The sequence below is a fragment of the Streptomyces sp. NPDC048590 genome, from assembly GCF_043199535.1.
Taxonomy (GTDB): domain Bacteria; phylum Actinomycetota; class Actinomycetes; order Streptomycetales; family Streptomycetaceae; genus Streptomyces.
This window is the reverse complement of sequence record NZ_JBICWC010000002.1, coordinates 284,566-341,350: the sequence shown is the minus strand read 5'-3', so window position 1 is coordinate 341,350 and position 56,785 is coordinate 284,566. Positions and strand designations below refer to the sequence as shown.

General features: G+C 71.2%; 47 protein-coding genes (2 of these 47 running past the window's edge). 20 read left to right on the top strand and 27 right to left on the bottom strand.

Features of this window, described 5'->3' with window-relative positions; all coding sequences use genetic code 11:
• Nucleotides 1-1,407, bottom strand: the 5' portion of a protein-coding gene (locus ACGFNN_RS05900) for a heavy metal translocating P-type ATPase (protein ID WP_393553355.1). Its footprint begins 573 nt before the window's first position; the window shows 1,407 of its 1,980 coding nt (coding positions 1-1,407); the start codon lies at nt 1,405-1,407; the stop codon falls past the left edge of the window.
• Nucleotides 1,408-1,501: 94 nt separating this feature from the next.
• Between ACGFNN_RS05900 and ACGFNN_RS05895 the strand changes: the two genes are divergently transcribed.
• Complete coding sequence (locus ACGFNN_RS05895) at nt 1,502-1,873, top strand: ArsR/SmtB family transcription factor (protein WP_393553353.1); 372 nt, start codon at nt 1,502-1,504, stop codon at nt 1,871-1,873.
• Between the two features lie 19 nt (nt 1,874-1,892).
• On the opposite strand, the gene ACGFNN_RS05890 is transcribed toward ACGFNN_RS05895, so the two are convergent.
• From ACGFNN_RS05890 to ACGFNN_RS05870, 5 genes are all read right to left on the bottom strand, one after another.
• Nucleotides 1,893-2,798 (bottom strand): Gfo/Idh/MocA family protein, encoded by a 906-nt coding sequence (locus ACGFNN_RS05890; protein WP_393553351.1) that lies wholly within the window; start codon nt 2,796-2,798, stop codon nt 1,893-1,895.
• 41 nt (nt 2,799-2,839) lie between these two features.
• Nucleotides 2,840-4,063: an ROK family transcriptional regulator gene (locus tag ACGFNN_RS05885; protein ID WP_393553349.1), complete on the bottom strand. Its 1,224-nt coding sequence runs from the start codon at nt 4,061-4,063 to the stop codon at nt 2,840-2,842.
• Nucleotides 4,064-4,139: 76 nt separating this feature from the next.
• Nucleotides 4,140-5,006 carry a carbohydrate ABC transporter permease gene (locus tag ACGFNN_RS05880; RefSeq protein WP_362671012.1) on the bottom strand — a complete coding sequence of 289 codons (867 nt, stop codon included), beginning with the start codon at nt 5,004-5,006 and terminating at the stop codon, nt 4,140-4,142.
• 80 nt (nt 5,007-5,086) lie between these two features.
• Complete coding sequence (locus tag ACGFNN_RS05875) at nt 5,087-6,070, bottom strand: sugar ABC transporter permease (RefSeq protein ID WP_362550963.1); 984 nt, start codon at nt 6,068-6,070, stop codon at nt 5,087-5,089.
• A 34-nt stretch (nt 6,071-6,104) separates the two neighbouring features.
• On the bottom strand, nt 6,105-7,508 hold the full coding sequence (locus ACGFNN_RS05870) for an ABC transporter substrate-binding protein (protein ID WP_393553347.1): 1,404 nt from the start codon (nt 7,506-7,508) through the stop codon (nt 6,105-6,107).
• Between the two features lie 135 nt (nt 7,509-7,643).
• On the opposite strand from ACGFNN_RS05870, the gene ACGFNN_RS05865 reads away from it, so the two are divergent.
• The 4 genes from ACGFNN_RS05865 (at nt 7,644) to ACGFNN_RS05850 (ending at nt 12,978) form a co-directional block, all read left to right on the top strand.
• Nucleotides 7,644-8,690, top strand: a complete 1,047-nt coding sequence (locus ACGFNN_RS05865; protein WP_393553345.1) for a zinc-binding alcohol dehydrogenase — start codon at nt 7,644-7,646, stop codon at nt 8,688-8,690.
• Nucleotides 8,691-8,831: 141 nt separating this feature from the next.
• Nucleotides 8,832-9,632 (top strand): sugar phosphate isomerase/epimerase family protein, encoded by an 801-nt coding sequence (locus ACGFNN_RS05860; RefSeq protein WP_393553343.1) that lies wholly within the window; start codon nt 8,832-8,834, stop codon nt 9,630-9,632.
• Nucleotides 9,629-11,014: a hypothetical protein gene (locus tag ACGFNN_RS05855; RefSeq protein WP_393553341.1), complete on the top strand. Its 1,386-nt coding sequence runs from the start codon at nt 9,629-9,631 to the stop codon at nt 11,012-11,014. Before ACGFNN_RS05860 ends, ACGFNN_RS05855 begins: the two co-directional genes overlap by 4 nt.
• On the top strand, nt 11,011-12,978 hold the full coding sequence (locus tag ACGFNN_RS05850; protein WP_393553339.1) for a glycogen debranching N-terminal domain-containing protein: 1,968 nt from the start codon (nt 11,011-11,013) through the stop codon (nt 12,976-12,978). The genes ACGFNN_RS05855 and ACGFNN_RS05850 overlap by 4 nt, the downstream gene beginning before the upstream one ends.
• Before the next feature lie 63 nt (nt 12,979-13,041).
• On the opposite strand, the gene ACGFNN_RS05845 is transcribed toward ACGFNN_RS05850, so the two are convergent.
• The 4 genes from ACGFNN_RS05845 to ACGFNN_RS05830 form a co-directional block, all read right to left on the bottom strand.
• Entirely contained in the window at nt 13,042-13,173 is a 132-nt protein-coding gene (locus ACGFNN_RS05845; protein WP_362550945.1) for a hypothetical protein, read from the bottom strand.
• 229 nt (nt 13,174-13,402) lie between these two features.
• Nucleotides 13,403-14,545, bottom strand: a complete 1,143-nt coding sequence (locus tag ACGFNN_RS05840; RefSeq protein WP_393553337.1) for a winged helix DNA-binding domain-containing protein — start codon at nt 14,543-14,545, stop codon at nt 13,403-13,405.
• Nucleotides 14,546-14,680: 135 nt separating this feature from the next.
• Nucleotides 14,681-18,070 (bottom strand): CARDB domain-containing protein, encoded by a 3,390-nt coding sequence (locus ACGFNN_RS05835; RefSeq protein WP_393553336.1) that lies wholly within the window; start codon nt 18,068-18,070, stop codon nt 14,681-14,683.
• Nucleotides 18,071-18,458: 388 nt separating this feature from the next.
• Nucleotides 18,459-19,064 carry a TetR/AcrR family transcriptional regulator gene (locus ACGFNN_RS05830; RefSeq protein WP_393553334.1) on the bottom strand — a complete coding sequence of 202 codons (606 nt, stop codon included), beginning with the start codon at nt 19,062-19,064 and terminating at the stop codon, nt 18,459-18,461.
• A 60-nt stretch (nt 19,065-19,124) separates the two neighbouring features.
• Here ACGFNN_RS05830 and ACGFNN_RS05825 point away from each other — a divergent pair, with 60 nt between their 5' ends.
• Both ACGFNN_RS05825 and ACGFNN_RS05820 read left to right on the top strand, forming a co-directional pair.
• Nucleotides 19,125-20,186, top strand: coding sequence for a hypothetical protein (locus ACGFNN_RS05825; RefSeq protein WP_393553332.1), 1,062 nt, complete (start codon nt 19,125-19,127; stop codon nt 20,184-20,186).
• 196 nt (nt 20,187-20,382) lie between these two features.
• Nucleotides 20,383-21,090 carry a DUF2470 domain-containing protein gene (locus tag ACGFNN_RS05820; protein ID WP_393553330.1) on the top strand — a complete coding sequence of 236 codons (708 nt, stop codon included), beginning with the start codon at nt 20,383-20,385 and terminating at the stop codon, nt 21,088-21,090.
• 212 nt (nt 21,091-21,302) lie between these two features.
• On the opposite strand, the gene ACGFNN_RS05815 is transcribed toward ACGFNN_RS05820, so the two are convergent.
• A complete protein-coding gene (locus ACGFNN_RS05815; RefSeq protein ID WP_393553328.1) occupies nt 21,303-21,662 on the bottom strand; it encodes a YybH family protein in 360 nt (119 codons plus the stop codon).
• A gap of 98 nt (nt 21,663-21,760) precedes the next feature.
• Here ACGFNN_RS05815 and ACGFNN_RS05810 point away from each other — a divergent pair, with 98 nt between their 5' ends.
• Nucleotides 21,761-22,678, top strand: a complete 918-nt coding sequence (locus ACGFNN_RS05810) for a LysR family transcriptional regulator (protein WP_393553326.1) — start codon at nt 21,761-21,763, stop codon at nt 22,676-22,678.
• A gap of 93 nt (nt 22,679-22,771) precedes the next feature.
• On the opposite strand, the gene ACGFNN_RS05805 is transcribed toward ACGFNN_RS05810, so the two are convergent.
• Nucleotides 22,772-22,849 (bottom strand): 50S ribosomal protein bL37, encoded by a 78-nt coding sequence (locus ACGFNN_RS05805; protein WP_371604899.1) that lies wholly within the window; start codon nt 22,847-22,849, stop codon nt 22,772-22,774.
• Between the two features lie 399 nt (nt 22,850-23,248).
• On the opposite strand from ACGFNN_RS05805, the gene malX reads away from it, so the two are divergent.
• The 5 genes from malX (at nt 23,249) to ACGFNN_RS05780 (ending at nt 30,082) form a co-directional block, all read left to right on the top strand.
• Nucleotides 23,249-24,853 carry a maltose/glucose-specific PTS transporter subunit IIBC gene (gene malX, locus ACGFNN_RS05800; RefSeq protein ID WP_393553324.1) on the top strand — a complete coding sequence of 535 codons (1,605 nt, stop codon included), beginning with the start codon at nt 23,249-23,251 and terminating at the stop codon, nt 24,851-24,853.
• Nucleotides 24,854-24,855: 2 nt separating this feature from the next.
• Complete coding sequence (locus ACGFNN_RS05795; RefSeq protein ID WP_393553322.1) at nt 24,856-26,064, top strand: MalY/PatB family protein; 1,209 nt, start codon at nt 24,856-24,858, stop codon at nt 26,062-26,064.
• 156 nt (nt 26,065-26,220) lie between these two features.
• Nucleotides 26,221-26,691: a MarR family winged helix-turn-helix transcriptional regulator gene (locus ACGFNN_RS05790; protein WP_393553320.1), complete on the top strand. Its 471-nt coding sequence runs from the start codon at nt 26,221-26,223 to the stop codon at nt 26,689-26,691.
• A 128-nt stretch (nt 26,692-26,819) separates the two neighbouring features.
• Nucleotides 26,820-29,447: an FUSC family protein gene (locus ACGFNN_RS05785; RefSeq protein ID WP_393553318.1), complete on the top strand. Its 2,628-nt coding sequence runs from the start codon at nt 26,820-26,822 to the stop codon at nt 29,445-29,447.
• Nucleotides 29,448-29,707: 260 nt separating this feature from the next.
• Nucleotides 29,708-30,082 (top strand): VOC family protein, encoded by a 375-nt coding sequence (locus tag ACGFNN_RS05780; protein WP_393553316.1) that lies wholly within the window; start codon nt 29,708-29,710, stop codon nt 30,080-30,082.
• A gap of 85 nt (nt 30,083-30,167) precedes the next feature.
• Here the strand turns inward: ACGFNN_RS05780 and ACGFNN_RS05775 are convergent, their stop codons facing one another.
• The 3 genes from ACGFNN_RS05775 to ACGFNN_RS05765 all read right to left on the bottom strand — a co-directional run bounded on the left by ACGFNN_RS05775 (nt 30,168) and on the right by ACGFNN_RS05765 (nt 33,626).
• The gene (locus ACGFNN_RS05775) at nt 30,168-31,613 is read right to left on the bottom strand and encodes a gamma-aminobutyraldehyde dehydrogenase (RefSeq protein ID WP_393553314.1); all 1,446 of its coding nucleotides are present in this window, start codon (nt 31,611-31,613) and stop codon (nt 30,168-30,170) included.
• A 14-nt stretch (nt 31,614-31,627) separates the two neighbouring features.
• A complete protein-coding gene (locus ACGFNN_RS05770) occupies nt 31,628-32,029 on the bottom strand; it encodes a nuclear transport factor 2 family protein (protein ID WP_393553313.1) in 402 nt (133 codons plus the stop codon).
• Between the two features lie 61 nt (nt 32,030-32,090).
• Entirely contained in the window at nt 32,091-33,626 is a 1,536-nt protein-coding gene (locus ACGFNN_RS05765) for a purine-cytosine permease family protein (protein WP_393553311.1), read from the bottom strand.
• Nucleotides 33,627-33,741: 115 nt separating this feature from the next.
• On the opposite strand from ACGFNN_RS05765, the gene ACGFNN_RS05760 reads away from it, so the two are divergent.
• Nucleotides 33,742-35,193, top strand: a complete 1,452-nt coding sequence (locus tag ACGFNN_RS05760; RefSeq protein ID WP_393553309.1) for a PucR family transcriptional regulator — start codon at nt 33,742-33,744, stop codon at nt 35,191-35,193.
• 141 nt (nt 35,194-35,334) lie between these two features.
• On the opposite strand, the gene ACGFNN_RS05755 is transcribed toward ACGFNN_RS05760, so the two are convergent.
• The 10 genes from ACGFNN_RS05755 to ACGFNN_RS05710 form a co-directional block, all read right to left on the bottom strand.
• Nucleotides 35,335-36,054 carry a FadR/GntR family transcriptional regulator gene (locus ACGFNN_RS05755; protein WP_393553307.1) on the bottom strand — a complete coding sequence of 240 codons (720 nt, stop codon included), beginning with the start codon at nt 36,052-36,054 and terminating at the stop codon, nt 35,335-35,337.
• Between the two features lie 206 nt (nt 36,055-36,260).
• A complete protein-coding gene (locus ACGFNN_RS05750) occupies nt 36,261-37,250 on the bottom strand; it encodes a sugar kinase (RefSeq protein ID WP_393553305.1) in 990 nt (329 codons plus the stop codon).
• A complete protein-coding gene (locus ACGFNN_RS05745) occupies nt 37,247-37,906 on the bottom strand; it encodes a bifunctional 4-hydroxy-2-oxoglutarate aldolase/2-dehydro-3-deoxy-phosphogluconate aldolase (protein WP_393553303.1) in 660 nt (219 codons plus the stop codon). The genes ACGFNN_RS05750 and ACGFNN_RS05745 overlap by 4 nt, the downstream gene beginning before the upstream one ends.
• Before the next feature lie 74 nt (nt 37,907-37,980).
• Entirely contained in the window at nt 37,981-39,126 is a 1,146-nt protein-coding gene (gene dgoD / locus ACGFNN_RS05740) for a galactonate dehydratase (RefSeq protein WP_393553301.1), read from the bottom strand.
• A 247-nt stretch (nt 39,127-39,373) separates the two neighbouring features.
• The gene (locus tag ACGFNN_RS05735) at nt 39,374-40,138 is read right to left on the bottom strand and encodes an ABC transporter ATP-binding protein (RefSeq protein WP_393553299.1); all 765 of its coding nucleotides are present in this window, start codon (nt 40,136-40,138) and stop codon (nt 39,374-39,376) included.
• The gene (locus tag ACGFNN_RS05730; RefSeq protein WP_393553297.1) at nt 40,135-40,935 is read right to left on the bottom strand and encodes an ATP-binding cassette domain-containing protein; all 801 of its coding nucleotides are present in this window, start codon (nt 40,933-40,935) and stop codon (nt 40,135-40,137) included. Before ACGFNN_RS05730 ends, ACGFNN_RS05735 begins: the two co-directional genes overlap by 4 nt.
• Nucleotides 40,932-41,783: an ABC transporter permease gene (locus ACGFNN_RS05725; protein ID WP_393553295.1), complete on the bottom strand. Its 852-nt coding sequence runs from the start codon at nt 41,781-41,783 to the stop codon at nt 40,932-40,934. Before ACGFNN_RS05725 ends, ACGFNN_RS05730 begins: the two co-directional genes overlap by 4 nt.
• Entirely contained in the window at nt 41,780-42,745 is a 966-nt protein-coding gene (locus ACGFNN_RS05720) for an ABC transporter permease (RefSeq protein ID WP_393553294.1), read from the bottom strand. The genes ACGFNN_RS05725 and ACGFNN_RS05720 overlap by 4 nt, the downstream gene beginning before the upstream one ends.
• Nucleotides 42,745-44,262: an ABC transporter substrate-binding protein gene (locus ACGFNN_RS05715; protein ID WP_393553292.1), complete on the bottom strand. Its 1,518-nt coding sequence runs from the start codon at nt 44,260-44,262 to the stop codon at nt 42,745-42,747. The genes ACGFNN_RS05720 and ACGFNN_RS05715 overlap by 1 nt, the downstream gene beginning before the upstream one ends.
• A 37-nt stretch (nt 44,263-44,299) precedes the next feature.
• Nucleotides 44,300-45,040: a DUF1684 domain-containing protein gene (locus ACGFNN_RS05710; RefSeq protein WP_393553290.1), complete on the bottom strand. Its 741-nt coding sequence runs from the start codon at nt 45,038-45,040 to the stop codon at nt 44,300-44,302.
• A gap of 327 nt (nt 45,041-45,367) precedes the next feature.
• Between ACGFNN_RS05710 and ACGFNN_RS05705 the strand changes: the two genes are divergently transcribed.
• Nucleotides 45,368-45,637 carry a hypothetical protein gene (locus ACGFNN_RS05705; protein WP_362550864.1) on the top strand — a complete coding sequence of 90 codons (270 nt, stop codon included), beginning with the start codon at nt 45,368-45,370 and terminating at the stop codon, nt 45,635-45,637.
• Between the two features lie 833 nt (nt 45,638-46,470).
• Here ACGFNN_RS05705 and ACGFNN_RS05700 read toward each other — a convergent pair.
• A complete protein-coding gene (locus tag ACGFNN_RS05700) occupies nt 46,471-48,462 on the bottom strand; it encodes an acyl-CoA dehydrogenase (protein ID WP_393553288.1) in 1,992 nt (663 codons plus the stop codon).
• Between the two features lie 385 nt (nt 48,463-48,847).
• On the opposite strand from ACGFNN_RS05700, the gene ACGFNN_RS05695 reads away from it, so the two are divergent.
• The gene (locus ACGFNN_RS05695) at nt 48,848-50,410 is read left to right on the top strand and encodes an amino acid permease (RefSeq protein WP_393553286.1); all 1,563 of its coding nucleotides are present in this window, start codon (nt 48,848-48,850) and stop codon (nt 50,408-50,410) included.
• Between the two features lie 95 nt (nt 50,411-50,505).
• Here the strand turns inward: ACGFNN_RS05695 and ACGFNN_RS05690 are convergent, their stop codons facing one another.
• The gene (locus ACGFNN_RS05690; RefSeq protein ID WP_393553284.1) at nt 50,506-51,135 is read right to left on the bottom strand and encodes a TetR/AcrR family transcriptional regulator; all 630 of its coding nucleotides are present in this window, start codon (nt 51,133-51,135) and stop codon (nt 50,506-50,508) included.
• A 194-nt stretch (nt 51,136-51,329) separates the two neighbouring features.
• Here ACGFNN_RS05690 and ACGFNN_RS05685 point away from each other — a divergent pair, with 194 nt between their 5' ends.
• The 4 genes in view from ACGFNN_RS05685 to ACGFNN_RS05670 are tightly spaced (at most 59 nt apart) and all read left to right on the top strand, a layout consistent with a single transcriptional unit that may run on beyond the window.
• A complete protein-coding gene (locus ACGFNN_RS05685) occupies nt 51,330-52,148 on the top strand; it encodes an urea amidolyase associated protein UAAP1 (protein ID WP_393553282.1) in 819 nt (272 codons plus the stop codon).
• Complete coding sequence (locus tag ACGFNN_RS05680; protein WP_393553280.1) at nt 52,145-52,753, top strand: urea amidolyase associated protein UAAP2; 609 nt, start codon at nt 52,145-52,147, stop codon at nt 52,751-52,753. The genes ACGFNN_RS05685 and ACGFNN_RS05680 overlap by 4 nt, the downstream gene beginning before the upstream one ends.
• Nucleotides 52,750-56,322: an urea carboxylase gene (gene uca / locus ACGFNN_RS05675; protein WP_393553278.1), complete on the top strand. Its 3,573-nt coding sequence runs from the start codon at nt 52,750-52,752 to the stop codon at nt 56,320-56,322. The genes ACGFNN_RS05680 and uca overlap by 4 nt, the downstream gene beginning before the upstream one ends.
• 59 nt (nt 56,323-56,381) lie before the next feature.
• On the top strand, nt 56,382-56,785 hold the beginning of the coding sequence (locus ACGFNN_RS05670; protein ID WP_393553276.1) for an allophanate hydrolase. It continues 1,222 nt past the right edge of the window; the window shows 404 of its 1,626 coding nt (coding positions 1-404); its start codon is at nt 56,382-56,384; the stop codon falls past the right edge of the window.

Sequence of the window (56,785 nt, the reverse complement as noted above, 5' to 3'; positions counted from 1 at the left end):
CGCGACGCCCAGCAGCCCCACCGGAGCCCCGTCCCGCAGGACCACCACGGCGGTGCGGCCACCGTCCTCCAGCCCGGCAGCGATCCGGGCGGCGGAGCCGCCGGTGTCCCCGAGGAGGCGGCCGGGGGCGCCGATCTCGACGGTGCGGCCGCCCACGGAAGCCCTGACGCCGACACCGGGCGTGGAGACGAAGTCCGACGCGCCGCCCACCGGCAGTCCACGGGTACGGGCCGCCTCCACGACGGCGCGAGCCAGGGGGTGCTCGCTCGGGTACTCCGCGGCTGCCGCGAGTCCCAGCAGGGTGTCGTCGTCGAGTCCGGAGTCCTCCAGAGCGCGGATGTCCGTGACGCGGGGCGTGCCTTCGGTGAGAGTGCCGGTCTTGTCCAGGGCCACCGCGTCCACCTGCCCGAGCCGCTCCATGACCACCGCGGACTTGACCAGCACTCCGTGCCGCCCGGCGTTCGCGATCGCCGAGAGGAGCGGCGGCATCGTCGCCAGGACCACGGCGCAGGGCGAGGCCACGATCATGAAGGTCATCGCCCGGAGCAGCGATCCGGTCAGGTCGGCGCCGAAGGCGAGGGGGACCAGGAAGACGGCCAGGGTCGCGACGACCATGCCCAGGCTGTAGCGCTGTTCGACCTTCTCGATGAACAGCTGGGTGGGGGCCTTGGTCTCGGATGCCTCCTCGACCATGGCCACGATCCGGGCGATCACCGAGTCCTCGGCGTCCCGCTCGACCTTCACCCGCAGGGTGCCCGTGCCGTTGAGGGTGCCGGCGAAGACCTCGTCGCCGGCCCGTTTCGCGACCGGGAGCGGCTCCCCCGTGATCGTGGCCTGGTCCACCTCGCCGGTACCGGCGAGGACCCGGCCGTCGGCGCCGATCAGCTCGCCGGGGCGGACGAGGATCGTGTCACCGACCGCGAGGTCTCCGGTGGCGACCGTCGTCTCGCTCCCGTCGTCCGCGAGACGGGTGGCGGAGGCGGGAGCCAGGTCGAGGAGACCGCGTACCGCGTCCTGGGTTCGGGCGGTGGCCAGGGCCTCCAGCGCACCGGAGGAGGCGAAGATGACGATCAGCAGGGCGCCGTCCATCACCTGGCCGATCGAGGCCGCGCCGATCGCGGCCACGATCATCAGCAGGTCCACGTCGAGGGTCCTGCCGCGCAACGCGGTCAGCCCCGCCCACGCCGGCTCCCACCCGCCCGTGAGGTACGCGGCTGCGTAGAGAGGGCCCCACGCCCAGCCGGGCGCGCCGGCGAGCTGGAGCGGCAACGCGATCAGGAACAGCACCAGGGCCGCGGCCGCCCAGCGCGCCTCGGCCAGGGCCAGCACCCGGGTACGCCGCCTCGGCACCGTACGCGAGGCGGCCGGAGCCGTCGGATCGGACCGCAGGATCACGTCGGAAGGCATGGCAGGTCGACCCTTCGGGGCGGAGGACGGCAACGCCTCCACCGTACAGGAATACCTGAACAGGTCTTCATATGTGATCGGTAGAATGGCGGTCATGGGTCACGGAGCCGACGACATGAACCGAGCCACCCCCCGCGAGCGCCTGGACGCGGTCGGGGCGGCCGACGTCGCCGCCACGCTGCAGGCCCTCGCCACCCCGTCGCGGCTGTACATCCTGGCGCGGCTGAAGGAAGGTCCCTGCGCGGTCGGCGACCTCGCCGAGGCCGTGGACATGGAAGCCTCGGCCTGCTCCCACCAGCTCCGGCTCCTGCGCAATCTGGGGCTCGTCACCGGGGAGCGGCGCGGCCGCTCGATCGTGTACGCCCTCCACGACGACCACGTGGCCGAGCTCCTGGACCAGGCGCTCTTCCACGTCGAACACCTGCGGCTCGGTCTGCGCGACGCCCCGGCCGCCACCCGGAGGTAGCGGAAGCCCCCTGCGTGGTTCAGCGGTCGGCGTGCGTCGCCCGGTCGAGCAGCTTCTGGATGTGCAGACCGTGGGCCGCGTCGATGCCGGTGCCCCGGCCCGTCCGTACGGCTGTGGCGAACTCCCGGCGCAGGACCGGCCAGCACTCCTCGTGGTCGATGCCCGCGGTGTCGTAGACGAGTTCCTCGCCGGGGCCGAAGAGTTCGACACGGGTCCGGGCCTTGGGAAGCCGTACGCTGCCCGAGAGCGAGGCCTGGCTGACCGCTCCGTTCTCGTGCTCGCAGGTCAGCTCGATCCAGCGGCGCGGGTCCCCGGTCGCGCGTACGGAGACGATCGGCGCGACCGCGCTGTCGAGGATGTCCAGCAGATGCGGACCGAGGTCGAGCAGCGCCCCGTGCTCCAGGCGCCAGGAAGTGGCGAACTCCCCGCCGAGGAAGGCCCCGTGCAGGTAGCAGGAGCGCGCGCCTGTCACCTCACGGGTGGCCGCCTCGGCGAGGAAGGCGCGGGTGGCCGGGTGGTAACGCTTCGTCAGGACGAGCTGGGAGACCACCCCGTGGTCGCGGACGGCGTCCGCCACGGCGCGTGCCGCGTCGAGATCGGGGCCGAGCGGCTTCTCCAGCAGGAGGGCGCGGCCCGCTGCCGCGGCCCGTGGTGCGAGGGCCGCCTGCACTGCGGGCGGTACGGCGAAGGCGACCGCCTCGCAGCGGTCGAGGAGTTCCTCGAATGATCCCGCGACCGGTGCCCCGTAGGCTCCGGCCACCTCGGCGGCGGCCTCGGGGCGGCGGGCCCAGACGGCCGCCAGCTCGGTCTCCGGCCCTGCCGCCAGTACACGGGCGTGCATCGCGCGGGCCCAGGGGCCGGCGCCCACGAGGCCGACCCGTACGGGCGCTCCGGACCAGGTGTCGGTGAGGGGGGCGGTGGACATGGTGCTCTCCGTCGTTCTGCTGTGAGTGGGGTGCGCGGCGCTCAGGCGCCGGCACCGTTGTCGCGGGCGGCCGCGGCGGCCGCGAGGCGCGCGTCGGCCCGGTCAGGGGAGTAGAGGTGGTCGACGACCATGCGGGCGGCCCCGGTCAGGGCCGCGCGGTCGCCCAGCTCGGAGGTGACGACCTGGAGATGGGCGGTGGTCCGCGGCATGGCCCGCTGGTAGAGGAGTTCGCGCACTCCGGTGAGGAACGGGGTGCCCGCCAGGTCCCCGCTCAGCATCAGCACGCCCGGGTTGAGAAGCGTGACGACGGTGACCAGCACCTCGCCCACACGCTGCCCCGCCTCACGGGCGAGCCTCACGGCGTCGGGCTGCCCCGATGCCAGGTGCTCGCGTACGTCGGATCCCGACGCGGTGGGCACCCCCGCCGCGGTCAGCTGCCCCGCGATGGACCGGCCGCTGGCGACCGCGGCGAGGCAGCCGTAGGAGCCGCACATGCACAGTGCGTCGGGACGGTCGTGGAGCCGGATGTGGCCGATGTCGCCGGCGCCTCCGTCTATGCCACGGTAGATCTCCCCGCCCACGACGACTCCCGCGCCGATGCCGGTGGACGCCTTGACCAGGACGAAGGCGCTGCAGTCCGGGTGTCCCGCCCGCTGTTCGGCCAGGGCCATCAGATTGGCGTCGTTGTCGACGAAGACGGGCAGGGGTCCGGTCGCGGGCATCGGGCCGACGTGTTCCGTCCACGCCTCCCGCAGGCGTTCCCTCACGGGGAAGCGGTCCCAGCCGGGCATGATCGGCGGCTGGACGATACGGGCTGACTCCCAGTCGACGGGCCCGGGCACGGAGAGTCCGATGCCGCAGACGTCCCCGGGCAGTTTGCCGGCCTCGCTCAGCAACGGACCGAACCAGCGCGCCAGTTGGTCGAGCGCGCGGTCCGGCCCGTCGGCGATGACAAGGGCGTCGGTGTGCTCGGCCAGAGTGTTGCCGGCCAGGTCGAGCGCGGCCACCCGGGCGTGCCGGGTCTCCATGTCGGCGACCAGGACCACGGCGTGCGCCGGGTCGAACTCCAGGCGGGCCGAAGGGCGTCCACCGGTGGAGGTGCCGGTGGCGCCGCGCAGCCAGCCCGCGCCGAAGAGCTGGTCGAGCCGGTGTCCCACGGTCGAGCGGGAGAGGCCGGTCGCCTGCTGGAGCTCTCCTCGCGTGGTGGCCTCGCCGCTGCGGATGAGCCGCAGCAGATGCCCCGCGCTGGCCTGGTTTCCTGCCATCCCCGCCGTCCTCGCTCTGTCCGTCGCGTCCGGGCCCGGCCGGGGGCCGGGTGTGGTCCTTTTCGCTCCGGAGCCCTCAGCTCTTGTCCGCACCGCTGGTCAGGCCCTCGGTGAGGAGCCGTTCGGCGGAGAAGAACAGGAGTACCACAGGGATGGTGAGCACCACCGAACCGGCCATCAGCACGGTCTTCGACACCTCGATGCCGTTGGCCAGTTGCTGCAGACCGAGAGAGACGGTCCACCGGTCGGGGTCGGCCGCGAGGAAGAGGAGCGCGAACAGGAACTCGTTCCAGGCGATCATGAAGACGTACAGCCCGGTGGCCATCAGGGTGGGCAGGGCGAGCGGGAGGATGATCCTGCGTACGGTCTGGAGGCGGGAGGCGCCGTCGATCGAGGCGGCTTCCTCGATGCTGAAGGGGATGGTGACGAAGTAGTTCTTCAGCATGTAGATCGAGACGGGCACGGTCTGCGCGATGTACACGATGGCGAGCCCCACGAGGCTGCCGGAGAGGCCCATCTTCGCGAACATGACGAACAGCGGCACGGCCAGCAGGGTGGCCGGGAAGAGGTAGACCGCGAGGAAGAGCGCGCTGACCTGCCGGTTGCCGAAGAACTTCAGCCGGCTCACGGCGTACGCGCCGGGCACCGCCGCCGCCAGCGTGAGCAGCACCGTGGCGATGGCGACGAGCGCCGAGTTCACCAGCATGCCGAGGAAGCCCTGGCCGCCGTCGGCCTGGGACTTGAGGACGCTCTCGTAGGTGTCGAGCGTGAAGTCCTTCGCCGAGACCCAGAGGTTCCCCGGGTCGAGGAGCAGCGCGTCGATGGGCTTCACCGACAGCATCAGCATGTAGTAGAAGGGCACGATCGTGATCGCCGCGAGGAAGGCGATCACCACCCAGCGCAGGACTCCGAAGAAGCGCTCCTCGAACTGGGCGCGGGTCATCCGCGTCCGGGGCCGCCGGGGGGCCGGGGCGGGACGGGTGGCGCGGTCCTGCCGTCCGGGGGTCACGGTGTCGGTGGCGGTCATGCCGATTCCTCCTGCATCTTCTTGCCGAAGAACTTGAAGTAGATGCCCAGGAGGGCCATGAGCACCACGGCCAGGACGAGGGCCTGCGCGGAGGCGGCACCGACGTCGAAGCGCGAGGTGAGGAAGTCGTAGACGCGTACGGCGACGACGTCCGTGCCGGAACCTCCGCCGGTGAGCAGGTAGATGTCGTCGAACTTGTTGAACGTCATGATGAAGCGCAGGACGGACAGCAGGGCGATGACGGGCATCAGCTGCGGCAGCAGGATGTGCCGGAAGCGCTGCGAGAGGGTGGCGCCGTCGACCTCCGCCGCCTCCTCCAGGCCGGCGGGTACCGCCTGGAGCCGGGCCAGCATGAAGAGGAAGGCGAAGGGGAAGTAGCGCCAGGTCTCGAAGGCGATGACGGTGAGCAGCGCGAGCGGGATGTCGAAGTGGACTCCGAACAGACCCACTTCGTAGGACCTGGTGGACAGGAAGGCGATGGGGTCGTCCCATCCGAAGAGCTTGTGGCCCCACTCGTTGACGATGCCGTACTGCGGGCTGAGGGCCACCTCCCAGACGAAGGAGACCGCGACCACGGGTGCGACGTACGGCAGCAGCATGGCGGCGCGCAGGGCGCCCCGGCCGCGGAAGGGCCTGCGCAGGGCGAGGGCGGCGACCAGGCCCAGGACGACCGAGCCCGCGGTGGCACCGACGGTGTAGAGGAGCGTGGTGCCGAGGCTGCTCCAGAAACCGGGGGAGCCGAAGACCTGGGCGAAGTTGTCCAGGGTCCACCGTCCGAGGAGACCGTTCTCCTGGATGTCGACGAGCCTGGCGTTCTGGAACGCGAGGAGGACGGTCCAGAGGATGGGCAGGATCACCACCACCAGGACCACCAGGAAGGTGGGGGTCACGAAGGCGAGGCCCGCGCGGTTCTCCCGGCTGCTCGATGACTGCGGGGTCGGGACGCGGCGCTTCTTCGCACCGCTCTGGGTTGTGCTCATGGAGTCGGTTTCCTCGTGAGGGAGCGGCGTGGGGCTACTGGAGGGACTTCTGGAGGGCGGTCACTTCTTCGTCGGCCTCCGCTGCGGCCTCCTCGGGCGTGATCTGGCCGCTGGTCATGGCCCCGATGGCCTTGGCGACGGGGAGTTCACCGTTGGTGGCACCGACGAGCGTGCCCTGGCCCTGGGTGAGGCCCCACCGCTGCATGTCGCCGACACCGGTGACGAGCCGGTCGAGGAGGGCGGACGGGTAGGCCTTCCGCATCGACTCGCGGCGGTCGACGCCCATGACGCTGGAGCGCCAGGCCTGCACGAAGGTGCCGGGCCGGTCCGCGGTGCCGGTGCGGACGGGGATCTTGCCCTCGGGTGCCATGCCGAACCAGTCGGCGTACCCCTTGCCCATCATGTACTCGATGAACTTGCGCGAGGCATCCGTCTCGGCGGTGCGGGTGACGGCCCAGGAGGTGATCTCGCCGAACTGGGCGGGCTCCTTGCCGTCGGGGCCCTTCAGGGAGGTGACGACTCCGGTGTTGCGGGCGAGGAAGCCCGGGTCGTTCTTGCACTCCGGGCAGCTGGGCAGCGCGTCCGATCGCAGGCCGGCCAGTTCGTCGAGGAGGAAGGAGGACCACACCATCATGGACGACTTCCCGGCGAAGTAGGTGGCGCGGGTGGTGTCCACGCTCTGGGTGCCGGGGGCGCCGTGCTTGCGGGCCAGGTCGTCGTAGGCCGTGAAGGCGTTGCGGCATGCCGGGGAGTCGAGGGCGGGCTCGCCCTCGTCGTCGACCAGCTGGCAGCCGTTGGCGAGGGCGAGGTCCTCGAAGCTCTGCTGGGTGAAGACGTCCGAGGGGTCGGTGGCCAGCGAGATGCCGTCGCGGCCGCCCTTGTCGAGCGCGGCGGCGGCCTTCAGGGCGCCGGCGTAGTCGTCGGGGGCGTCCAGGCCGGCCTTCTCGAAGAGATCCTTCCGGTAGACCAGGATCTGGAGCCAGGCGTCCGAGGGGACGCCGAGGCGGGTGTCTCCGTCGGCGGTGAGCGCGAGCGCGTTGCCGTTGAAGGTGTCGGGGTGGAGGTCCTCGACCACACGCTTGGCGACGTCGGTGTTGAGCAGGCCGTTGCCGTACATCTGCCAGACCTGGCCCATGGGCACGGCCCCGATCACGTCCGGGAGCTTGCCGGCCGCGGCGGCGGACATGATCAGCTGCGGCAGCTGGGCCTCGTCCACCCCGACGAGGTCGACCTTGACGCCGGTCTCCTTCTCGAAGCGGCTGACGACCTTCCTGGTCGCCGCCATCCTCGGCGGCAGGTTCTCCTGCGACCACACCGTGATCCTGTTGTCCGGCCGCTCGGCACCGGTGCTGCCGGAGCAGCCTGCCAGCAGACCGGCAGCCAGGGTCGCGGCGAGCCCGAACAGGGTCGCCTTCGACCGTCGGGTCTTCATCACCATGCTCTGTCCTCACGCCACTAACGCATTTGACTGATGCATCTCAGCATCACTTTTGCGTGTTGACAAGACATAACTCTGAGATATCTTCGACTGAAGTCAGCGAGCAACACCCCTCCCAGCGCTACCGGAGCACCCGTGGAACGCGTCGTCCAGTTCACCGGCCCCCGTCAGGTCGAAGTCGCCGAGCACGCGAGCGCTCCGCTCCCCGCGGGACACCTGCGGGTCAAAACACGCTATTCAGGCATTTCGGCTGGCACGGAACTGACCGCATACCGGGGTACGAACCCCTACCTCACCCGCACCTGGGACGCCGAGGCGCGGATCTTCCGTGACGGGGCGGCCGGCATCGAGTACCCGGTGGCCGGCTGGGGCTACTCCGAGGTCGGTGAGGTCACCGAGGTCTCCCCCGAGCTCGTCGGCACCCCCGGGATGCCGGTCGTGGGTGATCTGGTCTGGGGCATCTGGGGCCACCGCAGCGAGGGCATCGTCCCCGCGGACCGCATGGTCGGCCACACCCTGCCCGCGGGCCTGGAGCCGCTCGCCGGGGCCTTCGCCCGGGTCGGCGCCATCGCGTACAACGCGATCCTCGCGGCCGACATCCACCTCGGTGAGGACGTGGCGGTCTTCGGCCAGGGAGTCATCGGACTCCTCACCACCCGGCTGGCCCAGCTGAACGGCGCGCGCGTCACCGCGGTCGACGCCCTGGACGGCCGGCTCGCGACGGCCCGTGAGTACGGCGCACGGCGCACCCTGAACGCCCGCGAGGACAGCGTCGCCGAGCGCATCCGTGAGGCCACGGGCGGGGCGGGCGCCGACGTCGCCATCGAGATCAGCGGCGTGTACCCGGCCCTGCACGAGGCCGTCCGCTCGGTCACCGTGGGCGGCCGTGTCGTGGCGTCCGGCTTCTACCAGGGGGACGGCGCGGGGCTGCGGCTCGGCGACGAGTTCCACCACAACCGCGTACAGCTCATCTGCTCCCAGATCGGCGGAGTACCCCCGCAGCTCGCGGGACGCTGGACCGTCGAGCGGCTCCAGCAGACCTTCCTCTCCCTGGTCGCCGAGGGCCAGGTCGATGTGAAGTCCCTGGTCAGTCACGTCGTGCCGGTGGCCGATGCGGCCGACGCCTATGTGCTGCTCGACACGACGCCCGCCGACGCGCTCCAGGTCGTCCTGGAGTTCTGAGGCACCTGGAGCTCCCGGGAGACCGCCCGCCCGGACGGCGGGACGGATCTCCGGCTCCCCCGGACCGGCACGGCGACGTGCCGGTCCTCCCACGCACAGCCAGCACTCCAGCGCGCCCCCAGAGGCGCCGAAAGGCATCCCATGCTGAAAACCGCATGCCAGGAACAGCTCCTCCCCGGCGACACGCTCCAGGACAAGTGGGCCTTCGCCCAGGAGGCCGGCTTCGACGCCGTGGAGCTGCGGTCCAGGGGCGACTTCCACTTCCGTGACAGGCTGCCCGAGCTGAAGCAGGCACGTGCCGACGGCGTGGTCATGCCGACCGTCTGTGTCGAGATGCTGCACTTCTTCGCCGCGTTCGACGAGGACCTGCGCCGCGACGCGCTGGAGCAGATGAAGTCCCAGCTCTCCGTCGCGGCGGAGATCGGCGCACTCGGCGTGCAGACCCCCGCGTCGTACGGGATGTTCTCGCGCCGGCTCCCTCCCTTCGAGCCGCCGCGCAGTGAGGAGCAGGACCGTGAGGTCCTGCTGTCGGGCCTCACCGAGCTCGGCGAGCACGCCCGCCGCGAGGGCGTCACCGTGTACCTGGAGCCGCTCAACCGGTACGAGGACCACATGGTCAACCGGCTGGAGCAGGCCGTCGACCTGATCAGGACGGTGGGCCTGGACTCCGTGCGGATCGGCATCGACAGCTACCACATGAACATCGAGGAGGCCGACCCCTCGGCCTCGATCCTGGCCGCCGCGCCCTACATCGGCCACGCCCAGGTCAGCGACTCCAACCGTTTCCAGCCCGGAGCCGGCCACCTCGACTGGCCGGCCTGGCTCGGCGCCCTGCACGCCATCGGCTACGAGGGCTACCTCGCGGCCGAGTGCAGGCTGACCGGAGACCCGGTCGCAGCCGTGCGCTCCATCCCCGGCTTCCTCCGGAGGTCCGGGGCGTGACGACGCTGCTCGAGACCCCCGTGCCCGCCGCCGCTGATCACCTGACCCTTCGGCGCGGCGCGGCACGGGTCCTCCTCACCAACTGGACCGGTTCCTCCACCGTTCCGTCCCGCGGCCTGTACCCGCACCAGTGGAGCTGGGACTCGGCGTTCATCGCGATCGGGCTGCGCCATCTGTCCGTCCGCCGGGCGCAGCTCGAGCTGGAGAGCCTGCTCGGCGCCCAGTGGGCGGACGGACGGATCCCGCACATCGTGTTCAGCCCGGCGGTCCCGCTGGACGCGTACTTCCCGAGCCCCGACTTCTGGCGCTCCTCCACCGAAGGCGCTCCCGCCGGGGCCCCCGCCGGTACGGAGACCTCCGGCATCGTCCAGCCCCCGGTCCACGCGCTCGCCGCGTGGCTCGTCCACCAGGCCGACCCGGAGACCTCACGCCGTCGCGGCTTCCTGCCCCGGGTGTACCGACGGCTCGTCGCCTGGCACGACTACCTCACGGGCAGCCGTGACCTCGGCGGCGGCGGGCTGGCGGCCATGGTGCACCCGTGGGAGCCCGGCATGGACAACAGCCCTTGCTGGGACGCCCCGCTGGCCCGGGTCAAGCCCGCGCCGCCCGGCTCGTACCGTCGTGCGGACCTCGACCACGGCCAGGCGGCCGAGCGCCCGACCGACCTGGACTACGGCCGGTACGTGCGGCTCGCGGCGGATTACCGCGACAGCGGTTACGCCGACCTGCCCGGCGGGCACGAGTTCGCCGTCGAGGACCCGTGCGTGAACGCGCTGCTGATCGTCTCCGAGCAGGCACTCGCCCGGATCGCCGCCGAGACCGGAGCAGATCCCGCACCCCACGAGGAGCGGGCCGCACGTCTCACGGCGGCCCTGGTGGAGCGGCTCTGGTCGCCCGCAGAGGGTATGTTCCTCTGCCGTGACCTGGTGGGCGACGAGCTGATCCCCGAGCGCAGCGTCGCCGGGCTCGTCCCGCTCATCGTCCCGGGCCTCCCGCAGCACGTCGTGGACGCCCTGCTGGACACGGCGGCGGGCCCCGGGTTCCGGCTCGGCGAGGTTCCGATGGCACCGTCGTACGACATCACAGGAGAGGCCTTCGACCCGTCCCGCTACTGGCGCGGCCCGGCCTGGTTCAACACCAACTGGCTGCTGGAGCGTGGGCTGCGGCTGCACGGCCACCCCCGCACCGCGGACGCCCTGCGCTCGGCGATGCTCGACGCGGCGGGGGCCAGCTCCTTCGCGGAGTACGTGGATCCGTTCACGGCGCACGCCCGTGGGACACGGGCCTTCGGCTGGACAGCGGCCCTCACCCTGGACCTGCTGGCGGCCCGGGAAGCGGCTGCCGGCGCCCAGGACACCCCTTCGATCGGAGCGCACACATGAGCGACTCCGGCGACACCACCCTGGTGCACGCGGGGACCTTCCTCGTGCTCGGGGCGGACGGAGGTGTGGCCGGCCGGCGGGGCACCTCCCCCGACGGACTGTTCCACCGCGACGCCCGGCACCTCAGCCACTGGGTCCTCGAAGTCGACGGCGCTGCCCCTGTGGTCCTGGTGCCCTCCGATGGTGACGGTGCGTCACTGTCCGTCCTCACGCCGCCCGGCACCAGGGACGAACCGGCGGCCTACACGGTGTTCCGCGAACAGGCCGTCGAACAAGGCGCCCTGACGGAGCGTCTGCGCCTGGTCAACAATCGTCCGGCGCCGATCGCCGCAGCGCTGTCGCTCACGGCGGACGCCGACTTCGCCGACCAGTTCGAACTGCGCTCCGACAAGCGCAGCTACGACAAGGACGGAGCCCGGCACACCGCGCACGCCCACACCGACGGGGTCACCTTCACCTACGAGCGCGGCGCGTGGATCTCCCGTACGGAGGTGCACGCCTCCCCTGCGCCTGACGCGGTCCGCGCCCAGGGACCGGGGACGGCCCGACGCCTGGACTGGCTCCTGGAGATCCCCGCCCACGGCACGGCCGAACTGCTGCTGACGGTCGTGGCACACGCGCACGAGGCCCCCGCACCCGCACGGCCCGGCACCCCCGCGCAGGCCGTCGCCGGACAGTCCGCGGACACCGCGGCCTTCGCAGAAGCGCCGCTCCCACTGCCGCCGGACGCTCCGGACGGGCTGGCCTCCGCCTGTGCCCGCGGGCTGAGCGACCTGGCGGCGCTGCGGGTCCCCGCGACCGGGCCGGACGGCGAACGGCTCCGGGTACCCGCGGCCGGAATCCCCTGGTTCCTCACCCTCTTCGGGCGGGACTCGCTGTTCACCTCTCTGTTCGCCCTGCCCTACCGGCCGGAACTGGCCGAGGACACCCTGATGGCGCTCGCCGCCACCCAGGGCACCGGGTACGACGCGGGCCGCGGTGAGCAGCCGGGGCGCATCGTGCACGAGATCCGCCACGGCGAGCTGGCGCACTTCCGCCAGGTGCCGTACGGCCGCTACTACGGCTCCGTGGATTCCACCCCGCTCTTCCTCGTACTCCTGAACAGCTTCGCGGAGACCACCGGCGACACGGCACTCGCCGCCCGGCTGGAGCCCCAGGCTCGAGCCGCGGTGGAGTGGATGTTCCGTGACGGCGGCCTGGGCGACGGCGGTTACCTGGTCTACTCGCCCGATCCGCAGGGCCTGATGAACCAGAACTGGAAGGACTCCGAGGGCGCGATCTGCTTCCTCGACGGCACTCAGGCCGAAGGCCCGATCGCCGTCGCCGAGGCGCAGGGATACGCCTACGACGCGCTCGTGCGCACCGCGCGCACCGCGCGTGAGGTGTGGGGCGACGCCGCGTACGCCGACCGGCTCGACGGTGCGGCCGCCGAGCTCAGGGAGCGGTTCCTGCGGGACTTCTGGATGTCCGGTCCCGACTTCCCGGCGCTCGCGCTGGACGGCAAGGGCCGGCAGGTCGACTCCCCCGCCTCGGACGCGGGCCATCTGCTGTGGTCGGGGATCCTGGACGACCCCCGGGCCCGGCGGGTGGGCAGCCGTCTGCTGGAGCCGGACTTCTTCTCCGGCTGGTCGATCCGGACCCTGGCCGCCGGCGTGCCCGCGTACCACCCGCTGTCGTACCACCGGGGCACCGCCTGGCCGCACGACAACGCCGTGATCCTGCTCGGCCTGGCACGGTACGGCCTCTTCGAGGAGGCCAGGACCCTCGCCCTGGGCCTTCTGGACGCGTCGGCACACCACGGTCACAGGCTGCCGGAGGTCATGGCGGGCTACTCCCGCCACGAGCACCCCCGCCCCGTGCCGTATCCGCACTCCTGCTCGCCGCAGGCCTGGGCGGCGGCCACCCCGCTGGCCGTCCTGACGGCGCTGCGGGCGGAGCGCGCGTACCGCGACGCGCAGGTCTGACACGGGAGAGCCACTCGACGTCGTGACCGGCCGGCCCCGGGGCCGGCCGGTCACGACGAGGCTTCAGCGCCTGTCGTTGCCCTTCTCCTGCAGGCGGCGGCCCTCGTCCCTGAGCTGCCGGTTCTGCAGGACCTTGCCGTCGGCTTCCATGATCCGCCCGCGTACCCGGTTGATCGCGGAAGTCATCTTGCCCATGAAAGGTCACCTCACGTCGTTGGCGGCGGCCACCCCCACAAGGGTCCAATATGTCCGCCTTTCCATCATTTCTCGCATCTCTCGAAACCGAATGCAAGTACGGACTTCTCGTGCGGGAGAGCGCGGACCCAGCGACCACTGCGCGCACCGGAACGACGTCCTTCAACCATCTGCTCGCCGCTGGGCGACGCGGCCTTCGCGCAGTCACCCGGGGCGTCGATGTGCGGGGTCAGCCCTTGACGAACCTGGTGTTCCCGACCGTGGGAAGACCCTTGTCCCACCAGTGCCCGTAACGCCGGTACACCGCTGGATCGCGGTCACGGAGCAGCACCGACAAGCTCTGCGCCTCCTCGGTCAGGCCCCGCCAGGCGACTCCGTCCAGCGCGCGGAAGGCGGTCATCTCGATTCCGCCGTCGATCGCCCGCCAGACACCCGCCACCTGGCCGCCCACCAGCAGGCAGGGAAGGACGTCCCCGTTCCGGCGCACGACGAGCGGGCGGTACTCCGGGGGCATGATCCGGCCGGGGACGGCGTGGGCGAGCAGCGTGCTGTCCCACATGGGCAGAAGCCTCGGCGGGGCCGGTGTGTCCGGTGCGGGTACGGTGCCGCCTTCGAGGTCCAGCAGGGCGCCGCGCCCGGTCCCGGCCACCCGTACGACCTGGTCGCCCAGTTCGCGCAACGCCTGGTCGGTCGCCGAGCGCGTGAGCAGCGTGAACCGCGCGAAGTCCTGTGCGGAGGCGGGCCCGAAGGCCCGCAGATACGTGAGGAGCAGTCGCCGCACCCCGGCCGCGGCGTCCGGATGCGAAGGTGCCGCGGTACGCGGGGCGGCGAGATAGGTGTTCGGGAGCCGGAACGCCCACGGGCCTCCGAGGGGGGTGTGGTGCAGGGGCGCGTAGGTCCGTAGCGCCCACCAGACGCGGTGCGCGTGCTCTCCGAAGCGACGCGTCACCTCGCCCTCCACCTCCGGACCGGTGTGCGGCGCCGCGAGGAACTCGGCCAGCTCCGGCAGTACGGCGTCGACTTCGGCCGGGTCCAGTCCGGTCGAGGTGAACCGGCGGTCGAACAGTCGCGAGTCCCTGAGGCGGCTCGCCATCGCCGCATGGAAGGGCGCGTAGTCGTCGGCGTGGACCACGTGCAGGGTGATTCTCATCAGCGTCGCCTTCACGACGCGCCGCTCGGCGAACGCGGCGTCGAGGTCCGCCGGGTCGAAGTCCCGCACACGGTTCCAGAGGGCGAGGTAGGGCGACGCGGGTGACTGCGCCTGAATCGCGCAGACCCGCCTGACCGCATCGGCCACACCCAAGTGGGCCCTCTCGAGCAGGAGCTGGCGGTCCAGAGTGGCGAGGACGAGCTGCCGGGCGGTGGGAATCATGGACGGATTATGTCGGCCCCGCCGCCGCCACGCGCCGACTTGGGCATGGTCCCGCGCGGACGCGCGGAACGGCCCCGGTGGACCCGCCGTGGAGCGGGGCCACCGGGGCCGGGTCATGTCCGGCCGGTGACCGGACTACCGCCGGGCACTCGCCTTCGACGGGCTGCCGTTGATGACGAACTGCGAGCCCGGTTCGACCACCACGTCACCGTCGGCCGAGCCGGTGATGGTGACGTCGGTGAGCGTCGCGCTGCCGCGCGCTCCTCCGTGGGCCAGGATCCCGGCCCCGTTGACGGAGTTGTCGATGGTGACACCCGAGATCCGTGCTCCGGGTACGGAGCCGCCACCGGACTTGAACTGGATGCCGTCGTAGGTGGAGTCGCGGATGTCGGTGTCACGGATCGTGACTCCGGGGATGTCCTGGCCGGCGGCGAAGAGGGTGATCGCGCCGAACTCCTGGGCCTCGCCCCAGAAGGCGCCGCCCGTGCGGTGGAGTGCGTTGTTGGCGATCAGCGTCTGCCCCGAGAAGGGCAGGGGGTCGTGGTCCGTCGCCAGCATGATGCCGGGGTAGTTCATGGTGTCGGAGATGATGTTGTTCTCGATCGTGTTGCCGTAACCGCCGTAGATCGCGACCCCGTTGGCGCGCCAGGGCAGTTGGATGGTGTTGTTGCGGAAGTGGTTGTCGTGTCCGACGTCCACGGACGGGTTCTTCACGTACTTGCTCGACCACACGGCCAGCGCGTCGTCCCCGGTGTTCCTGAGGGATGAGTTGAACACCGTGGAGTTCCTCGTGCCGTTCGCGAAGTTGATTCCGTCGGCGTAGGTGTTGCGGATCCGCATGCCGGTGAACTCGACTCCGTCCCCCGGGCCCCAGAGGTCCGGGATGTTGTCGTAGTCGCGTCCGACCCAGACACCTACGTTGGCGTGCTCCAGCCACACGTTGGTGATCGCGGTCCCCTCGCCGAAGCGGCCGTTCAGTCCGACACCTCCCTCGGCATTCCCGTCGCCGCCGCGGATGGTTCCGGAACCGAAGATCGCGAGGTCGGAGATCTTGGTGTTGTCGTCGATGTCGAAGCCGAAGTTCCCCTCGTGGGGGTGGTTGATGCCTCCGGCGTTCTGCGGCGGGGTCAGCGTGTACAGCTGGGAGTGCCACATGCCCGCACCGCGGATGGTGACGTCCCTGATGCCGACCTGGTTGAACTGCCCCCGGTTCAGGGGATCGTCGGTCAGGATCTTCTGCTCCTGCCGCCACTGGCCCGGCGGGATCCAGACGCAGCCGATGTCACCGTTCTGGTCGGCGGTCACCGCGCGCTGGATGGCGTCGGTGTCGTCGATGCCGTCGTTCGGGACGGCCCCGTAGGCGGTGACCGAGGTGCAGCCGGACGGCTGGGCCGTGGCGGGGGCGACCTGCTCCAGGTCGACCAGGTCGATGATGTAGAAGGCTGCCGAGTCGCCCGCGTCGCGCTGGAGCCGGAACTTCGTCCCCGCCGGGTAGGTGCGGGTGAGCAGGGCGTTGGACTCGTCGAAGAGTCTCCGGGCGTCCGCTCCAGGCTGGTTGGTGAGGCCTTCGGGGCTGTCGGTGTCGCCGTAGAGCCAGCTGTGCTTGGAGGAGAGGGTCAGTTTCCGGACGAAGGTGTTGTCCGCGTAGAGGCTGATCGTGGCCTCCGCCCCGCCGCCTCCGGACGCGTCGGGGATCGAGTTGCGGACGACGATCGAGTTGGACGGCACGGTCGAGGTGATCTCGACGTACTCTCCGGTGGCGTTCAGCCGTACGGACTCACGGCCCGACGACTCCGTGGCGAAGTTGGTGTGGCCGAAGGTGCGTTCCTTGTCGGACTTGAGCAAGGTGCCTCTGTACGTGCCCTGTTCCGCCTCGTACTCGGTGTAGGGCACCGCGGCACCACGGCCGACCACGATGGCCCGTGAGTAGACGTTGTTGCTCTCGTTGATCTCGGCGACGGTGCTCGTGGCGTCCGCGGTGGCCGTCAGGTTGGCCCCGCCGCTCTTCGCGGTCCAGCTCCCCGTGATGGGCACCGTGACGGTGCCGCCCGCCGGTACGGCACCGGTCGTGCCGTTCAGGGTCGTGTTCTCCACCTGGAGCCGGGTGACCGAGGACGCGGTCGCCGCGGTCGTACCGCGGTTGTGGACGGATACCGAGAAGGTGACTGCCGCGCCGACGGCGGGGTTGGCCGGGCTGGAGGAGATCCCCAGCACCTGCAGGTCGGGGCCGGGACTCTGGGCGACCACGAGCTTCGACGCGGTGGTGCGGCTGTTGTTGCTGTTGTCCTGCTCGACGACCGTGTCGGTCGGGTCGACCACAGCCGAGACGCCGTAGCTGCCCTGCGGACGCTTGCCCACGGCGACGGCCACCGTGGCCGAGGCTCCCGGGGCCAGCGCACCCACCGACGCGCTGCCGGCGACGGCACCCTCCAGGCTGACCTCGACGGCGGTCGCCGCCGACGCGGACGTGCCCGCGTTGCGCACGGTGGCGTTCACGGTGATGTCGTCCTTCTCCGACGGGGACGCGGGGGACCACGTCAGGTCGGAGACGATCAGATCCGGGTTGGGTGCGGCGGTTCCGACCACCTGGAGTTCGGCGACCTGCGCCCCGGGCGCACCGGTGTTGGAGGAGAACCTGAGCTGCACGTCCGCGTACCGCCCGCTGACCGGGATGGTCACTGTGTTCTGGTTCCCCGACGGGCTGAAGACGTGGTCGGCCCGCGCCTTGACCGAGGTGAAGCCGGTCGCGGCCTGCGCGCGTCCCAGCACCTCGATGCCCTGGGTGCGGGTGGACCACGCCTGGTCGGGCGAGAGCTTCACCACGACGGCCTCGACGTCGGCGTCGGCTCCGAGCTTCACCGTCAGCGTCGAGGGATGACCGTTCGACTCCCAGTACGTGCCGGTCTCACCGTCGTTCGCATTGGCCGCGACGTAGGTCTGTGCGTAGGAGGAAGCCTCGATCGGCTTGTCGAGCGCGAGGTTGGAGCCTTCCACGGGCGTCGGGCCAGGGTCGTCCTCGCCGTACACCTCAACCTGGGAGAGCTGCGCGGCGTTCCAGCCGGTGTTGGCGGTCACCTGCACGCGGATGTACCTCACCTCCTTGGAGGCGAAGTCGATGGTGACCGTGTTTCCCGTGGCGGGGCTGAACACCCGGCCGGCGGAGGCCGACAGCGTGCTGAAGGTGCTGCCGTCCGTCCCGCCCTGGACGGCGAGGGTCTGGGTGCGCGCCTCCCACGTCGACGGCAGGCCCAGGACCACCCTGTCGACGTCCAGAGGCGCGCCGAGGTCGATCCTGACCCACTGCGGGAAGGTGCCCGGGCTCTCCCAGTACGTCTGCTGACTGCCGTCGGTGATGTTGGACGCCGGGTAGGCGCCGTGCGCCCCGCTCGTCGTGACCGGCTTGCCCCGGGCCAGGTCAGGCCCCTGAACCGCCGCCGAAGCGGTGACGGGCAGGAGCCCGACGGTCATCAGCGCGGCGGTCACCGCGCCGGTGACGAACCGCAGGCCGAGTCTCTTCCATCTCATGCTGTCCTCTTGTTCCGTGAGGCGGCGGGCCGGGAGGGCACGACGACGCGCAGCCGTCAGCGCGCGGCAGGTGCGACGCCGGGCGATGGGCTACGGGCAGGTGCGGGCTGCCGGTACACCGACGGGGCTGTCCAGGACACCGGCAGGAGACGGGGAACCGGTCGCCTGCCAGCAACTCGCGCTCATTGCTTGGAATTTTGAGTGATCCGGTCAATATTTTGCGGTGTCGAGGTGACAGGTTTCTAGCGCGTCACACATTTGTCAACGGTTCTCACACCGGCACCGCCCGCACACCGGACGCCCGTGCGGTTCCGCGCGCGGACGGCCCGCCTCGCACGCGCTCACACCGCCCGGACGGGAACGGTGCCACCGCCGTCATGGCGGGCCGTCAGCTGAGCCCGGCGTCGGTCCTCATGACGAGGGGGAGGAACAACAGGTCCACGATCTCTTCCAAGTCACCCTCGGAAGGGGTGTGATGAGCCATCAGGAGCTCATGGAGGACCTGCACCACAGGGAGCGAGACCAGGCGATCCGGGAGCGGCAGGGCAGGGTCGACCTCCCCACGCCGGACCGCTCGGGCGAGGACCGTACGCATCGCGTCCGCACCGGGGCCGCGATTGCGGGAAGCCAGATAGACGGAAAGGTCGGTGCTCTGACCTTCCTCCGCGGCCAGCACGCTGCGCACGGGGGCCAGATCGGCCATCCGTCGCACGATGAAGCCCAGCAGAGCCAGTACGTCACCACGCAGATCACCCGTGTCGGGCGGCTCCCCGGGAACGGGCGGCGCCTTCCGGCGCGCCGCGGCGAGAACGAGTTCCCGCTTGGCCGGCCAACGGCGGTAGAGGACGGCGCGACTGGTACCCGCACGCACGGCGACGGCCTCGTAGGTCAGCCGCTCATAACCGAGTTCCACCAGTTCGTCCCAGGCGGCATCGAGGAGCGCCTGTTCCAGCACGGCACCCCGGCGGCGCCTGCGTACGGGTTCTTCGGACACGCCGTGTATCTTAGAGTCTCCATTCAAGATACAAAGCGACTCTTAAATGGGGGCGCCTGTATGCGCGACAAGGGCATCCACTACGACACCGGCCTGCACTTCCTCGGCCGGCAGACCCGGCCCTCCTTCGATCCCGGCGCCGTTGAGCGGGAGATGGGGATCATCGCCGGAGATCTCCACTGCAACGCGGTCCGGATCATCGGCGACGATCCCGGGCGGATCGACACGGCGGCCCGCCTGGCCGCCGCTGCGGGACTACGGGTCTGGTACTCGCCGTTCCCCTGCGAGATGACGGACGAGCAGATGCTGCCGTACTTCACCGACTGCGCCGAGCGGGCCGAGCACCTGCGGCGCGAGGGAGCGGAAGTCGTACTCGTCACGGGCTGCGAACTGAGCATGTTCGCCCGGGGATACCTGCCCGGTGACACCTTCGCCGACCGGACGCGGGTCCTCGCCGGACCCGACCGCGAATCGGCCCTCCCCGGCGTTCCTGAGCGCGTGAACTCCTTCCTCGCCACGGTCGTCGGCGCCGTGCGGCCCGTGTTCCAGGGACCCGTCACCTACGCCTCCAGCCCCCTGGACGGAGTCGACTGGACCCCGTTCGACATCGTCGGCCTCGACGCGTTCCGCAGCTTGCGCAACGCCGCCACCTACCGTGACGACCTGCGCAAGGAGTTCACCCACGGAAAGCCGGTAGCCGTACTCGAAGTGGGCTGCTGCACCTTCCGGGGAGCAGGGGACTACGGCGGGGCCGGCTGGCACGTGGCCATGGAACCGGACGGGGTCACCCTCCGGCCGGACCTGGTGCGCGACGAGGGCGAGCAGGTCCGGTACATCGAGGAGATCATGCCCGTCCTGACCGAGGAGGGCGTCGACTCGGTCTTCTGGTTCAGCTTTCTCGACGGGCGGAGCCCGCATCGGCCGAACGGCGGCCCCGACCTCGACATGGCCTCCTACAGCATCGTCAAGCTACTCGACGAGAGCGGCGCCGACCCTTCGCGCTCGCGCACCTGGGCCGGTCTGCCCTGGGAGCCGAAGGAGGCGTTCCACGCACTGGCGAGCCACTACGCCCCCGTCGGCCGACCACGCACGGGTGATCCGGCGCCGGGACGGGAGCGGTAGCGGGACCCGGCGGCCACGCACCAGGAACCGGCGGGGCGACACGGGTCCGGCTCCCCCACGGAGCCGGCCTCGAACACAGATCGGGCGGGCCCCCGCGCTACCCGATCACCCACTCATGGGTTAGGTTAGGCATACCTAAGTAGCCGATGAGGCTTTCTCGTGAGGCCTCCCCCGCCTGCTCTCCTGGAGAAGTTGGATGCGTCCGTTCACCTCCCGCGTCACCCAGCCCACCCCCGCCGAACGCGTGCTGTCCATCCTCACCGCGGCCCACTCGATGACCGTGGTGAGCGACGGGCACGAGCCCGTCGAGGTGCACCGCCTCGACGGTACGGCCGCGATGGGGCACATCCACCTGCACGAACCCTCCGAGCCTGGCTCCGAGCCGACGGGGCCACGCGTGCCCGTGAGGCTGGAGTTCACCGATATCGCGCCCACACCGGTGCGGGACAGGATGCGGGCCCGCGTCACCGTGACCGGCCTGCTGTCGGCGCCGTACGACACGGAGTCCGCCGAGAGCACCTGCATGGAGTTCGGCCAGGCGGTCTACGAGGACCACCGGGGCCGGGCGTTCGTCACCCTGGACGCGCTGCAGGAGACGGACCCCGACCCCCTCGCCACCGGTGAGGCGGGGATGCTGACCCACCTGGTGGACGAGCACGGCGAACTGGTGCCGCTGCTCGTACGCCTGATGCAGCCGCAGCCGGAGAAAGGCGTCACCCGCGTCCTCCCCCTGGGGATGGACCGCTACGGCATCACCCTGCGCCTCGAATACCCCGGGACCCACCGCGACGTGCGCCTCCCGTTCGCGAAGCCGATCGTCCGACTCGACCAGGCGGGCCCTCAGATCCACGCCCTGCTGACCGCCGCCCGCCGGGCCTCCCACCACAACCAGCTGCTCACCTGACCACGCCTCCTCCGGCGCTTCCTGGCTCCCGGCATCGTCATGCGGCAGCGGACGGGAGCACGGTGAGCGCGCGAGAAGGGCGGTCGAGCCGACTCGTCGCCGCACGGAGGGACCCGGGCTCCGGGCCCAGGGGGACGCCGGTGGCCACCACCGCCCGCGGTACCCCGCGGACCCGACGACCATTCCGGTGCCGCAGCGGCGGGGGTCGGCGGCTAGGGAGTGACGAACTCCGGCTGGTCGAGCAGCCGTAGCCAGCTTCCGTCCGGCTGGCGCCGGACGACCTGCGCGCGGGCTCCCGCGCCGTCCCGGGGCGGCGTCGAAGTCAGGGCGATGTCGCCGCTGATCAGAGTCGGCAGCGGCTCCTCGGGCTCGAAGTGGGGCCGTCCGCTGAGCACTTGGGCCCACAGGTCGCGGATCGCGTCCCGGCCCACGGTCCGCGACCCCGGAGGGTAGGCCAGCACCGCGTCCTTCTCGTATAGCGCCGCGACCCCGTCGGCGTCGCCGGCGTTGGACCGCTCGACGAACAGACGGGTGATGTCCTCGGGACTCACAGCCTTCTCGTACTCCTGCACGGGTCTCTCCTGACGTCGTTCTTCCCGGACTTCCAGCCTGGTGGCCCTCACTCCAGAAGTCCAACAGCTGGATCTACTGGAAGCTAGAATCCATGCTTATGGATCTGAGGCAGCTGGAGTACTTCGTCGCGGTCGCCGAGGAACGCAGCTTCACGCGGGCCGCCGGACGGGTTCACATCAGCCAGTCGGGTGTCAGCGCCCAGATCCGGCAGTTGGAGCGGGAGCTGGGCGCGGAACTGTTCGACCGGTCGGCGCGCGCCGCCACCCTCACCGCCGCGGGACAGGCCGCCCTCGGACATGCCCGCGCCGCCTTGTCCGCCGCCGGATCGGTCAGCCAGGCGGTCGGGGACGTGACCGGTCTGATCCGCGGCCGGCTGACCGTCGGGATGGTGACCGGCTGCACCATCACCCCGCTCTTCGACGCGCTCGCCGCGTTTCACCGGGCTCACCCCGGTGTGGAGGTCCGCCTGCTGGAGGACACCTCCGACCGCCTCGTCGACGGGGTGCGCTCCCACACGCTCGACCTGGCACTCGTCGGAAGCGCGAGGGCGGAGCACGAGGGGCTGGACTCGATGACGATCGTCAGCGAGCGGATCGTGGCGGCCGTCCCGGCCGACCACCCGCTGGCGAAGCGGAGCAGCGTCACCCTGCGCGACGTCAGCGCCCACCCCGTCGTGTGCATGCCTCCCGGCACGGGTCTGCGGACGGTGTTCGACGAGGCGTGCGCGGCCCAGGGTCTGCGGCCGGTGATCGCACTGGAGGCGAGTGCTGCGGACGCCATCGCCGGTCTCGCCGCACGTGGGCTCGCGGTCGCCGTGCTGAGCGCCTCGATGGCCGCGCCTCATGGCGGCCGGCTGACCGCCCGCACCATCGACGACGCCACTTCACCGGCCCTGCTGTCCCTGGTCTGGAAACCCGACCGCAGTCCGGCCGCACGGGAGTTCCTCAGGTACGGCCGCCGGGCGTTCACAGGAGGGTCGGACGAGCGGGCCGACGGGAGCGTGACCACCGCCTGACGCCTCCCGCACCCGGGGGTCCCCGGCCCAGTTCCACGGGAACGCGTTCGGGGGGTGGCACATGTGCCACCCCCCGAACGTACCGGCCCGCCCTCAGGTCTGGGGACGGCTGCCGTGGTTCGCGCCGTTCTTGCGGCGGGCCTTCTTCTTGCGACGTCGCTTCGAGGACATCGAACCTCCTCATTCGGTAGCTCTTGCACACTATCCACCGGATTGTCGGATCCGGCGATCACAGGGCCCCTTACCCGGAGTCGCCACGTCAAACACCGCACGGCGACGCGGACGAGTGACGTGCGCCACTTTCCGTGAACGGGCTGCCACGCCGGGCGCCCACCTCCAGCCGGCCACGTCGATCGGCGCCCCGGGTCCATGGACAGCCGCCGACCTGCCGTGATGTGATCCGTGCGGCGGAACGGCCCTGCCTGGCGCTGCTCACCCGGCGTTACCGGGGGTGCGCCGCATGGGGACGGCCGACCTCCTCGCCCGACCGCCGCCGTTCGGCCGCCCCTGGATCCCGCGTCCACGCGCCGAGCGCCGGGCCCGTCCCCCCATGCTCGAAAGTTCGTACATATGCAGAAGACCAAAGCCGCCCTCTGGGAATTCCTCCAGGGGCTCGGCAAGACGTTCATGCTCCCGGTGGCCCTGCTCGCGTTCTGCGGCATCATGCTGGGCATCGGCTCCTCGCTCTCCAGCGAGGCGGTGACCGACAACCTCCCCTTCCTCCAGGCCCAGGGCTTCCACGTCGTCTTCACCTGGATGGCCAACACCGGGCTGGTGGCCTTCACCTTCCTCCCCGTCCTGTTCGCCATGGCCATCCCGCTGGGGCTCGCACGCGAGGACAAGGGCGTCGCGGCGTTCTCAGGATTCGTCGGATTCGCCGCCATGAATCTCGCGGTGAACTTCTACCTCACCGCCCGGGGGGTCGATCTCGAGGACGAGAAGGCCATCGAGCACTACGGCATAGCCGACGTGCTGGGCGTGCAGTCGATCGATACGGGACTCCTCGGAGCCGTGGCCGTTGGCATCGTTGTCAGCCTTCTCCACCAGCGCTTTCGCACCCAGCGCATGCCTGACGCCCTGGCCTTCTTCGGCGGTCTGCGCTTCGTCCCGATCATCTCCGCGCTCGTGATGAGCGTCCTGGGGCTGCTCATCCCGCTGGTGTGGCCTGCCTTCAACGGCTGGATCACCGCGGTGGGGCGCGGCATCGGGCACACGGGGGTCTTCGGGCCGTTCTTCTTCGGGATGGGCGAGGTGCTGCTTCGCCCCATCGGCCTGCACCACATCCTCGTCGCCATGTTCCGCTTCACCGACGTCGGCGGTTCGGGTGCGGTGTGCGGGGAGCACGTCTCCGGTGCGCTGAACATGTTCTACGCCCACCTGGACTGCGCCGGTGCCCCGAGCTCGGCCGTCACCGACGCCACTCACTTCCTCTCCCAGGGCAAGATGGCCGCCTACCTGGGCGGGCTCCCGGGTGCGGCGCTCGCGATGTACCACTGCGCGAACCGGAAGATGCGGCCCGAGATCAAGGCCCTGCTGGTGTCCGGTGTCGTGGCCTGCGTGGTCGGCGGGATCACGGAGCCGCTGGAGTTCCTGTTCCTGTTCGTCGCGCCGTGGCTGTACGCCATCCACGCGGTCCTGGTGGGGCTCGGCTTCCTCACGGCCGCGGTGCTCGGCGTCTTCATCGGCAACACCGACGGCAATGTCATCGACTGGCTGGTCTTCGGCGTGCTGCAGGGTTCGTCGACCAAGTGGTACCTGGTGCCGGTGATCGCGGCCGTGTGGTTCGCCGTCTACTACTTCCTGTTCCGCTGGGCCATCAAGCGCTTCGACCTGAAGACCCCCGGCCGCGAATCGGAGTCCGAGCAGGTGGACGAGGACGGCGAGCAGGCCTCGGACGAGGTGCCCGGGGCCCCGCGAGAGCTGGTGGCCGGGAAGTACGACGCCGTGGCGATCCTCGACGCGATCGGTGGAGCCGGGAACATCCGCTCCCTGGACAACTGCATCACCCGCCTGCGCATGACCGTCGAGGACGCCGCACAGGTGGACGAGGCGCGACTGAAGAAGCTCGGCGCCGTGGGTGTGATCAAGCTCGACGACCACAACGTGCAGGTCATCATCGGGCCCCAGGTGCAGTCCGTGAAGGACGCCGTCTCCACCCTGATCCCGGTGGGCTGACGATGACCTCGCCCACCCCGCAGGACAGGACCCTCGACCCGTACGGCTTCGGAACCCCGGTCGACAGGCACGGCACCTGGTGCACCCAGTGGGACTACGTCGAGGACCGGTTCGGTGTCCCGGACCTGCTCCCGTTCACCATCTCCGACATGGACTTCGAGACGGCCCCACAGGTCATGGCGGCACTACGGGGCCGCCTGGACCACGGCGTGCTCGGCTACTCACGGTGGCGACAGGAGGACTTCCTCTCCGCGATCGTCCATTGGTACACGACCCGGCACTCCACAACCGTGGATCCGGAGTCGGTCGCCTACGCGCCTTCCGTCGTCTACCAGCTCTCGCAGCTGCTCCGGCTCTGGTCGGCTCCGGGTGACGGTGTGGTGGCCCATGCCCCGATGTACGACGCCTTCCCCAAGACGGTGGCGGCCAACGGGCGCCGGCTCCTGGGGTGTCCGCTCGACGACTGGGACGAGCTGGAGCGGCTTCTGGCACTGCCCGACACCGCCGTACTGCTGCTCTGTTCCCCGCACAATCCGACGGGCAGGGTCTGGTCCGCCGGCGATCTCGACCGGATGGCGGCGCTGTGCGAACGGCACGGCGTCGCGGTGATCAGCGACGAGATCCACTCGGACCTCGTCCACGCACCGTATGTCCACCGGCCCTGGGTGAGGCACGCCCGCGAGGGCCGGTGGGCCGTGATCACATCGGCGTCGAAATCGTTCAACATCCCTGCGTTGACGGGCAGTTACGGCATCATCGGCGACGACGCGTCACGCGAGGCCTACCTCCGGCAGCTCAAGGAGGCGGACGGGCTCTCCTCCCCGGCCGTCCTGTCGCTGGTGGGCCACATCGCCGCGTACCGACAGGGGGCCGACTGGCTGGACGCCCTGCGCGACTACCTCGCGGGCAACCTCGCGATGATCGCCGGCCGACTGAGGGCGGAGCTGCCGCAGCTCGACTGGGAGCCTCCGCAGGCGGGGTACCTCGCCTGGATCGACCTGCGGCCCCTGGGGATCGACGACGACGCCCTCCAGCGCGAGCTCGTGGACGTCGAGAGGGTGGCCATCATGCCCGGGGCCGCCTACGGGGCACCCGGGTACGTGCGACTCAATGCCGGATGCCCGCGCTCCAAGGCGGAGGCCGGAGTCGACGCACTGGTGCGCGCGACACGAAGGCTCATGGCACCGGGGCGGGCTCCGGGCCCGCACTGATCAGCACGCCCCCTCGCTTCTCGGGCCCGGCCCGCCGTACCGGCGGGCCGGGCCCGTCGCATGCGGCGGCTCACCCTCACCCACGCCTCCCAGGACCAAATGCGCATTTTGCCCGCTCGTGGTTCCGTCACCTCTTGACATATATATAATTGCCATATGCATCAATCGTCGTCCCCGGCAGCCCCCACGGATGAGCAGCGCGTCGAGAGCGCGGCCCGGGGCCTGCTGCGAAGCATCGGACGGCTCTCACAGATCCTCTTCAGGGCCGGCGAATTCGGGCTCGGCCGCGGCCAGGTCGCCGTACTCGACGCCCTGGAGGACGGGCCCCGCCGGGTCACCTCCCTCGCGGCGTACACCGGCACGTCCCAGCCCCGCGTGACCGTGGTGCTGCAGAGCCTCGAGGAACAGGGCCTCGCCACGCGGGAACGGCGTGCCGCGGACCGCCGGGTGGTCGAGGCGTCCCTCACCCCCGCCGGACGGGATCTGCTCGAACAGGGCCGCCGACGCATGGCCACCGCGCTCCTGCGGGGGCTGGACGCGGGCGTCGACGACACCGAGCGCGCGGCCGGTGCGGCCCGGGACGCCCTCACCACCTTGTTGAACGCGATGGATTCGGAGCACAGTTGATCAGCCCAGGTACCGCGCCGTCCCGCACGGCGCCGGAACTCCCGTCCTCCGTTAACCGCCACTCGGTCTCCGCGTCGGGCTCGTTGGTCCCGCACCGCGTCGGAGGGCGCAGACGTCGGTGGGACTGGGTGCTGGCCGCGGATCCAGGACTCGGGCAGCTCCAGGCCGGGTGGCGGACGCTGGTCGCCATGGTCACCTCGCTGGCGGCGGGCTGGGCGATGGCGCGGGCGCTGGACGTACCGGCCATGATCGGCATGATGGTCGGCGGGATGATGGGGCTGATGAGCGCCTTCGCCGTCGCCGAGAACACCTGGCAGCGGCTGACGCGCGCCATCCTGTGGATGCCCTTCCCGTACACGGCCGTCCTGTGGCTGGCCGCCGAGCTGCACGACGACCGCGGCCTGGAGATCACCTTGATGGTGGTCGCCCTGGCGCTCACCTTCCTCCTCGCCCGGTTCGGTCAACTCGCCCTGCTCACGGGCATGATGCTCTTCAACGGCCTGATGGTCGGCATGATGGCCGGCATCCCGTCCGCCATGACCGGCAAGGCCTTCGCGATCGCCCTGGTGTCCGCCGTGTCGGTGTTGCTCACACGCCTGCTGCTCTGCTACCCGATGCCACGCGAGGATCTGCTGCGCACCCAGCGGGCGTTCGTCGTCGAGGCCCGCAGGGTGGCCGACGCGGCGGTCGAGGCGCTGGATCCCGACGCCGACCGGGAGCGGGCCGTGCGCCGCATGACGCGTGCCCTGCACCATCTCAACGTCACCACGGTCACCATCGACGGCCGGCTCGCCCAGCCCGAGGTCGCCGCCGACCCCGTCGTCGCCGAGTTGCTGCACCGGCACCTCTTCGACGCGGAACTGGCCCTGCGCGGCATCGGCCGGGCGGTGCAGGACCTGGCCCGGCTCGACGTGCCGCCGTACCTGCGGGAGGCCTTGGCCGTCGGGCTCGTCATCGCACGGGACACGCCCATCGGCAGCGCCGAAGGGCTGCGTCCCGCGGCCGAGCGCATCCGGCAGCAGGCCGACCGCCTGCGCGCGGACGCGAGCGCCGGCACACAGGTGCGGGCCGTCGAGCCCGCCCGCCGGGTGGCCCGCCTCCTCGACTCACTGGCCGGCTCGCTCTCCCGCTGGCTCGCACTGGGGCAGAACGCACCCGACTCGCCGGACCAGGTCCCCTTCCGGCCGACCGTCGCGCTCGAACGCGACCGTCCGGCGGGGTCGGCCGCCGCGACGCGGCGCGTGCTCGCCGCGGGCACGCAGAAGAGCTGGCGCCGCGCCATACCCTACGTACGCGCTCCGCTGCACGCCGGAATCGCCGCCGCGATCGTGTGCCCCCTCACCGACGCCATCGACCCCCAGCGCTTCTACTGGGGCCTGGTCGGCGTGATGATCACCCTCTTCGGTACGAACACCACGCACGAGCGACTGCGCAAGTTCGGCCACCGCATGGCAGGCACCGTGGTGGGCGCGGTGCTGGGCATCGCGCTGCTCCATCTCCTCGGCGACGACCACGTGCACGCCACCCTCGCGGTGATCGTGGCCGGTCTCACCCTGGGCGCCTGGGGCATGCAGCGTGCGTACGCCCTGTGGGTCGTCGGACTGGTCGTGGCGCTCGTGCAGTTGTACGGGCTGACGACGCCCTACGACGGCATGGACCACCTGCTCGGAGAGCGCCTCCTGGACAACGGGATCGGAATCCTCGTCGCGACCGCGTGCGCGGTCCTGATCTTCCCGCTGTCCAGCCGGAGGATCACCCGGGAGGCCGAGCGCGGCTACGTGTCGGCGGTCGGCGACCTCCTGACGGAGCTCGCCCGGCGCTGGAACGACCCCGAGGCTCCCGTCCGGCTGCGCGGCTCCGCCCGCGCGGTCGACTCGGCGCTGTTCGAGGTCGTGAGCCTGGCGCGCCCGTTGGTCCGGATGCCCCGTGGGCTGCGGGGGCATGACGCGGAACACCGCACCGCGCTGCTCGGCACGGCGGCCGGCCACGCCCGGGCGCTCGCCGCCGCCGCGGACGTGGACATCGACCTGGCGCCCCGGCCGGCCGAGCTGCTCGCGTCCGTGACCGAGGTGTTCAGCGGTTCCCTGCGTGCGCTGGACCGCGCGCTGGCGACCGGCGAGTCCGCGGAGAGCTATCTGCGGGTGGATGCGCTGGTACGGGAGTTGGCGACGGAACTGCGGACGGCGCCGCCCGGTCCGAGGGTGTCCCGCGTCCGCACGGCCCTCGCCGAGCTGGCCGCACTGGACGAGGCTCTGGCCGGGTACGCGGAGCGCTGCGGGCTCGCCGTGCACGACCACCCGGGCGGAACGACAGAGGCATCGCCCATGGAGCGGCGTACCCGGGTGCTGGTGGAGCAGTGGGCCTCCCCGGCCACCGCGACGGACCCGGTCACCCCCGGCTCCGCGGACACCGGCCGGGAGCAGGCGGTCACGGCACCGCACGCCGTCGGCCGGGCTCCCTCCTCGCCTGGCAGGACGTGCCGGCCGGGAGCGTCCGGAGACATCGGCGTCACCGGCACCGTACGGTGCGCGCAGCACCCCGCGGGGTGCTCCGGCTGGGTCACCTTGATCGACGCACGGGGAAAGCGGGTCGCGGCCGGACCCGTACGGTGCGGCCGTTACCGCGTGGACGGGGTCGGGCCGGGAAGCCACACGATCATCGTGTCCGCCGCCGGTCACACGCCTCGTGCGGAGTTCCTGCGTGTGACACGGGCGAGGGGGACGACGGGACCGGTCGGTCACGACATCCGGCTGTGACGGCGGCCGGTGCGCGTCGCGCCGTGCCGGTCGGACGGTGCGCCGCAGCGGCTTCGACCGGTGCGACCACGACGACGATGCCGGCAGGACGGTGGAGCGATCAGCATGCCGGGGTCGTGCCCGGACGTGGGGCATCCGGGCACGAACCGCACGCGCGGCATGAGCACCGGGCACCTGCGGCCCTGCCGGTGGGCGGCCGTCGCGGTCCCCGGGCGGGGCAGCCCGAGGCCCGGAGTCCGGCGTTGCGGCATGGTGGATGCATGACGACGACGCTCGGTGCCTTCGTTCTCGGCACCCCTGATCCCCCCGCGCTCGCCGACTTCTACCGCGCCCTGTTGGGCTGGGAGGAGGTCGACCGTCAGCCCGACTGGGTCCGGCTGCGAGCCCCGGAACACGAACGCCCGGGGCTCAGCTTCCAGTTGGAGACGGATCACACGCCCCCGGTGTGGCCTCAGCGGCCCGGCGCCCAGCAGATGCAGGCCCACCTGGATCTTCAGGTCGACGACCTCGACGGGGAGACGCGGCGTGCGTGCGCTCTGGGCGCGACGCTGGAGGAGTCCCAGCCTCAGGACGGCGTACGCGTACTCCGCGACCCCCATGGCCACCCGTTCTGCCTCTTCCTCCCGGGTTCCTGAACCGCGTCGCGCGAGGAACACTCCCGCCGAGCGGAGCTGCCCGCGGTCCAGCCCCCGTTCCGGGGCGGCCACGGGCAGCCGGGCGTCAGCCGTCGAGGGACGTCATGACGTGCTTGATGCGGGTGTAGTCCTCGAAGCCGTACGCGGAGAGGTCCTTGCCGTAGCCGGACTTCTTGAACCCGCCGTGCGGCATCTCGGCGACCAGCGCCATGTGGGTGTTGATCCACACGCAGCCGAAGTCGAGGTTCTTCGACATCCGCATGGCACGCGCGTGGTCCTTCGTCCACACCGAGGACGCCAGGGCGTACTCGACGCCGTTGGCGTACTGGACGGCCTGGGACTCGTCGGTGAAGGACTGCACGGTGATGACGGGTCCGAAGACCTCGTTCTGGATGATCTCGTCGTCCTGGCGCAGGCCGGAGACGACGGTCGGAGCGTAGAAGTAGCCCTTGTCGCCGACCCGGTGACCACCGGCCTCGACCTTCGCGTGTCCGGGGAGCCGCTCGACGAAGCCGCTGACCTGGGCGAGCTGGCCCTCGTTGTTGAGCGGGCCGTAGAGCACGTCCTCGTCGTCCGGCAGGCCGGTCTTCGTGCCGGCGGCGGCCTTGGCGAGCGCGGCGACGAACTCGTCGTGCACGGAATCCTGTACGAGGACGCGGGTCGCCGCGGTGCAGTCCTGTCCGGCGTTGAAGAAGCCGCCGACCACGAGGTCCTCGACCGCCTTGGCCAGGTCGGCGTCCTCGAAGATCACGGCCGGGGCCTTGCCGCCGAGCTCCAGGTGCACCCGCTTGACGTCCTTGGAGGCGCTCTGCGCCACCTGGATACCCGCGCGTACGGAACCCGTGATCGAGGCCATCGCCGGGGTCGGGTGCTCGACCATCAGGCGGCCGGTGTCGCGGTCGCCGCAGACCACGTTGAAGATGCCGCGCGGCAGGTCCAGTTCCGAGAGAACGCCGCCGATGATCTCGGCGATCAGGACCGTGGAGGCCGGGGTGGTGTCGGACGGCTTGAGGACGACCGCGTTGCCGGCCGCGAGCGCGGGAGCGAACTTCCAGACCGCCATCAGCAGGGGGTAGTTCCAGGGGGCGACCTGCGCGCACACCCCGACGGGCTCACGGCGGATCACCGAGGTCAGGCCCTCCATGTACTCACCTGCCGAGCGGCCCTCGAGCATCCGTGCCGCGCCCGCGAAAAAGCGCACCTGGTCGATGGCCGGGGTGACCTCCTCGCTGAGCGTGGAGTGGAGCGGCTTTCCGGTGTCCTTGCTCTCCGCCGCCACCAGCTCGTCCGCCCGCGCCTCCATCGCGTCGGCGATCTTCAGCAGGGCGCGCTGGCGCACGGACGGCGTGGTGTCGCGCCAGACCGGGAAGGCGGCGGCCGCCGCGGCCATCGCCGCGTCGACGTCCGCCTCGCCCGAGAGCGGAGAGGTCGCGTAGACCGCTCCGGTGGTGGGGTCGACCACGTCGAGGGTGCGGCCGTCGGCGGCGTCGGCGAAGGCACCGTCGATGTAGTTGCGGAACGTGGTGCTCATGGAAGGTCTCCAGGTCAGGCAGTGGTGCGGGCGGAAAGGTGTTCGTGAACGGCGCTCCAGCGGCCGTCGGCGGCGCGGGCGAAGACGATGGTCTCCCGTTCGTGGACCGTCTCCTCCCCCGCGTGCGTGGCGACCGTCGTCTCCACGTCGTGGCTGAAGACGGCGGTTTCTCCGAGCAGTTGGACGACCGGGGCGGAGGAGGTGCAGGCGCGGACGCGGAATCCGTCCTCGTCCACCCACCGCTGCCACAGGTCCCGGTACTCGGCGGTCGAACCGAGCCGCTGTGGCGTGGTGTGGAAGACGAACGTCGCGTCCGGGGCGAAGGCACCGAAGTAGTCGTCGAGCCGGCCTTCGGCGAAGGCGGCGACGAGCGCGGCGGCGGCGTCCCTGACCTCCTGGACGGTGGCGGTGCTCATGATCAGCTCCTGTCACGGGGGCCTCGGCGGGCCGCCCGGTGTACGGATGAGTGGGCGGGCCTCAGCGGGTGCTGGCGGGCCGGGCCGCCCCGGGGACGTCGCCGCCCGTGATCGGCGGCACCGGGGTGTCGGATGCCCGCACCAGGCGGGGGCCGCCCGGGCCGTACACGGCGCGCGGTTCCGGGAAGAGGGTGAGCAGGGTCAGGTAGACGACGGTCGCGAGGGCGAGACCCACCGGGAGGGAGATGTCCGCGCCCTTGGCGAGGTCGCCCAGCGGGCCGACGAACTGGCCCGGCAGGTTGGTGAAGAGGAGCGCCACACCCGCCGAGACGAGCCAGGTGGCCATGCCGCGCCAGTTCCAGCCATGGGTGAACCAGTAACGGCCGCCGCGCTGGCGCCGGTTGAAGACCTGGAGGGCGTCGGCGTCGTACCAGCCGCGCCGGGTGACGTAGCCCAGCGTCATCACGATCATCCAGGGCGCGGTGCAGGTGATGATCAGGGTCGCGAAGGTGGAGATCGACTGTGCCAGGTTGAGCGCGAAGCGTCCGACGAAGATGAAGGCGATGGAGAGTGCGCCGATGAAGAAGGTGGCCTGGACCCGGCTGAAGCGGGTGAAGACGCTGGAGAAGTCGAGTCCGGTGCCGTAGAGGGCCGTGGTGCCGGTGGAGAGTCCGCCGATGAGCGCGATCAGGCAGAGGGGCAGGAAGTACCAGCCGGGTGAGATCGCGAGCAGTCCCCCGACGTAGTTGGGGGCGGCCGGATCGACGTACTTCGCGGCCTTCGCGGCGATGATCGACGCCGTGGTCAGGCCGAAGAGGAACGGGAGCAGGGTGGCGACCTGGGCGAGGAAGGCCGCCCCCATCACCCGGCGCCGTGGGGTGTCTGCCGGGATGTAGCGGGACCAGTCGCCGAGGAAGGCGCCGAAGGAGACCGGGTTGGACAGCACGATCAGGGCGGCCCCGATGAAGGACGGCCAGAACAGCGGGTCCGCGGTGGACGCGAAGGCTCCGGCGTAACCGGGGTCGAACTCGCCCGCGAAGGCGAACGCGCCGAGCACGAAGAGTGAGGACGCCGCGATCACGGCGATCTTGTTGACCAGCAGCATGAAGCGGAAGCCGTAGACGCAGACGGCGAGCACCAGGACGGCGAAGACACCGTAGGCGATGCCGTAGGTGAGGTCCGTCTCCGGGACGTCGGCGAGACGGTGCGCTCCGCCGACGAGCGCGTCGCCGGAGGACCACACCGAGATCGAGAAGAACGCGATCGCGGTGAGCAGGGAGAGGAACGAGCCGACGACCCTGCCGTGCACCCCCAGGTGGGCGGAGGAGGAGACGGCGTTGTTGGTGCCGTTGGCAGGTCCGAAGAGTGCCATCGGCGCCAGCAGCAGCGCACCGGCGAGGAGACCGAGGAGGGTCGCCGCGAGCCCCTGCCAGAAGGAGAGCCCGAAGAGGATCGGGAACGCGCCGAGTACGCAGGTCGCGAAGGTGTTGGCACCGCCGAAGGCCAGCCGGAACAGGTCGAGCGGGCGGGCCGTGCGGTCCTCGTCCGAGATGCGCTCGACACCATTTGTCTCGATTTCGGTGATCGAGGTCGTCACGGACACTCCACCTTCCGTTCATGCGTAGGTGTTCATGCGTAGGGGCGTCCCACAGTCTGTGGCTCGAAATGATCAGCGGCAATTGTGGCCGGCACGGAGATGTACGCTCCTTTATGTGGCCGACAACAAACTCGTCGTGGAGGACCTGCTCTCGTTCCCCGCTCTGCAGCTCTCGGTGAAGGCAGGCGGCGGAGGGCTGAGGCGGTCGGTCTCGTGGGCGCACGCCAGTGAGCTCGCCGATCCGACGCCGTGGCTGCTCGGCGCCGAGGTGATCATGACGACGGGGCTCGCGGTGCCGCGTTCCGCGGCGGGTCAGCGTGCCTATCTGGAGCGGCTGGACGACGCGGGTGTGTCCGCTCTGGCCCTGTCGGCGCAGCTCCACATGCCGCCGCTCCACGACGCGTTCTTCGAGGCGGCGGAGGAGCGGGGGTTCCCGGTCCTCGAGGTGCCGCTCGCCGTTCCGTTCATCGCCGTCTCCCAGGAGGTGGCGGCCGCGGCCCAGGAGGATGCCCGCCATCGTCTGGGCGCGCAGTTGCAGGTGTTCGGCTCACTGCGCTGGCTGGTCGCCGAGGATCTCGACACACCGGCGCTGCTGCGGCGGCTGGAAGGCCTCTCGGGCTACGACATCCGGCTCTGCACCCCCCAGGGACGGCCGCTCCTGCCCGGTGTCCCCACACCGGACCCGGACGTCCTGCCGTCGTCCGTAGACGCACCTCCCACGGTGCCGGGCGGCTTCGTCCTCCCGGTCCCGGCACCGGGCGGGCCCGCCGGGTTCCTCGTCGCGTACGAGCGTCAGGGCGCCCAGCCCGCGGGGCTCGCCGTGGCCCAGCACATCGCGACGGTGGCGGCGCTGCGGCTGGCGATGGTGCGCAACGAGCGGGAGGTGCTGCGCCGCGAGGGCGCGGAGACGCTGGCGGAGCTCCTGCAGGAGGTGCTGGACCCGGACGCGGCCCGCCGCAGGCTGGCCCGGCATTCGATCGAGGGGGACGCCGTGCTCCTGGTGGTCCGCCGGGCCACGGAGGAGGCGCTGCTGCACTGCCTCGAGGGGCACCCCCATCTGCTGCTCACGTGGGGGGAGGACCGCTATGTCCTGGGCGCGGCGGAGCTGGCGGAGGCGGTCGGCGGGTTGCCGGCCGTCGCGGCCGGGATGAGCCGGCCCTTCCAGCCGGGGGTCGCCCTCAAGGTGGCCGAGCGGGAGGCGCTCTGGGCGGTGTCGAAGGCGGCGGAGTCCGGACGCGCCCTCGTCCGGTACGGCGACGACGCCACGGGCCGCTGGCTGCCCGACGACCCCGCGGTGCTGTCGGCGCTGGTCGAGCACGTGCTGGGCGAGGTGCTGCGGTACGACGAGGCCCACGACTCGCATCTGCTGGTCTCCGCCCGGACCTGGATGGAACGCGACCGCCGCACCGAGTCGGCCGCCGCGGCGCTGCACATCCATCCGAACACCCTGGCCTACCGGCTGCGGCGCTTCGGTGCGCTGGCCCGTCGCGACCTGACGTCCACGGGGGCGCTGACCGAGGTCTGGCTGGCCATCCAGGCCGCCGGGGCGCTGGGGCTCACCGACTGAACCCCCGCCCGTACGCGGCTGAACAGCGTGCGGCGTGCGAGGTGCGGTCCACGCGGGACGGGCTGCCAGACGTGTGCCGCGGCGGAGTCCGTACCGCCCTACCGCCCCTCCCCGCGACGGCCCAGGTCGTCCGGCGCCGGCTCAGGCCTCGGCGTCGGATGCCGCCGCGCCGGTCACGTCCTCGGCGTCGGCCCGCGCCTGGGCCAGGAGTTCCGTCATGGCGGCATGGGCTGCGTCCGGGTCACCGTCCCGGACGGCGTCCAGCACGGCCCGGTGGCTCGGCACGGGATCGTCGTCCTGCCGGTGCGTGTACACGAGCCGGTCACGCTCCAGGAGCCCGGGCCCCAGCACCAGGTCCAGCCGGGCGAGCAGATCGTTGCCCGTGGCCCGGTACAGCGCGCGATGGAAGGAGGTGTCGGCGAGAGCGGCTGTCTCGGCGTCACCCCTGGCCCCGTCCATGGCGTCCAGTGCCTCTTCCAGGGCGACGAGATCGTCCTGGGTTCTGCGTCCGGCCGCGTGCCGGGCCACGGACGGCTCGATGATGGCCCGTACTTCGGCGAGGTCGCCGAGCAGCTTCGCGCCCTGACCGCTCGCCACCCGCCAACGGATCACGTCGGCGTCGAGGAGGTTCCACTCCTGGCCGGGCAGGACGTAGGTGCCCCGCTTCTGCCGGGAGCCCACGAGCCCCTTTCCGGCGAGGACCTTCAGCGACTCCCGCATCACGGTCAGGCTGATGTCCAGCTCCTCGGTGAGGGAACGCACGTCGATGGTGTCCCCCTGCGCGATCCGTCCCGAGACGATCCGGTATCCCAGCGCCTCCACGACCTGGCCGTGGATACCTCTGCCGACGTAGGCCGCCATGGCCCTCCTCCTCGTCCGTGGTGAAGCCGTAAGGGCACTCGTCCGTGGCGAGGCCTTTACGGGCAGGAGCGCGCCCCCGTGTCCTGCGGGCGCCGTCGCCCGGGGCCCCTGCCCGGCTCCCGCGCCGCGCCGAGCGGCACCATTGAAGCACCGCGCATGTGCGGTACTTCGTACACGTGCCGCTCCGACGGCGGGGGCCACGCGCCTCAGCGGATGGTGGAGCCCGGCGCGGCGGAGAGCAGGCCGAGCTCGTCGCGGCGCGGCAGACCTTCCCAGTCCCCGTCCGAGGCGACGGCGAACGCGCCCAGGGTGTTGGCGCGTTCGAGTCGCTCCTGTGGCGGGAGCCCGTCGAGCAGGCCCGACAGATAGCCGGCGCAGAAGGCGTCCCCGGCTCCCACCGTGTCCCGCACCGGAACGCGCAGGGCGGGGACGCTGTGCCGTACGTCCTGCCGGTCCCGGAAGGCGGCTCCCGCTCCCCCGCGTTTGACCACGACCTCGCGCACACCTGTTTCCAGCAACGCGCCGACGGCTCGCTCCTCGTCGTCCGGTGACCCGGTGAACGCGTCACTGACGACCGGGAGTTCGTCATCGGAAGCGATCAGCACGGTGAGGTGCGGCAGCAGCGGCCGGAGGGCCTCGCCCGCCTCCCCGGCCGTCCACAGCCTCTTCCGGTGGTTGACGTCGAGCACCACGGTCCATCCCCGGCCGTGGGCATGGGCCGCGGCCTCACGCACCGCTTCCAGGGGGCCGGGGCCGAGGGCGCAGGTGATGCCGGTCAGGTGGAGCACCCGGGCGCCGTCGTGGAGCGCGGGGGCGATGTCGGCGGCGGTGAGGAGCGAAGCCGCGGAGTCCCTGCGCCAGTAGTGGACCCTCGCGAGGTCGGCGACCCGCTGCTCGCGCAGCATCGCGCCGGTGGGGGCGGTGGGATGGGTGGCGGCACGGCTGATGTCGACGCCCTCTCCACGCAGGGTGCGCAGGACGAGGCGTCCGGGCTCGTCGTCCCCGACCAGCCCGGCCCAGGCGGCGTGGTGCCCCAGTCGGGCGAGGCCGATGGCGACGTTCGACTCCGCGCCCGCGAGGGTGGTACGGGCCTGGGCGCCCACCGTGAGAGGACCGGGCAGTTGGGCGGCGAGCATGGTCTCGCCGAACGTGAGCACGTCGACGGGGGCGGGCGTCCGCCCGGGTGCGGCACTCATGCCGGCTCCTCGGTTGCGCACAGTGCGACGAAACGCCTGGCGCGGTCGCGCAGGGTGGCCAGGTCGCCGCCGTGGGCCGCGTCACCGACCAGCGGCGATCCGACGCCCACCGCGACCGCGCCGTTGGCGAGGTACTGCTCGGCTCCGGCGAGGTCGACTCCTCCGACGGGCACGACGGGCATGTCGGGGAAGGGATCGCGCAGCGCCTTCAGGTAGGCGGGGCCGCCGACCGAGGCGGGGAACAGCTTGACGGCGTGGGCGCCCGCGCGGAGGGCCCCGACGGCCTCGGTCGGGGTGAGGGCGCCGGCCAGCACCGGCAGACCTGCCCGTACCGAGGCGGCCACGGACTCGGTGAGTGCCGGGGTGACGATCCAGCCGGCCCCGGCCTCCTGGGCGCGGGAGACGTCGTCCTCGGTCAGTACGGTGCCGGCGCCCAGGAGAGTGCCGGGGCCCACCTCGGCCGCGGCCCGGCGTATGACCCCGAGGGCGTCGGCCGTGTTGAGGGAGACCTCGACGAGGGCCACACCCTCTTCGGCGAGGGCGAGGACGGTACGCAGTGCGGCGTCGGGGTCACTGCCTCGCACGATGGCGGCCAGCCGGGTGCTCCTGAGCACGCCGTCGAAGGCGTCGCTGTTCGGTGGGGACAGGTGGTGCATGTGGGTTCACGTCCAGAGGGGTTGTGCCGTGCGGGTGGAGCGTCGGGGGCGACGGGCGGGTCAGGACCGGCGGATCACCATTCGGCGAAGGAGCCGTCCGGGTGGCGCCAGACCGGGTTGTGCCAGTCCTCGGCGGAGTTGTCCGCGGCGCGGACCGCGCGTTCGTCCACCTCGATACCGAGGCCCGGGGCGGTGCTCCGCAGGAAGTGCCCTTCGTGGAATTCCAGCGGGGCCGGATCGGCGAGGTAGTCCAGCGGCCCGGCGCCGACGTTGTAGTGGATGCCGATGCTCTGTTCCTGGATCAGGAAGTTCGGTGTGCTGAAGGCGACCTGGAGGCTGGCGGCGAGCGAGACCGGCCCGAGCGGGCAGTGCGGTGCGAGGAGTACGTCGAAGGTCTCGGCCAGCGCGGCGATCCGGCGGACCTCGGAGATGCCGCCCGCGTGGGAGAGGTCGGGCTGGATGACCGCCACCCCGGCCGTCAGGGCGGGGAGTACGTCGGTGCGCGAGAAGAGCCGCTCCCCCGTGGCGATCGGCACGGGAGACCCCGCGACCAGGTCGCCCAGCCGGTGGGTGTACTCGGGGAGCACGGGCTCCTCGACGAACAGGGGGTTGTACGGGGTGAGATGAGGAAGGAGCTTGGCCGCGTTGGCCGTCGTGAACCGGCCGTGGAAGTCGACGGCGAAGTCCCTGTCGTCGCCGAGGGCCTCCCGCGCGGCGGCGGCACGGGACACGACCTGGTCGATGTCGCGGGTCGTCGCCAGACGGTTCATCCGGCCGGAGGCGTTCATCTTCACCGCGGTGAATCCGGCTTCGACCTGCTCCCGGACCGCCTCGGCGATCTGCGTGGGTTCGTCCCCGCCGACCCAGGTGTAGGCCCGCACGCGGTCCCGCACGGGCCCGCCGAGCAGTTGGTGCACGGGGGCTCCGTAGACCTTGCCCGCGATGTCCCAGAGCGCCTGGTCGAGCCCGGCGACCGCGCTGGAGAGGACGGGGCCGCCACGGTAGAACGAGCCCTTGGACATGGTCTGCCAGTGGTCCTCGATCCGGAGCGGGTCCTGCCCCATGATGACCTCGGCGAGTTCGTGCACGGCGGTGCGTACCGTGGCGGCGCGCCCCTCGACGACCGGCTCGCCCCAGCCGACGACACCTTCGTCCGTCTCGACGCGGCAGAACAGCCAGCGGGGCGGCACCGCGAAGGTCTCGACGCGCGTGATCTTCATGCTTCTCCTCGGAACAGCCGGGGACGGCCGGACCGGCCGCCGCCCGTCGCGGGCGGCCCCGACGGCGGGACCCCGGAGAAGGGCGCACGCCTACGGATCGCGTCGGCTCCGGTGCCGCGGCTCGGTCGGCATTCGGACAGCGGGCGTCCGGGGACACCCACGGAAGACATTAAATATGAATTATTGCTGTCCGCAAAGAGCCCCTGACGTGGACGTTGCCGCGCGCCCACGACGTACGGGCGGAAGCTCAGACGGGCAGCCGCGGCACGCTGTCGATCAGGCGACGGGTGTAGGGGTGGTCCGGCCGGCCGAGCACCTGTGAGGTGGATCCCTGTTCGACGACCCGTCCGTGTTCCAGCACGGCGGTGCGCTCGCACAGCGAGGCCACGACCGACAGGTCGTGGGAGACCATGACCAGGGTCAGCCCTCGCTCCTGCTTCAGTTCGGCCAGCAGGTCGACGACCTTCACCCGGGTGGTGACGTCCAGCGCGCTGACCGGTTCGTCGGCCAGGATGACGCGCGGCTCGCAGACCATGGCACGGGCGATGGCGATGCGCTGGCGCTGCCCGCCGGAGAACTCGTGGGGGTAGCGGTCCGCCGCGTCCGGCCGCAGGCCCACACGCTCCAGCGCGGCGGCCACCTTGGGCACCGCGGTGGAACGGGAGTCGAGGCCGAGGGAGCGCAGGGGTTCCGCGACGACGGCACCGACCTTGCGGCTGGGGTCGAGCGAGGAGTACGGGTCCTGGAAGACGCACTGCACACCGCGCCGGAAGCGGCGCATCTGCGTACGGTCGCGCGGGTCCAGTCGGGCCCCGTCGAAGGCGACCGTCCCGGCCGTGGGCCGTACGAGACCCAGCAGCAGCCGCAGCAGGGTCGTCTTCCCCGCCCCGGACTCGCCGACCAGGGCCAGACTCTCGCCCGCCTCGACGGCGAGGGACACGTCCGATACGACGTCCGAGGCGGCCCCCCGGTAACGCACCGCGGCGTCCTTCAGCTCCAGCACGGGCGTCATCGCGCGCTCCTCAGGTCCAGTGCGGACTCCAGTTTCCGGGCACTCGCGACGAGGGCCCGGGTGTACTCCTCGCTCGGCGCGCGCACGATGTCGCGCACCGAGCCCTCCTCGACGGCCCTGCCGTCCTTCATGACCAGCACCCGGTCGGTGACCTCGGCGACGACGGCGAGGTCGTGGCTGACGAACAGCACGGCCATCTCCCGTTCCCGGACCAGGCCGTCGATCAGCTCCAGCATCTCCGCCTGGACCGACACGTCCAGCGCGGTGGTGGGTTCGTCGGCGATGAGCAGCTTCGGCTCGCAGGCGAGGGCCATCGCGAGCGCGACCCGCTGCCGCTGCCCGCCGGAGATCTCGTGCGCGAAGGCACGGGCGATGCGGGCGGGCTCCGGGAGCCGCACCTGTTCGAGCGCCTCGTGCACGGCCGACCTGAGGTGCCTGCCCTTGAGGCCCGTTCGGCGGGCCAGCGGCTCGGCGATCTGCCGGCCCAGCCGCATCAGCGGGTCCAGCGCGGTCAGCGGCTCCTGGAAGACGACGGCCGCGTCCCGTCCGCGGACGGCGTCGAGGCTCCTGCGGGTGGCACCCACGGTCTGCGTTCCGGCGAGTTCCACACTGCCCGTGGAGGTCATGCCGTCGGGCAGCAGACCGAGTACCGCGAGCGTCGTCAGGGACTTGCCCGAGCCGGACTCCCCGATCAGGCCGAGCCGTTCGCCGCCGGCGACCGTGAAGGAGAGGTCGTCGACCAGAGCCCGTCCGTCGGCGGTCCGGACGGACAGTCCGCGTACGTCGAGGAGAGTCATGCGCGCCTCCGCCGGGTGGCCGGGTCAAGGGTGTCACGCAGTCCGTCGGCGACGAGGTTCACGCCGATGACCAGGACGACGAGCAGGATGCCGGGGGCCAGCGCTCCGGCGGGCGCCGTGGTGAAGGTGGCCTGGGCCTCCTGCAGCATGCGGCCCCAGGACGCGTTGGGCGGCGGGGCTCCCAGCCCGAGGTAGGACAGTCCGGCCTCCGCGAGTACGGCGAGCCCGAACTGCAGGGCGAGGTTGACCACCAGTGTGGGCCAGATGTTGGGCAGCACGTGGGAGAGGACCGTACGCGGCCAGGAGGTTCCGGATATGCGGGCGGCGGTGATGTAGTCCTGCGCCAGCACCCGCTTGACGAGGACGCGCACCAGCCGCGCCACGACCGCGCTCTGCGCCAGGCCGATGGCCAGGACGGCGGAGCCCAGGGTCGCCGAACGTGCGGCGACGATCAGCATCGCGAGCAGCAGGGTCGGGAAGGCGATCAGGATGTCGAGGAAGGCCGAGAGCGTGTCGTCGATCCACCCCTGCGCGAAGGCGGCGAGCACGCCCAGGGCGATCCCGATGACGGCCGCGACGGTGACCGATCCGAGGCCGGCCTCGACCGCGATGCGCGAGCCGGTCATGACCTGGGTGAACAGGTCGCGTCCGAGCTTGTCGGTGCCGAGGAGGTGGCCGCCGCCGGGCCCGGCGAGCCGTCCGCCGGAGGTGTCCTCCGCGTCGTACGGCAGCCAGACGAACGAGATCAGGGCGAGAAGCACGACGAGACCGGCGAGTACGCAGCCGGTGGTGAGGGTGACGGAGCGGCGGCGGCGCTTCGCGGGGGTCAGCTGGTCCGTCCCGGTCATCGGGTACCTCCCGAGAGCCTGCCGCGCAGCCGCGGGTCGATGATCCGCTGGACGAGGTCGGCCGCGAAGCCGATCACCAGGACCGCGAGGGTCGACACGAAGAGCACGCCCTGGATGACGGGGTAGTCGTGCTGGGAGATGCCGGTGGCGAGCAGCGAGCCGAGGCCCGGCAGCGCGTACACCGACTCCACGACGACGGCGCCGAGCAGGGTCGAGGCGAGTTCGATACCGAGGACGGAGATCACCGGCACCGAGGCGTTGCGCAGACCGTGACGCCACATCGCGCCGCCGAAGGTCGAGCCGAGGGCGCGCGCGGTCCGCAGGTAGTCGCTGCCGAGGACGTCGAGTGTCGCGGAGCGGACGTAGCGGATCAGTGAGGCGCTCATCACCAGGGCGATCGTCACGACCGGCAGGACGAGGGAGCGGACCGCCTCGGCCGGATCGGCCCAGCCGTCCTGCGGGAAGCCGCCGGAGGGCAGCCAGCCCGCGTTCAGCGCGAACACCGCGATGAGGATCATCCCGAGCCAGAACACGGGTACGGCGATGCCCAGTTGGGACACCCCGTTGAGGAGCGTGCCGTACCAGGTGTGCCGTTTGTGGGCCGCCGTGAAGCCGGCCGGGACCGCCACCAGGACGGCCAGGACGAACGCGGCCAGGGTGAGCGGCACGGTGACGTTCAGCCGGGCCGTCACCTCGGGGCCCACGGGGAGCGAGCTGACGAAGGAGGTTCCGAGGTCGCCGCCGGCCAGGCTGCCCAGCCAGTGGGTGAACTGTTCGGGCAACGGCCGGTCGGACCCGATGGAGTGGCGGGCGGCCGCGATCTGCTCGGGACTTGCGCCGACCGAGGTGAGCGCGTTGGCAGGGTCGCCGGGGAGCATGCGGAGCAGCACGAACAGCACCACGCTCGCCAGCGCCAGCGACACCGCGAGGAAGGCGAGCCGGCGCACCAGGTAGCGCGCCATCAGCCCTTCTTCTTGATTTCGTAGGCGAAGAACTGCGAGTTCAGGCCGTTGACCGGGTAGCCGGAGAGCTTGTCGCTCGCGACGACGATCTGCGGGTAGAGGTACAGCCAGTCGCTCGCCGCCTCCTCGGCGGTACGCCGGTTGACCTTCTTGAGCAGTTCGGTCTGGGCGGCGGTGCTGGAGGCCTCTTCCGCCTGTTCGACCCACTGGGTGACCTGCGGGTCGTCGTAGCCCCAGTAGAAGTCGGGGTTGCCGTACCAGACGAGGTCGCGGTCGTTCACGTGCTCCTGGAGCGTGGCCGTGAAGTCGTGGTTCTTGTAGACCTTCGTGTACCACTCGTCAGGGGTGATGGTGTTGATCTTGACGGTGATACCGACCTCGGCCAGCTGGGACTTGATGAACGTCGCGGCGGTCGGGTGCGGGTCGTAGTTGGGCGTGTCGAGGGTGAAGCTGAAGCCCTTGGCGTGACCGGATTCGGCCAGCAGCTTCCTGGCCTTCGCCACGTCGTGGGCGTTGACGCCGGTGAGGTCCTCGTACCAGGGGTCGGTGGGCGGGACCATCGAGCCGATCTGCTTGCCGTATCCGCCCCAGACCGATTCGAGGAGCTTCTTGTCGTCGATGGCGGCGGACACCGCCTGGCGCACCTTGACGTCGTCGAAGGGTTCGGCCTTGTCGTTGAACGCGAGCAGCAGCTTGGTGGTGGAGTCGCCGTCGTTCACCTTGTAGGCGCCGTTGCTCTTGAACTGCTCCAGCGAGTCGGGCGACTGCTCGCTGGTGACCACGTCCACGGCGTTGGTCAGCAGGGCGTTGTTCAGCGCCGAGGCGTCCTTGTAGTAGTGGAAGACGACCTGCTTGTTGGCCGCGGCGCCGCCCCAGTAGCCCGCGAAGCGGTTCAGGCTCAGCGCCGAGCCCCGGGTCCACTTGTTCAGGGCGTACGGTCCCGTACCGTCCTCGGTCGTCTTCAGGTTCTGCGCCTGGGAGTTGATGATCCAGACGTAGGAGAGGTTGTAGACGAAGGAGATCGACTTCTTGGACAGCGTGATCTTCACGGTCCGCTTGTCGGGGGTGGCTATGTCCTTGACGACCTCGAGGTTGCTCTTGCGGGCCGACTGGGAGTCGTCCGCAGTCACCTTCTCCAGGCTGTACTTGACGTCCTCGCTGGTGAGTTCCTTGCCGCTGTGGAACTTCACGCCGTCGCGCAGGGTGAAGGTGTAGGTGAGGCCGTCGGCGCTGGTCTCGTAGTCCTGGGCGAGGAGCTTGTCGACCTTGCCGTCGTCGGTGAGCCGGAAGAGGCCTTCGTAGACGTTGCCGTTCAGGGCCTCCGTGACGCCCTGGCCGCCGCCCGCGGTGTTGTCCAGGTTCTGCGGCTCGTAGAGGGAACCGATGTTGACGACGGCGTCCTTGTCCCAGGAGCCGCCCGAGGCACCGGATCCGGCCGACCCGCCGCAGGCGGTGAGGGGCAGCGCCAGGGAGACGACGGCGGCGGTGGCGTACAGGACGTTCTTCTTGGTGCTCATGTACCAGGTGCTTTCGGTGCGGAAGGCTGCGGGGTGATCAGTGCTGGGCGTCGAAGCCGTCGCGGAAGACGGGAAGCTTCTCGCCGGCCTCGACGGGCAGGTGGAAGCGGTTCTGCCGCGGCGGCATCGGACAGTTGTACTGATCGGAGAACCCGCAGGGAGGCACGAAGGCCTGGTTGAAGTCGAGGACGACCCGGTTCTCGACGTCCGTGCGCTGCACGAAGAGGAAGCGGCCGGCCCCGTAGGTGCCGTCACCGTTGGTCGGGTCCCCGAAGACGAGCAGCAGGGTGCCGTCGTCGTCGAAGGCGCTGAGCGTGTACGCGCGGCCGTCGACGGTGAGCGTGATGTCACCGGGGACGACCAGGTCCCTGCTGCCACCGTTGTCCCGGATGTGCTCGAACGCGATGCGCCGGGCACCGGGCACGGGGGTGTACGAAGCCTCCAGGACCCAGGCCGGGTCGTAGGGGAAGACGTCGACCCGGTCGAAGTGGCGGATCGCGGGCGATTCGGCGTCCCAGAAACGCAGCCCGTGCTCCGGCTCGCCGCTCACGAGGTCGGTACGGCGGAGTGTGGTCACGGTCACCGTGTCCGGCAGGCCCTCCCGCGCCTCCTCGGCGTCGGGCTCCTCGCCCGCCGGGGCCCAGCGGGTCTCGATCAGGGCGAGATTGCCGGTCGGGGACGTGAGCGCGCGGTGGCGCCCGGCCCGCCAGGCGTCCCACTCCTCCGCGGGGTCGACGGATGTGCTGTCGGGGGAGGCATGGGACACGGCGGTACTCATTCGTCTAGGTGAGGGCGGCCGCCCTCACAGCCTGCGGTGACAGGGTGTGAATGAGTGGCCAAAGCATCACCTTTATTGAACATAAGTGCACCTAATGTCAAACCTTTGTCTCACATTGAGAGACGGTCTCTCTCGAATGGAGGACACCGCCGACCTCTCGTGGGCCGCGCCCGCTCGACCGGTTACGCCACACGCGGCACCGGCCGACGGCCGGCGAATGGACGGTAACTCCCAAGTGCCGGTGTCCGCCCGGAACTTCGGGGTACTCGATGTGTCGGCCGGTCACTATCCGGATCAGGCCTCAGGGCGATCGTGAAGGAGTGGCAGATGACTTCGCCGTACGGAAACCAACCCGCCGGGCAGCCGCCGCACGGCACACCTCAGCAGACGGCGACCGGCAACGCCATGAGTATCGTCGCCATGGTCATGGGGGTGATCGCGCTCATCATCGTGCCGATCGTGTTCGGTGTCATCGGGCTGGTGCTGGGCATCGTCGCGAAGACGGTCCGCCACGAGCGTCTCGCCGTGCCGGCCATCGTGGTCAGCGCCGTGGGCCTGGTCGGCGGGATGGTGCTGGGGCTCCTGGTGGCCGGCTGACGAGCCGATCCCGCGCGAGAGGCCCGGGCCGGGGGGGGGGGGGGGGGGGGGGGGGCGGGGGGGGGGGGGGGGGGGGGGGGGGGGGGGGGGGGGGGGGGGGGGGGGGGGGGGGGGGGGGGGGGGGGGGCCCCCCCCCCCCCGGCCCGGGCCTTCGGATGATGTCTTCCACGCTCCCGTCGCCCTGAGCTCAGTGCGGGATCGGCAGACACGGCCCCGCGTCGGACGGTGCCCGGTGCAGGATGCCGCTGGCCACCTGACGGTGATCGCGCCACCGTCCGCAGTGGTTGTCACCCGTGGGCCGAAGCGGCACCAGACCTCGCCACTCCGCCTCTGTCAGGTCCCCCCGACCAGTCACGCTGGAGCCGACGAATCAGCAGACGAAACGGGTACGGTCAGCACCTGCGATGCCACCACGCCAACTCCGGGTCTGCCATCGGCTCGTGATGCGTTCTCCCAAGGAGCACCACGTCCAGACGCTCGACCTGCATGCGTAGTTCGCCGGCGGCGCTTGGCGGAAGCATGAACAGAGCATCTCGCAGCTTGTCCCGGGCCCAACCCTCACCGCAGCAGAGGCAGGTGAACTCTGCCTCCCATCGTCTCCACCGGCGCCTCGTGCCGTGGACGCGCACGGACCACACACTCAGCGCCACCGCCACGATGCCCGGAGACAATCGCTCCCGTTCGAGCACACGGACAGCTGCATTCGCCGCTCCCGACAGACCTGGGACATCGCGATACCGCACCCAGGGTCCGCCCCGACCGCGTTCCCTCAGCCGAAGTGAAGCTGGTGTTCTACGAGGCACGGCCCCGTCGGATGCAAGTCATGGGCGGCATCATCCCACAACCCGTGATCGGCCGGACAGGTCCTGGCCCACGAGATCCGGTGCGCGCAGCATCTCGGTCGGGATGCCCCAGGCATCGACCAGGTCCTCCGCGAGGGGCCGGACCTTGCGGCAGAGGTCGTTCACCTCCCGGCTGATCGCCTTGGAACGCTGGACCGTCAGCCGCCCGTGCTCCATGAACCAGGCGCGGTCCGCCTCGATCGCCGACAGGGCGAACAGGTCGCACAGCAGGCCCACCGCGACCCTGTTGCCGCCCTCGGGCAGCGCCTTCGTCCTGGCGACGAACGCCTCCAGCACCAGCCGCTCGACGTGGGCGTGGGCGACCGCGATGACGTGGTCCTGCACCTGCGAGAAGACGACGCCGGGGTTGCGCTTCTGGTCGATGCCGCGCTTGAGGCGACGGGCCACACCGGCCAGCATGTGCTCCTCGCGGTAACGCAGCATGGCGAGGTGGTACTCAGAGTCGAGCAGTCCGGCCTCCTGGTCCCACTCGTCGCCGCCGGGCAGCAGGTCACGCACCCGCTCGAGCAGCTTGTGCGCGGAGGTCTTCTCGATGACCGTCTCGACCGCCAGGCCGGTGACGTAGCGGACCATGCCGAGCTGGTCCAGGTCCTCGAACTCCCCGGCGTAGTGGGTCAGCAGCCCCTTGGCGACGAGCTGCAGCAGCACGTGGTTGTCGCCCTCGAAGGTGGTGAAGATGTCGCTGTCGGCCTTGAGCGCCGCGAACCGGTTGATCGCGAGGTACCCGGCTCCCCCGCACGCCTCGCGGCACTCCTGGACGGTACGGGTGGCGTGCCAGGTGCCGAGGGCCTTGGTGCCGGCGGCGCGGGCCTCCAGGAGGCGCCGCGCCTGCGGGTCGTCCGTGGCTCCGGAGAAGACCTCGTGCAGTTGGGTGCGGACGACGTCCTGGGCGAAGTGGAGTGCGTAGGTGCGCGCGAGGAGCGGCAGCAGGCGCCGCTGGTGCAGCCCGTAGTCGAGGAGCAGTTGCTCCTCGGTGTCCGAGGCGGCCTCGAACTGGCGCCGCCGCACGGAGTACTTGACGGCGATCGCCAGTGCGACCTTCGCGGCGTTGACGCCCGCGCCACCGACGCTCACCCGGCCCTGGACCAGCGTGCCGAGCATGGTGAAGAAGCGCCGGTCGGGGTTGTCGATGGGGCTCTCGTAGACGCCCTCGGGCGTGACGTCCGCGAAGCGGTTGAGCAGGGCCTCGCGGGGGACGCGTACCCCGTCGAACCGGATGCGGCCGTTGTCCACACCGTTGAGACCCATCTTGCGCCCGTCGTCCTCGATGTGGACCCCGTGGGCGACCTCGCCGCCGACCCGGATCGGGACAACGAAGGCGTGCACACCTTCGGTGGTGCCGCCGACCTTCAACTGGGCGAACACGACGGCCAGTTCCCCGTGGTGGGCGGCGTTGCCGATGTAGTCCTTGCGTGCCTGGTCGCCGTGGGTGGTGATGACGAACTCCCGGGCGGCGGCGTCGTACTCCGCCATCGTGCCGAGCGCCTGGACGTTGGAGCCGTGACCGGTCTCCGTCATCGCGAAGCAGCCCATCAGCTGACCGGTGATCAGGTCGGGGAGGTAGGCCTCATGGTGGCGTTCGGTGCCGAGATGGAGGATGGCGCCGCCGAAGAGCCCGAACTGCACCCCGACCTTCACCAGCACGGACAGGTCGCCGAAGGCCAGCGTCTCGAACGCCGCGATCGACGCGCCGACGTCGCCGCCTCCGCCGTACTCACGGGGGAACCCCATGCCGGTCTGGCCGGTGGCGGCCATCTCGACCACCAGTTCGCGCACCCGCTCCCGGTAGGCGTCGACGCCGAGATCGTCGGCCTCGTCGAGGACGGAGGCGTAGGCCGTGAGGTTGCTGCGGACGAGGTCGCGGATCTCCGCGTACTCACCGTCGAGCAACTCGGTCAGTGACCGTACGTCGACTTCGGGCTGCACATAGCCGCTCGCGGCAGGGGGTGTGTCGGTAGGCATGTCAGTCCGCTACCCCACGCCGGGGCGATCAAGCCGCGCGGAGCGCCGCCCCGGAGCCGTACGAGGGCCGAGGGACCCGTGTGTGCCGCGACGGTGCACCGGCGCCGCGGCGCACGGGCCCTTGACACCCGGACGGGCTCACCACCCGTTCGGCCGTCGCTCACCGGGCGGATGTGAGCACTTGGGTCCGCGCCGGTGACCGGCGTGACATCGCACGGAAACAGGCTCTCCCTATTTTCTGTCGCTTGACAGGAACTATCTCGGGCGGACGCGCCCGGGCAGCCTCCGCGCGGCAGGACCGGCCGCCACTGGCGGCACCTCCCCCACACATGCGAACAGCACCTCCACCACGCCGCCCCGTGACAGCAGAAAGCAGGTGCCACCCATGTCCCTCACCGGCACAGACGTACTCCCCGAGCACTCCGCGGCCGACGGACCCCCCGCCGGAGGCTCACTCGAGGCGTTCGGATACCGCCAGGAACTCCACCGCAGCCTCGGCGGGTACGCGTCGTTCGCCGCGGGGTTCTCCTTCATCTCCGTGCTGACCACGGTCTTCCAGTTCTTCGGGATCGGATACTCCTTCGGCGGTCCGGTCTTCTTCTGGGCCTGGCCCGCCGTTCTGGCCGGTCAGCTCCTGGTCGCCGCGTGCTTCGCCGAGCTCGCGGCCCGCTACCCGATATCGGGCGCCGTCTACCAGTGGTCCAGTCGGCTCTCCACCCCGTCCTTCGGCTGGTTCGCCGGCTGGATCATGGTGCTGGGCCAGATCGTGGTGGTCGGCGCGGCGGCGCTCGCGCTCCAGATGGTGATGCCGCCCCTCTGGTCCGGCTTCCAGCTGGTCGGCGGGGATCCCGCACCGCTCTCACCGACCGGCGCGGCCAACGCGGCGGTCCTCGGCGTCATCCTGCTGGCCCTCACCACCGCGGTGAACGTCGTGGACAACCGCGTCATGTCGGTCGTCAACCGGGTCGGGGTCACGGCGGAGATCATCGGGGCGGTCCTCATCGTGGTCCTGCTCCTCAACCACTCGGAGCGCACACCGGGCATCACCTTCCACACCGCCGAGGGCTCGGGTGACGGTGTGCTGGGGGCACTGCTGGTCGGCTCGTTCACCGCCGCCTACGTCATGATCGGCTTCGACAGCGCGGGCGAGCTGAGCGAGGAGACCCACAACCCGCGGCGCACCGCGCCTCGCACGATCCTCACCGCCCTCGCCGGCGCCGGCGTCCTGGGCGGCCTGCTCGTCCTCGCCGGGCTCCTCGCCGCCCCGAATCTCACGGACGGCCATCTCGCGACCGACGGGCTGAGTTACGTCCTGACCAGCAGCCTCGGGGACGGCGTCGGCCGGATCCTGCTGGCGGACGTCGTCATCGCCATCGCCGTGGCCACCCTCGCCATCCAGACGTCCGCGTCCCGGATGCTCTTCTCGATGGCCAGGGACGGGAGCCTTCCCTTCTCGCGGAAGCTGGCCCGGGTCAGCCCGCGCACCGGTATGCCGGTCTTCCCAACGGTGGTCGTGGGGGTGCTGGCAGCGGCGTTGCTGCTGCTCAACTTCGGCTCGCCGCAAGCCTTCCTGGCCATCGGGTCGACCTGCATCGTGATGCTGTACCTGGCCTACTCGATGGTGACCGGACCGCTCCTCCTGCGCCGGCTGCGGGGCGGTTTCTCCACGCGGGGCGACGGCGTCGACGAGACCGGCCGCCCGCTGTTCTCCCTGGGACGCTGGGGAGTCGCCGTCAACGCGGGCGCCGTACTGTTCGGCCTGTTCATGACGGTGAACCTCGCCTGGCCCCGGACTTCCGTCTACGACCCCGAGGGCGGCCACTGGTACTTCCAGTGGTTCGCCGTACTGTTCGTGGGCGCTTCGGTGGTGCTGGGCGCCGCCTACCGCTTCCGGGTCTCACTCCGCCGGCGTACCCGGGCCGGGTCCGGGACCGAGATGCCGGGCTGATCCCGGAGGTACGGCCACCGTGCCAGGACGGACAGCGGGTCAGGACGGACGGCGGGCCGTGTCGCCGCGCGGGGCGCGTCGGCGGGAGGAGGGTGTCACCGCGCGCAGCCGGCGACGCGCAGCGCGGCGTCCGCCGTCGCCTCCGCGAAGGCATCGGCGGGCCGGTGCGGGTCGGACCGGTGGATCAGGATGACGCCCTCGATCAGACCGAAGACAAGATCCGTGCGGAGCGCCAGTTCCGCACCGTCGAGCGCCTTGCCCTCCTCGGTGGCGGCGACGAGCAGGGCGTACGCGGACTTGAGTTCGGCGCGCACCCGGTGGAACCCGGCGAACCGCTCGCCCTGCACCTCGGGGAGCAGATAGAGGGCCCCGAGGTTGTGAGTGCCGCCGCAGAGGAGCGTGACGTCGGAGCGGCACAGCCGCCACAGCCGCTCGGCCGCCGGTGCGCCCTCCTCCGCGAGCAGGGCGCGGGCGAAGGTGAGGGACGGGGTGACGGTGGATTCCAGGAGCTCGCACAGGAGCTGCTCCTTGCCGCCGACGTAGTGGTACATCGACGCCTGCCGCATGCCCGCACGCTCGGCCACCGCCCTGGTGGTGGTGGCGCCGTAGCCGCGGGTCGTGAACAACTCCGCGGCAGCCGCGAGGAGTTCCTCACGCGGGGTCAGACCGCTGTCCGGCCGCTCCTCGGCGCGCGGCCGGCCGACCCGGCGTCCTGTGCTCGTCATGACCCAGATCGTCGCACATGCCACTCCGGCACCACGGGGGTGAGCACTTCGTAACTCGCGCGCAACGGCAGGGCAATGGCACGGAAGCGCCCGCTTCCTAATTTCTGTCGCACGACAGAAATGGTGCTCGCCGACGGGCCGCTCCCGCGTCCGGCGGAACGACCGCAGCGCCACCGAGCCGGAGGGACGCCGCCATGGCGACAGCGACCGCGTACGGAGCCAGGGACCACGCCCGCGCCCAGGAGGGTGCCAGGGTCGAGGCGATGCCCACGGTGCCCGCCTCCGCCTGGCCGGAGGAAACCCCCGGCCAGGTGGTGTGGGCCGAGGTCGTCGGCGGCGGGAACTACACCCATCGTGTCCTCGCCCGCGGGACCGAACTGCGCCTCACCGACCTGCGCGGTGACGCCTGCGCACACCTGCTCCTGTACGCCGACGGCCGCCCGTGGGAGCGCCTCAACACCGCGGACACGGTCAAGGTCCGCTGGAACGCCTACCTCCGCGAGGGCGCCCAGCTCCTCTCGGACCAGGGGCGTGTCCTCGCGACGCTGGTCGCCGACACCTCGGGCCGGCACGACACGCTGTGCGGCACCTCGGCGCTCGCGCGCAACCGGCGGCGGTACGGAGCCGGGGAGCCTGAGTCCGACTCCCCCGCGGGGCGCGAGCTCCTGAAGCTCGCCGCGCTCAAGAACGGCCTGGAGCCGCGCGACCTGCCCCCGTCGCTCTCGTTCTTCCAGGGCGTGGAGGTCCGCGAGGACGGTGCCCTGGAATTCACGGGCACGGCCGGAGCCGGCGGCTCCGTCACCCTGCGCGCCGAACAGGACCTGACCGTCCTGATCGCGAACGTCCCCCACCCGCTGGACCCCCGCCCCGCCTACGTGTCCACCCCGTTGGAGGTGCTCGCGTGGCGGTCCGGGCCCACTCGGCCCGGTGACCCGCTGTGGGACGCCTCCCCCGAGGGGCGGCGCGCGTACGCCAACACCACCGACTTCCTTGCCTCCCGGGGGATCGCATGAGCCGCACCGAGAACATCACCGTCCCGGCACGAGCGGCCTGGTCCGCCGTGGTCCGCGCGGGTGAGCTCCTGACCATCACCGACCTGCACGGCAACCAGGCGGTCGACTTCCTCGTCTACGACGCCCACGACACGGCCGTCCGCTACAGCGCCCCCGACACCCTGCAGGCGCAGGGCTCCCTCTTCCTGACGACGGGAAGCGTCCTGCTCTCCGGAGAGCACACCCCGCTGATGACCGTGCTGGAGGACACCTGCGGCCGGCACGACACGGTCGGTGGGGCCTGCTCCAAGGAATCCAACACCCTGCGGTACGGACACCACACCTACGGCCAGCACGCCTGCGTGGACAACTTCCTCGCCGAGGGGGCCAAGCACGGCCTGGGCAAACGCGATCTGGTGTCCAACATCAACTGGTACATGAACGTGCCGGTCGAGAAGGACGGGACCCTCGGCATCGTCGACGGGATCTCCGCCCCCGGGCTGAAGGTCGTGCTCCGCGCCGAGACCGACGTACTCGTCCTCGTCTCCAACTGCCCCCAGATCAACAACCCCTGCAACGGCTTCGACCCGACCGCCGTACGGATGACCCTGGAGACGCCCGCATGACCACCGACGCCCTGCCGGCTCCCGGCGGCCCGGCCGGCCCGTTCGCCTTCGACACCCTGCTGATCGCCAACCGCGGGGAGATCGCCTGCCGGATCATCCGGACGGCCAAGCGGCTCGGCCTGCGGACGGTCGCGGTCTTCTCGGACCCGGACCGCTCCGCGCCGCACGTACGCCTAGCTGACCACGCGGTCCGCCTGGGTCCCGCGCCCGCCAAGGAGTCCTACCTGGACGCCGGGCTGGTCCTCGCGGCCGCGAAGGAGAGCGGTGCGGGGGCCGTCCACCCCGGGTACGGCTTCCTGTCCGAGGACGCGGACTTCGCCCGCCGCTGCGCGGAGGCCGGGATCGTGTTCGTGGGCCCGACCGCCGGACAGCTGGAGCTCTTCGGTGCCAAGCACACCGCCCGCGCCGCGGCCGAGGCGGCGGGAGTCCCCCTCGCTCCTGGTACCGGCCTGCTCGCGGATCTCGACGAGGCGCGTACGGAGGCCGACCGCATCGGGTACCCGGTGATGCTCAAGGCAACCGGGGGCGGGGGCGGCATCGGCATGAGCGCCTGCCACGACGCCGCCTCGCTCGCCGACGCCTGGGAACGGGTGCAGCGGGTGGCCGCAGCTTCCTTCTCGTCGGCCGGTGTCTTCCTGGAACGGCTCGTCGAGCGGGCCCGCCACGTGGAGGTCCAGGTCTTCGGCGACGGGACGGGCCGCGTGGTCACCTTCGGCGACCGTGACTGCTCCCTCCAGCGGCGCAACCAGAAGGTGCTGGAGGAGGCCCCGGCGCCGGGGCTGCCGGACGCCGTACGCCTCCGGCTCGCCGACGCCGCTCGGGAGCTGTGCGCGAGCGTCGGCTACCGCTCGGCCGGAACCGTCGAGTTCGTCTACGACGCCGCCCGCGGGGAGGCGTACTTCCTGGAGGTCAACACACGGCTCCAGGTGGAGCACCCGGTCACCGAGGAGATCTACGGCGTCGACCTGGTCGAGTGGATGATCCGCCTGGCTCGCGGCGAGCGGGAAGTCGTCAGGGAACCCGGGCGCGCCACCGGGCACGCCGTCGAGGCGCGCGTCTACGCCGAGGACCCCTCCCGCGACCACCGGCCGAGCGCCGGGCTCCTCACCCGTGTGCGCTTCCCGGAGGGGCCGGGGGTCCGGGTCGACGCCTGGGTCGAGACCGGTACCGAGGTCACCACGTCGTACGACCCGATGCTGGCGAAGATCATCGCTCACGGCCCGGACCGCGCTCAGGCGCTGGCGCGGCTCGACGAGGCTCTGGCCAGGACCCGTGTCGACGGCATCGAGACCAACCTCGGACTGGTACGCGCCGCGCTGGGAACCCCGGGCGTCCGCGAGGCGACCCACTCCACCGCGACCCTCGCTGGTGTCACCGACCCCACCCCACGCGTCGAGGTCACTTCCGGCGGCACCCTCACCACCGTGCAGGACTGGCCGGGGCGGCTGGGACACTGGCAGGTCGGCGTGCCGCCGTCGGGCCCCATGGACGACCTGTCGTTCCGGCTCGGCAACCGCGCCCTGGGCAACGGCGAGGGGGCACCGGGACTCGAATGCACCCTCCAGGGACCGACGCTGCGCTTCAGCCACGCGACCACCGTGTGCGTCACGGGCGCACCCGTCGCGGTGAGCATGGACGGGACCGCCGTGGCCCAATGGGAGCCCGTCACCGTGCCGGCGGGGTCGTCGCTCGCCGTGGGCAAGCCCGACGGACACGGGCTGCGTACCTACGTCCTGTTCGCGGGCGGGCTCGACGTACCTTCCTTCCTGGGCAGCGCCTCGACCTTCGCGCTCGGCAGGTTCGGAGGTCACGGCGGCCGGGCGCTGCGAACGGGCGACGTGCTGCACGGCGGCGAGGTCCGCGACGGCGTGGGTCCCGTCCCGCTCTCGGAACGGCCCTCCATCGGAGCCGTGTGGGAGATCGCCGCGGTCGAAGGCCCGCACGCCGCGCCGGAGTTCTTCACCGAGGACGACATCCTCGACTTCTACGCCGCCGACTGGAAGGTCCACTTCAACTCCGCCCGCACCGGGGTCCGCCTGGTGGGCCCCAAACCCCGATGGGCGAGGACGGACGGCGGGGAGGCGGGCCTGCACCCCTCGAACATCCACGACACCCCCTACTCGGTGGGCGCGGTCGACTACACCGGTGACATGCCCGTCCTGCTGGGTCCTGACGGGCCGTCACTCGGAGGATTCGTCTGCCCGGCGACGATCGTGCGCGGTCAGCGGTGGAAGCTGGGACAGGTGCGCCCCGGCGACACCGTCCACTTCGTGCCCGTCACGACCCAGGCGGCGGCCGCACTCCGCAGGACGCCCGCCGCTCCTCCCGTCGCGGACCGGCCCCCGGTGGTCGACGGGGGTGTCCTGGCCCGTGACGGTGACGTGACGTACCGCCGCAGCGGTGACGACAACCTGCTCGTCGAGTTCGGCCCGATGCAACTCGACCTGGCGCTGCGCATGCGGGTCCACGCCCTCGCCGAGGCACTGGGCGAGTCGGGACCACAGGGCATCACCGACCTGACGCCGGGCATCCGCTCGCTCCAGATCCAGTTCTCCCCCGACCTGCTTCCGGCCACCGAACTCCTCGCCCAGGTACAGAAGTTGCAGGCCGCCATCCCGCCGACCGGCGAGTTGACCGTCCCGTCGCGCACGGTGCACCTCCCGCTGTCCTGGGACGACCCGGCCACCCGCGAGGCCATCGCCCGCTACATGGCGGGGGTCAGGGACGACGCCCCCTGGTGTCCGTGGAACATCGAGTTCATCCGCCGGGTGAACGGACTGGACAGCCCGGAGGACGTCTACCGCACGGTCTTCGACGCCGAGTACCTGGTGATGGGGCTGGGCGACGTCTACCTCGGTGCCCCGGTCGCGACCCCGCTCGACCCGCGTCATCGTCTGGTCACCACGAAGTACAACCCGGCCCGCACCTGGACCGCGGAGAACTCCGTCGGGATCGGCGGCGCCTATCTCTGCGTCTACGGCATGGAGGGTCCGGGCGGCTACCAGTTCGTGGGCCGGACCACACAGGTCTGGGCGCGCTGGCAGCGCACCCCGTGGCTGCTGCGGTTCTTCGACCGCATCAAGTGGTATCCCGTCGAGGCCGGCGAACTCCTCGAACTCCGGGCCGACATGGCCGCCGGGCGATGGTCCCCCCGGATCGAGGAGGGCACCTTCGCTCTCGCCGACCACGAACGCTTCCTGGCCGAGAACGCCGACTCGATCGCCGCCTTCCGCGCTCAGCAGGCACAAGCGTTCGGCGCGGAGCGTGACGCCTGGGAAGCCGCGGGCGAGTTCGCGCGAGCGGCGGCCGTCACCGAGCCCGCCGCACCGTCCGAGATCGAGATACCGGAGGGAGGCCGTCTCGTGGAGGCCGAGTTCGCGGCGTCGGTCTGGCAGTTGTCCGTGTCGGAGGGGGAACGGGTCACGGCGGGTCAGCTGCTGATCGCCCTCGAGGCGATGAAGATGGAGTCCCCTGTGCACGCTCCGGCCTCGGGCACGGTGACCCGCGTCCTCACCAAGCCGGGCGCCCAGGTGGAGGCCGGCACCCCGCTGCTGGTGATCGCACCGTGAGCGCCGGAGCCGGCACGGCGCCCGTGGCCCCGGCCGATGACACCCTGAAGGACTCGCGCATGCATCATGTCCGCACCGTCTACGACCGCATCACCGCCGCCGGCCGTCCGGAGATCTGGATCCATCTGCGGCCCCGTGACGAGGTGGAGGCGGAGGTGGCCGCGGTCGATCCGGGACTGCCTCTCGCGGGACGTCTCCTCGCCGTCAAGGGCAACATCGATGTGGCCGGGTTGCCGACCACCGCCGGATGCCCGTCGTACGCCCGTCTCCCCGACCACGACGCGCCGGTGGTGGCGCGGCTGCGCGCGGCGGGCGCCGTGGTCATCGGGACGACCAACATGGACCAGTTCGCGACCGGCCTGGTCGGAACCCGTTCGCCGTACGGAGCGGTGCGCAACGCCGTCGACCCCGACCGGATCAGTGGCGGTTCCAGTTCCGGGTCCGCCGCGGCCGTCGCACTCGG

Excerpts from the sequence above, each read along its gene's own strand:
- ACGFNN_RS05685 (WP_393553282.1), top strand. The coding sequence starts at position 51,330 with ATGGCGACAGCGACCGCGTACGGAGCCAGGGACCACGCCCGCGCCCAG.
- ACGFNN_RS05820 (WP_393553330.1), top strand. The coding sequence starts at position 20,383 with ATGCGTCCGTTCACCTCCCGCGTCACCCAGCCCACCCCCGCCGAACGC.
- ACGFNN_RS05745 (WP_393553303.1), bottom strand. The coding sequence starts at position 37,906 with ATGCACCACCTGTCCCCACCGAACAGCGACGCCTTCGACGGCGTGCTC.
- ACGFNN_RS05680 (WP_393553280.1), top strand. The coding sequence starts at position 52,145 with ATGAGCCGCACCGAGAACATCACCGTCCCGGCACGAGCGGCCTGGTCC.
- ACGFNN_RS05840 (WP_393553337.1), bottom strand. The coding sequence starts at position 14,545 with ATGATTCCCACCGCCCGGCAGCTCGTCCTCGCCACTCTGGACCGCCAG.
- ACGFNN_RS05850 (WP_393553339.1), top strand. The coding sequence starts at position 11,011 with ATGAGCGACTCCGGCGACACCACCCTGGTGCACGCGGGGACCTTCCTC.
- ACGFNN_RS05700 (WP_393553288.1), bottom strand. The coding sequence starts at position 48,462 with ATGCCTACCGACACACCCCCTGCCGCGAGCGGCTATGTGCAGCCCGAA.
- ACGFNN_RS05715 (WP_393553292.1), bottom strand. The coding sequence starts at position 44,262 with ATGAGCACCAAGAAGAACGTCCTGTACGCCACCGCCGCCGTCGTCTCC.
- ACGFNN_RS05810 (WP_393553326.1), top strand. The coding sequence starts at position 21,761 with ATGGATCTGAGGCAGCTGGAGTACTTCGTCGCGGTCGCCGAGGAACGC.
- malX (WP_393553324.1), top strand. The coding sequence starts at position 23,249 with ATGCAGAAGACCAAAGCCGCCCTCTGGGAATTCCTCCAGGGGCTCGGC.
- ACGFNN_RS05775 (WP_393553314.1), bottom strand. The coding sequence starts at position 31,613 with ATGAGCACCACGTTCCGCAACTACATCGACGGTGCCTTCGCCGACGCC.
- ACGFNN_RS05835 (WP_393553336.1), bottom strand. The coding sequence starts at position 18,070 with ATGAGATGGAAGAGACTCGGCCTGCGGTTCGTCACCGGCGCGGTGACC.
- ACGFNN_RS05720 (WP_393553294.1), bottom strand. The coding sequence starts at position 42,745 with ATGGCGCGCTACCTGGTGCGCCGGCTCGCCTTCCTCGCGGTGTCGCTG.
- ACGFNN_RS05695 (WP_393553286.1), top strand. The coding sequence starts at position 48,848 with ATGTCCCTCACCGGCACAGACGTACTCCCCGAGCACTCCGCGGCCGAC.
- uca (WP_393553278.1), top strand. The coding sequence starts at position 52,750 with ATGACCACCGACGCCCTGCCGGCTCCCGGCGGCCCGGCCGGCCCGTTC.
- ACGFNN_RS05860 (WP_393553343.1), top strand. The coding sequence starts at position 8,832 with ATGCTGAAAACCGCATGCCAGGAACAGCTCCTCCCCGGCGACACGCTC.
- ACGFNN_RS05875 (WP_362550963.1), bottom strand. The coding sequence starts at position 6,070 with ATGAGCACAACCCAGAGCGGTGCGAAGAAGCGCCGCGTCCCGACCCCG.
- ACGFNN_RS05805 (WP_371604899.1), bottom strand. The coding sequence starts at position 22,849 with ATGTCCTCGAAGCGACGTCGCAAGAAGAAGGCCCGCCGCAAGAACGGC.
- ACGFNN_RS05890 (WP_393553351.1), bottom strand. The coding sequence starts at position 2,798 with ATGTCCACCGCCCCCCTCACCGACACCTGGTCCGGAGCGCCCGTACGG.
- ACGFNN_RS05885 (WP_393553349.1), bottom strand. The coding sequence starts at position 4,063 with ATGGCAGGAAACCAGGCCAGCGCGGGGCATCTGCTGCGGCTCATCCGC.
- dgoD (WP_393553301.1), bottom strand. The coding sequence starts at position 39,126 with ATGAAGATCACGCGCGTCGAGACCTTCGCGGTGCCGCCCCGCTGGCTG.
- ACGFNN_RS05750 (WP_393553305.1), bottom strand. The coding sequence starts at position 37,250 with ATGAGTGCCGCACCCGGGCGGACGCCCGCCCCCGTCGACGTGCTCACG.
- ACGFNN_RS05825 (WP_393553332.1), top strand. The coding sequence starts at position 19,125 with ATGCGCGACAAGGGCATCCACTACGACACCGGCCTGCACTTCCTCGGC.
- ACGFNN_RS05705 (WP_362550864.1), top strand. The coding sequence starts at position 45,368 with ATGACTTCGCCGTACGGAAACCAACCCGCCGGGCAGCCGCCGCACGGC.
- ACGFNN_RS05870 (WP_393553347.1), bottom strand. The coding sequence starts at position 7,508 with ATGGTGATGAAGACCCGACGGTCGAAGGCGACCCTGTTCGGGCTCGCC.
- ACGFNN_RS05895 (WP_393553353.1), top strand. The coding sequence starts at position 1,502 with ATGGGTCACGGAGCCGACGACATGAACCGAGCCACCCCCCGCGAGCGC.
- ACGFNN_RS05790 (WP_393553320.1), top strand. The coding sequence starts at position 26,221 with ATGCATCAATCGTCGTCCCCGGCAGCCCCCACGGATGAGCAGCGCGTC.
- ACGFNN_RS05725 (WP_393553295.1), bottom strand. The coding sequence starts at position 41,783 with ATGACCGGGACGGACCAGCTGACCCCCGCGAAGCGCCGCCGCCGCTCC.
- ACGFNN_RS05755 (WP_393553307.1), bottom strand. The coding sequence starts at position 36,054 with ATGGCGGCCTACGTCGGCAGAGGTATCCACGGCCAGGTCGTGGAGGCG.
- ACGFNN_RS05880 (WP_362671012.1), bottom strand. The coding sequence starts at position 5,006 with ATGACCCGCGCCCAGTTCGAGGAGCGCTTCTTCGGAGTCCTGCGCTGG.
- ACGFNN_RS05845 (WP_362550945.1), bottom strand. The coding sequence starts at position 13,173 with ATGGGCAAGATGACTTCCGCGATCAACCGGGTACGCGGGCGGATCATG.
- ACGFNN_RS05770 (WP_393553313.1), bottom strand. The coding sequence starts at position 32,029 with ATGAGCACCGCCACCGTCCAGGAGGTCAGGGACGCCGCCGCCGCGCTC.
- ACGFNN_RS05780 (WP_393553316.1), top strand. The coding sequence starts at position 29,708 with ATGACGACGACGCTCGGTGCCTTCGTTCTCGGCACCCCTGATCCCCCC.
- ACGFNN_RS05795 (WP_393553322.1), top strand. The coding sequence starts at position 24,856 with ATGACCTCGCCCACCCCGCAGGACAGGACCCTCGACCCGTACGGCTTC.
- ACGFNN_RS05690 (WP_393553284.1), bottom strand. The coding sequence starts at position 51,135 with ATGACGAGCACAGGACGCCGGGTCGGCCGGCCGCGCGCCGAGGAGCGG.
- ACGFNN_RS05730 (WP_393553297.1), bottom strand. The coding sequence starts at position 40,935 with ATGACTCTCCTCGACGTACGCGGACTGTCCGTCCGGACCGCCGACGGA.
- ACGFNN_RS05710 (WP_393553290.1), bottom strand. The coding sequence starts at position 45,040 with ATGAGTACCGCCGTGTCCCATGCCTCCCCCGACAGCACATCCGTCGAC.
- ACGFNN_RS05735 (WP_393553299.1), bottom strand. The coding sequence starts at position 40,138 with ATGACGCCCGTGCTGGAGCTGAAGGACGCCGCGGTGCGTTACCGGGGG.